Genomic DNA, 41,439 nt, shown 5'->3' on the forward strand with positions numbered 1-41,439 from the left:
CCTATTGCCCGATTTCTTCCAGTGCCGCTTCTTTGGATCGTCTTTTTATCAAGGGGAAAAGACAGGAAATGGTGATAGCGGTGAAGGATAAAACGGCGTTGGTAGCTGAATTGAAAATGAGGAATCCCGCGATACGGGTGTGCAGTGTACCGGGAGTACAGTAATGAACGGCCTTTTCTATTCTGAGGCTGAAAATTGAGGGCAGAGGATACATATATGATGGAAATACAGGTTGGAGCATTGATTTTTGCGGGAATGGGGTTACTGTTCCTGCTGATTGGGATTTTTTTGATGAAAGTGTTTGGCAGGAGTAGAAAGACCGCCTCGATGGTTACCACGGCGCGGGTGGTGGATGTGGAATGCAGAAGAGACAGTGGTGGTGGCAGCACATATTATTATCCCGTATTTGAATACTATGCCGGAGGCAGAATGCAGCGGGTGGTATCGACTTTTGGAAGCAGCCCATGCCGGTATCAGACGGGAGAAGAAACGGAACTATATTATGATCCGGAAAAACCGGAAAAATTCTGGTGCGAACGCGATACAAAAATGATGAAGCTGCTTTGCGGTATTTTCATGGGAATCGGCGGGATTTTTCTTGTATTAGGCATCGTTTTTATGGTAACCGGAGCATTCTGACTGTAATGGCAGAGAAATACGGTGGAAGCAGGGAAAAAGGAAAAGCAGGGGGATAAAGGGATGGATGTGCGTATTAAAGTATTAAAGACAGAATTTTATGAGGATATTGCAGATGAATATCTGAGCGAAGGAAGGGCGGTTGGTCCGTGTCCGATTCTGAAGGAAGGGGATACATTTCTTTATAAATCCGGAGAGGAGGCAGTCATGCCGGAAGGCTTCTGCCCCTGGGCATGGGTGGACTTATACGCAGCTATTTCCCGCAGGGCAATCGATCGTGCGCCCAGGGAAGCCGGGAAGGAATACTGGTATAAGCATGAAAATAAGACAATAGAATGCTGCACTGATGGTGTGCGTCCGGTGATTTTTTTGCTGGAGGCAGTTTCGGAGGAGGAATGATGTGTATGGCAGACTGGCCGGGGAGGAAAAATGGCATCACGGCTTTTACATTATCTAATAGCATCAGAACTTGCTGAAAGGCAGGAAATAAAGGATAAGAACCGTTTTTGTATCGGTGCTTTGCTGCCTGACCTGTCGGGGCATGAGGATGGAAGTTACAATACGGCGCATTTTTGGGTGGAGCTGGAGAAAGAAAATAAAAAAGGGATTAACTGGCTTTTATTTAGAGACAGGTATGCGGAGCAGATGGAAAAAGACAGCTTATACCTTGGTTATTACTGTCATCTGATTATGGACAGTATATGGTTTTGTTCCATTGCCGACAAGTATATCAGAAATTATCCGCCGGAAATAAAAAAAGTCCGTTATAAGGCAGGATATCGGGATTATCAGAGGCTGAATTATCTGCTGGGGAAAAAATACAACCTGCGTTATAACATACGCAACATATCGATTGAAGAAATTAATGAAGTAAAGGGAGAGCTTCTTGAAAATTTTCTTAGTGCTCTGAAAGATGATATTCAATGTGCATCGGAAGCTAAAGTGGAGGAGCTTGAAATTTATAAATTGGAGCTGATGGAAGAATATATTAATAAATCGATAGCACTGTGTGAGAGTGAAATGGCGGCTTTTTTTCGGGGAGAGGAAAGAGAGCGGCCGGAAAATTATTATGTAAATATCATATAATTTAATATTCCAAAACAGTATAAATTTAATGTGGAAAAGGTGAGGAGGAAAAATGCGTTCAGAAAAAGAAATGCTTGATTTGATTATAAAAACTGCAGAAGAGGATCCGCGTGTCAGGGCGGCATATTTGGAAGGATCCCGCGTTAACCCTAACGTTCCCAAGGATATTTTTCAGGATTACGATGTGGTATATGTTGTAAACGAGACGAAATCCTTCCGTGAGGACAGGCACTGGATTGACAGATTCGGGGAACGGTTGTTTATGCAATATCCGGAAGATAGCATATATTTCAGTTCTGATGTGGAAAACTGTTATGGCTGGCTGATGCAGTTTACGGATGGAAACAGGCTGGATCTGCATGTAAGTACCATGAAGGCGGTACTGGGCAGCCTTGAAATCTATCGGATACTGGTAGATAAGGATGGTATCCTGCCGGAAGCAAAGCCGGCCTCGGATGAGATTTACTGGGTGAAAAAGCCGACGGAAGAGCAGTTTTATTTTACCTGTAATGAGTTCTGGTGGTGTCTGGATAACGTGGCGAAGGGACTTTGGAGGGAGGAACTTCCCTATGTAATGGATATGATTCATCTGTATATCCGGCCGATGCTTACCAGAATTCTGGAATGGAAAATCGGCAGGGATAACAATTTTTCCGTCAGCGTGGGAAAGTCGGCAAAATATATGAAACGGTATTTGCTGGAGGAAACCTATAAAAGGTATCTGTTAACTTATTCCCAGGCAGAAACAGAGGCTGTTTGGGATGCAGTTTTTATTATGTGCGATCTATTCAGGCAGACGGAGGAAGAACTGGCTGAGAAAATGAACTTCCATTTTGATGCGGCGGAGGCGGATAATTGCAGAGCATATCTGGAGCATGTGAGAAAACTGCCTGCAGATGCGAGGGAAATATATGAATCTTAGCGGGGCAGAAGAAATTACATCATGCAGGCTAATTCTCAGGCCGGATGAAAAGTGTAGCGGTCTGGAAACATTTATATGGACAATCTTATTAAAAGAAGGCAGAAAAATAATTGGCCATTTTAAAGCGCAATATGAGCCGGAAATAAATAAAATAACATTACAGTTTGCACTGGATGAAGTCTGGCAGAATAAGAAATATATGCAGGAGGCGCTCAAAATCCTGACGGATTATCTGTTTGAAAAGACTGATATAAACAGAGTTGAGGCTCACTGCAATGGTAAAAATAAAAAAGCTGTCGCAGTGATGCTGAAATGTGGGTATCAATTGGAAGGACAGCTGCGGCAGGCCCAGTCTTTCGGCAGTGATGGTGAAAAAACAGATATTATATGGTTTGCTCTTTTAAAAACAGATTATCTGTGCAAGAAAGCAATGGCAGATTTAACGGTGGATGGGTTAGTGATTACCAATTATAGGGAAAGTGGTGGACTGCCGTTACGGAATATAATGCGTCTTCCTGAAAAAGAAGCGTTTCTTTTGGCGGAGAGACTTTCAGCTGCTACAACTTCAAGGAATGATCGGTACGGCGATTATTTTGAACGGTATTACCAGAAGAGAGCGGCAACTGAAAAATGGCTGTATAACCGTTTCCTTGAAGGAGGCGGAAAGCCCAAAACGATGCATCCCATATATTTTGTATTAGGGGAGCACAGCGGTTTTCAGAGTTTTTTTGGAAATCAGGATAAAATCAGTATTCCGCTTAGCCATATAGATGATATGGAGGTCAGTTTTACGCCCAGGGACAGTATGCATTTGAGGAGTATGGGAATGACGGAAGGGACTGTCTGGAATAAAAAACAGTTTTTTCGTATGATTAATGATTCGGAAAAAAGCGTTGGCGAATTTATTTTTGACCTGCCTGGTCTTTTTCATAATCCCGGAAGCTATATAGAGGTACAGCTATGGAACGATGCGTATTTGGCAGATTATTTATAGGTTGGAATTGCCTACGTGGGAGGTACAATGGATATACAGTCGAAATTCGATTTTATAAAGGCCGCAGAAAAAGATATCGCAATGCTGACAGCAACGAGAATCCAGGTACTGCGGGCAGCTAATGGGCTGGAACTTTCCGTGGATATGTCTGCCGTTGAAAAAGAATCCAGGGATTACTATGAAAAAGCCCTCAGGGACGGCAGTCATGCGGCCTATCTGGTTTTTGACGCTGAGCTGTTTGTCGGGGCCGGAGGTATCAGTTTTTATCGGGTGATGCCCACCTTTCACAATCCATCGGGCAACAAAGCATACATTATGAATATGTATACGCACCCGGATTACAGACGCCGCGGGATAGCCTCAGCGGTTCTTGATTTGCTTGTGAAAGAGGCGCTGACAAGAAGAGTAGAGCATATTTCACTGGAAGCCACCTCAATGGGAAGGCCTTTATATACAAAATTCGGCTTTGTCCCGATGAAGGATGAGATGATCCTTCCTGAGGAATTTGTGAATGGCGGGAAACTATAAATAACAGGAAACTATAAATAACAGGAAATTATGAATAGAAGAAATCTATGAATGACAAAAAAATATGAATGAGAGAAAACAACAGGAGAAAGCATTTTGAGTGACAGGCCTGATTTAAAAAAAGATTTGGACAGTAAAATATTTCGCAGCTATTATTATTTGAAGGAAGAACTGGCGGCGTTTTGCAGGGCGGAGGGGCTTCCCGTTTCAGGCGGAAAAAAGGAGCTGACGGAGCGTATTGCCAGTTATTTAGATGGCGGAGAGATTATTGCGGATAAACCAGTTGCCAGGAAAAAAAGCGGGGTTGGATTTATTACCGATGATACTCCGATTGAGCCTGATTTTGTCTGCTCCCAGAAGCATAGAGCTTTTTTTGAGGAAAAAATAGGAAAAGGCTTTTCTTTTAATGTTGCTTTCCAGAAATGGCTGAAAGCGAATACGGGAAAGACCTACGGCCAGGCAGTTGACGCCTATTATCAAATCCGGGAGGAAAAGAAGAAGGGCGGGACAAATATCGACAGCCAGTTTGAATATAATACCTATATTCGTGCTTTTTTTGCTGAAAATCAGGGAAAAACGCTGAAAGAAGCCATTAAGTGCTGGAATTATAAAAAGAGCATGCCGGGACATAACCGTTATGAAAAAGCGGATTTGGAGGCTCTTGTGCATTAACCGCCTGGCTCTGGTTACGGCGGGGAAGCAAAAGGGAAGAGGAGAATATGATTAGAAAGTTCAGAAATGAAGATTTGGAACAGATTATGCAGCTGTGGCTGCAGTCCAACGTACAGGCACATGATTTTATAGAGAAAACATATTGGAAATCACATTACAGCGAAGTTAGAAAAATGATGCCCGAAGCGGAGATTTATGTTTTTGACAGCGAAGATGGAATCCTTGGTTTTCTGGGGCTGCAGGAGGATTATATCGCAGGGATTTTTGTCGGGGAAAATAATCGGGGACGCGGTATCGGCAAGCATTTGCTTCAGTGCGCCAAGCAGAATCGCGACAGCCTTTCCCTGCATGTATATCTTAAAAATGAACGTGCCGTACGGTTTTATGAGAAGGAAGGATTTCATATAGCAGGGGAACAGACTGATATAGAGACCGGCGAACAGGAATATTTAATGGAGTGGAAAAAGAAAGTACTTTGAATAAAGTTGATTCAGACGATAGGTGGGAAGGAAAAGAAATACTTCATGCCGACAGAGCTGGGAAGGGGAGAATAAAATGACACCGAATGAATATCAGAGGCTTGCAATGACCACATTGAATCCCTCTCTTGAGAAAAAGGATATACTCATTAATGGCGTAATGGGACTGTGCGGTGAAGCCGGGGAAGCGATTGATATTGTGAAAAAGCATCTGGCGCAGGGACATGAACTGGACCGGGAGCACTTAATAAAGGAACTGGGGGATATTGCATGGTATCTGGCGGAAACCGCCACCGCTTTGGATGTCAGCCTTGAAGAGGTCCTGCAGGGAAATATCAAGAAGCTGAAGAAAAGATATCCCGAAGGCTTTTCTGTTCAGGATTCAATGAAAAGGGACAGGAACGATTTGTAACCGGAAGCGCAGATTTTTACCAGGAGAAAAAAAGATGAAAAATTATCAGAGAGAGTACCCGTTGTTTTCCCTCTGCGGATTAAACTGCGCGCTGTGCCCCATGCACCTGAATAAGTATTGCCCCGGCTGCGGCGGCGGAGAGGGAAACCAGTCCTGCGCCATATTCCGCTGCGGCAGGGAACACGGCTGTCCGGAATATTGTTTTCAGTGCGGTGAGTATCCCTGTGAAAAATATGACAGTGTGATGGAGTATGATTCCTTTCTGCCTCACAGAAATATGCGCAGGGATATGGAACGGGCAAAAAGCGGTGGGATGGAAGCCTATCAGGCGGAACTGGAAGAAAAGGCGGCAATTTTGCAGGAGCTGCTGGAGAACTATAACGATGGACGCAGGAAAACCTTTTACATGCTGGCAGTGTACCTGTTGGAACTGCAGGATCTCAGGAATGCGATGGAGCAGATTGTACGTGAAACGTCAGGGGGAGGAAAGCAGGAAACGGCGAAAGAAACGGTACAGGAGATAACACTGAAGGAAAAGGCAGCGGCAGCGGTCGGATGTTTTCAGGCAATTGCCCAGGAAACGGGAATTGTTCTTAAGCTGAATAAGAAGTCTGCTAAGAAAAAGCAGGAGTAATTGAAGGAGCATATTTACTACAATATACAAATAAAAAAGTGAATGTGAAAGGGAGAAATTATGGGAATGACATTTCAGGAGGCAATTCAGCTTTACAGGGATATTTACCACAGATTTGAAAAGGTTGAGGGAAAGCCATGGGGAATAAACGGCGCTATGATAGAATTGACCAAACAGATGGGCGATTTGTCCAAATGTATTATGCTGCAGGAAAACTATTATTCCTATCAGGGGAAAAAGCCGGAGAATCTGAAAGAAAATATCGGAAATGAACTTGCAGATATTTTGGGACAGCTTATCCGGATTGCCGACTGCTACGGCATTGATTTGGAAGAGGCGCATAAGGCAGCCAGGGCAGATGAGGATATGGATCTGAAAAGACGGGGAGTCTGACAGTAAGAAACAGTATCATGATAATGATAGCTGCTGAAAAAGAGGAGGAATGCGTATGTATAGCTGGTTAAACGTGGGAAGCCTGCTTCTGGGCCTGACAGCGCTTGTAATACCGGTAATTATTATTGTCCGATATAAAAAGACGGGAAACAGAAAACAGCCGGTTTTATATGGAGCGAGTATGTGTGCCTGTGCCTTGTCCCTGTTTTTTCAGATATGCTACAGTGATCATCTGGTCAAAATTAAGGACTGGTCAGCACTTTCTGATACCTCGGAGGCGGTAGTGTCAGGGGCTCTGAATCTTCTTCTGGGGACGATATTATTTAATGTGATTGCGCTTGTGATTTGTTATGGGAAAAAGGCCGATAAAAAACAGTGATGTTTTCAGTATGTTTTAGCTGTCAATTATACCGGAATTGCGCATGATTACAGGATTTTCCGCAATATAGACATGTGAACAAGACAGTAAAATGGTGCCCGATTGGTGCCCAAATAAAATAATAACTTGCGAGAAGTTTTAAAAGATATTTTTATATTCGACAGAATCGTATTGAAATCATAGAATGCAACAATTGGTAAGGCGTTCATGCGCCTTCGGCAAATAAGCCGCATAACGACAAATGGAAATTTGCAAGGAGTATATATTATGGAATTGCGAAAAGTAGATTCTGAGAATATTTGGAAGATAGTAAAACGGAGCGTTTTTGATGAACAGAAGGGCTTTGTTGCTACTAATACAGAAAGCATACTTGAAGCTTATGTCACTATTACAGCCGGGGGAACTGCATTGCCTTTCGGTATATATGATGATGATATTTTGGTGGGTTTTATTATGTTTGGCTATGGAACAGTAGGTGATGAGGATGAGCCAATGATTGCCGCCAGTAATTATTGCCTTTGGCGCTTTATGATAGACAAGATGTATCAGCGACAGGGTTTGGGCAAAAAAGCCATGCATTTGGCATTGAACTATCTGAAAACGTATCCCTGCGGCGCAGCTGACAGCGTTTGGCTTTCCTATGAGCCGGAGAATATCGCAGCGAGAGCGTTATATAGCGCTATGGGTTTTATCGAAAATGGAGAAATGTGCGGTGATGAAATTGTTGCAGTACGAAAGCTCTAACCTACTGCCTAAGTGCAGGCGGGTATAGTATATCCCTGTTCCAGCGGTCAGAAGATAACAAATAAGGCGTTATTTTAGTTTGGGGCAATAAAAAATAATTATGAAAGCGATTGATTGGCTGAAAAGCAACGTTATCCATTGCGGAGTGTCAATGCTGACGTTGCTATACGCTGAACGTTTTTACGCAAAATAAGCAGTTTGGATGATCTGGCAGCAGGAACAGCCGGGTAGAAAGAGAATTTATAACGGAAAAGGAATATAGCATGAGAAAAGTAGTTTTGTATCTTGGAATGAGTCTGGATGGATATATCGCGGACAAAAACGGCGGTGTGGGCTGGATGGAGGAGGATGATACGGGGAGCCTGGAGGATAGCAGCTACCCGGATTTTGTTCAGACAGTGGATACCGTCCTGATGGGATATACCACCTATCATCAGATAAGGACGGAGCTTTCGCCGGATAACTGGGTATATGCGGGAATGCAGACATATGTGTTCACACATCGCAGTGAGCAGGATGAGGAGGAAATACATTTTACAGATAAAGGACCTGAAGAGCTCGTCCGACGGCTGAGAGAACAGAAAGGGAAGGATATCTGGCTCTGCGGAGGTGCTGATTTGGTGAAGCAGTTCGTGGAAGCGGACCTGGTAGATCAGTACAGGATTACCGTGCTGCCTGTGCTGCTGGGTGATGGTATCCGTTTATTTGGAGGCGGAGGCCGGCAAAGGAAGCTGAAGCTGACAGGGACAGAGTGGTATGGCGGGATGACAGAACTTATTTATGAAAAACAGTAACCGCCCGGCGGCATTTTTCTGCATGCATGGCATTTTTATGCATGCCTGGCATGCATATGCTCCGGCGTGCATAAAGGAGAGGAAATGAAGGAAAGTACAGAAAACAGATGCAGACAATTCATAAAAAATAAAGAAGTAATCAGGAAGGAATTCAGCTGGGAAAGCACCTATATGTATCCTCTTTGCGCGGCGATTTTCACTATGAACGGCAAGGAGGCGGACGGCGGGCAGCTGAAGGCATGTACAGAGCTGCTCAGGCAGCATACGGGCATGTTTTCCAATTTCCGAAGCACTGCCAGACTGCCAATCGCATCCCTGATGGCGGTATCAGGGAATCCGGAAAGTACGATTTCGAATGCGCTGAAGGTATATGGGATGCTGAAGGAGGAGTTTTTCGGTTCTGCTTATCTGCCTCTGACGGCGATGGTAATTGCGCAGATGGCCGAGCCTTTTGACTATGAACGTATTGTAAAACGAACTCGCGCGTTATATAAGGAAATGAAATCAGAGCATCCGCTGCTTACCTCCTCGGAGGACAGCTCCTTTGCCGCGCTGCTTTCACTGTCGGAGAGGGATGACAGTACATTGCTATCGGAAGCGCAGAGGTGCTATGAGCTTTTGAAGCCGCAGTTTTTTTCAGGAAATGCGGTTCAGTCGTTGAGTCATGTTCTTGCGCTGGGAGACGGAAGGGCGGAAGAAAAATGCAGCCGGACGCTGCTGCTCTATGACCGGCTGAAGGAACGGGGATATAAATACGGAACGGATTATGAGCTGCCGACGCTTGGTGTGCTGGCACTGTCGGAAAGCGATTTGATGGAAATCGTGACGGAAATGACGGATACGGATGATTTTCTGGCAAAGCAGAAGGGACTGGGCAACTGGAGCATCGGGAGAAAACAGCGGCTGATGTATACGGGAATGCTGGTACAGGGAGAGTATGTAAAGACAGGCAGCCTGGAAACCGCTGCGATCAACGGGACGATTTCCATGATTGTGGCACAGCAGGCCGCCATGTGCGCAGCCGTCGCGGCCTCCACGGCAGCCGCCGCTTCCAATTCCTCCTCATAAGTCAAATTCTTCCAAGCAATGGGGCATCAAATTTGAAACGCCGTGAACGGCGGTATTTGACTCTCGCGGCAGCCGTCAAAGGGATGTACGAGTGCATCACGTTGGCTCGTTGATCGCGGAAATAAAAAAGAAAAGAGAAAGTGTATGGAAATTATTATCAGACAGGAGCTCCCGGAAGAGTACTGGGAGACGGAATATATGACTAAAAAAGCATTTTGGAATCTGCATTTTCCGGGCTGCAATGAGCATTATCTTGTCCACCGGCTGCGTTCTGACAAGGCGTATATCCCGGAACTGAGCAGGGTTGCCGTGGCAGACGGCAAAATTGTGGGAACCATCATGTATTCCGCAGCCAGGATCGAGGGCGCGGAGGGGAGCAGTAATGAGGTGCTTTGCTTCGGGCCGCTTTGCGTTGATCCGGTAATGCAGAATATGGGGATTGGCGGCCTGCTTTTGAATACGACAATGCAGCTTGCCAGGGAGGAAGGATATCCGGGAATTGTGATTTTTGGGGAACCGGGCTATTATCCTAAATTTGGTTTTCAAACTTGTGATCATTATGGGATTACCACCGCGGAAGGTAAAAATTTTGATGCATTTATGGGAATTGAGCTGGTGCCCGGAGGCCTGCGCAGCATGCCGGGAAGGTTTTTTGAAGCGGAGGTATTTGAGAGCCTGACCGAAGAGGAAACGGAAGCGTTTGATAAAGGTTTTCCTTACATGGAAAAGCTGAGGCTGCCCGGACAGTGGGATTATGATGCCGGGACCAAGCAGAAAGATGGGGAAGAAGCATGATTTTTATAGACTCGTCAAAATGTACGGGCTGCGGGCAGTGTACGCGGGTATGCCCATTTACGGTACTGCGGCTGAACCAGGAGGGAAAGGCGGAAAATACCGGGAAAAAGTGTATTGCCTGTATGCATTGCGCGGCGATTTGCCCGGCGGATGCAATAACTTATGATTCCCGGCCCGCTGTGGCGGAAAAGACCCAGCCTCTGCCGGAGGACTGCAGTACAACGGTAAAACAGCTGATATATCAGCGCCGTTCCTACCGCAGGTTTTTAAAGAAAAAAGTTCCCGGGGATATCCTGCGGACTGCGCTGGATGCGGCGGAGAATGCGCCCAGCGCCAAGAATGAGCATCCGGTTCAGTGGATAATTCTGGAAAGTGAAGAAATCAGGAAGTGCATCATGGACTGGATTCTGGAATATTGTAAGGAAAATCAGGTTTCCATGGAGCTGATTTCGGAATATGCCAATGGGAATAATTCGGTAATGGGAGAAAATGCGGTTATTATCATCGGAATATGCCGGAGAAATTCCATAAATCCCGCTCAGGATACGGCAATAGCCCTGACTACAGCAGAGCTGCTGCTCCAGGCTGAGGGAATCGGCACCTGCTGGGGCGGCTATCTTACCCGTTTCCTGAATCTCATTCCGGAATGCCGCATGGTCCTGGAAATTCCGGAGGGCTATGAAGTATACGGGACGCTGCTGGCAGGCTATCCCGACCGTCAGAATTACCGTTACCTGCCTGCCAGGAAAAAGGCGGAGATAAAAATCGTCTGATTTAAACGGAAACGGCGGTGGCCTGATTATCCGGAAGGAAAAGAGGTATATGGAAGGATTATATATTATCGGAGGCTCTCCTTGCAGCGGCAAGAGCACCATAGCGGAAATGATTGCCGAAAAGTATGATTTTAACTACTTTAAGGTGGACGATTATCTGGAACAGTATATGAAAAAGGCGCAGGAGGATGGGAAGCCGCTTTCTGCAAGGGCCATGCAGATGTCCCCGGAGGAAACCTGGATGCGCAGCCCCCGGTTACAGACGGAGGAGGAGCTGGAAATCTACAGAGAGATTTTTACATATATATGGGAAGCTTTGAATACTTTTCCGGAGAAAAAGAAAATCATAACGGAAGGAGCGGCATTTTTGCCGGAGCTCGTTTCTGCTGTGGGAGTGGACAAAAAGCATTATATCAATATTGTCCCGGTGAAGGATTTCCAGTACCATTTTTACAGCCAGAGACCCTGGGTTCCCTATATTTTAGAGGGCTGTACAGATAAGAAAAAGGCTTTTGAAAACTGGATGGAGAGAGACGTGCTTTTTGCGGAAGCGGTGCATGCGGATGCAAAGCAGAGAGGGTATGCCTGCCTGGTAACGGACGGAAGCGTTGGAATTGATGAAATGTTCCGGACGGTATGCAACCTGTTTGAACTATAATAGAGAAGCTGTCATTTCCGGGAGTTTTTTCCGGGGCTGGCAGTTTTTTCTTTTACTGTGTAATCCATAGAAAAATACGGGAAATAATAGTATAATAGAAACAGTCGCAGCAGAATGGAGAGCTGAACTGCTGCAAACAGATTATGCTGAGAAAAACTGGCGGAGAAGCCAGAGGAGGAGGTAATAGATGGAGGAAAGAATAGCCACTTTGCGCAGAATCCTGGATGAAAGCAGTTGTACGGTAGCCCTGTGCGGATCGGGAATGATGGAAGAAGGGGGATATATCGGAGTAAAAAATCCGGACAAAGCATATGATATTGAAAAGAAATACGGATATTCGCCGGAAGAGATTTTTACCAGTGCGTTTTATAATACGCGGCCGAAGCTGTTTTTCGATTTCTATAAGCAGGAGATGCTGAACGGCGGCCCGGAGCCTACGGAATCAGAGACTGTGCTTGAAAAGATGGAGCAGGATGGGAAGCTTCAGTGTATTATTACAAGCAATATTTATGAGTTGTGCCAGAGGTCCGGTTGTAAAAATGTAATAGAGCTGCACGGAAGTATTTACCATAATATCTGCCAACGGTGCGGCAGGGAGTATCCTGTGGAGTATATCAAACAGGCGCATGGGATTCCTGTATGCGAGGACTGCCAGATTCCCATTCGCCCCGGTTTGTTTTTCTTCCGGGAAATGGCGGACAGTCAGCTGGTAACGCAGGCGGTGGAGGAGATTAACCGGGCGGAGGTTCTGCTGTTACTGGGAACCAATCTGAATTCGGAGGTATTTTCCCACTATATCAAATATTTTCAAGGAAAATATCTTGTGATTATACATCAGCGGAGTCATTATCTGGATGACAATGCGGATATGGTTTTTATTGATCAGCCGAAGAATATTCTGTCCAGGCTGGGATATGTGTAATCTTGTCGTATAATCCTGTAGGTGCTTTTCAAATGGGGGATGCCTGCATAATGGAATAGAGAGAAATGGCCGGAGAAAGGAAGGCTCCCGGCCATTTTTTTGATTTGCTTTTGGAAAGAGGAATATGCGTTCCAGGCTGTCCGTTTGGCGGTTGCAGTGAGGGATGAAGCGGGGTTACAGTTTCACCGCTTTTATAATAAAAGAGAGCGGCATTTTCTTTGCCCTGAAAGACGAATAGTAGGAATCCGAAAATTCATATTCCTGGGAAAGGGTTTCGGCGTCCGTTTCCTCAACAAGTTTTTCCACCTTAAAGCCGGCACCAGCCAGGGCATTGATCCAGCCGGACATCTTATGGTTATGAATGGTGACAGGATTTCCGCGCTGGATATAGGAAAAAGGATTTTCATCAAGATATGAGCCATTTAGTACCAGCTTTTCCCCCTCCGCATCGATGCAGTGCATAAGCGGATGATCCCATGAAAAAATGAGAATGCCGCCCCTCTTCAAATAACAGGAAATCCTATCTATGGTTGTATTCAAATCCACAGTCCATCCCAGGGCATAAATAGAATAGACCACGTCAAAATAGTCTGTGGGAAGACCGCAGTCAGATTCCATGGGCGCGTTGATAAGGTGAGGCTCATATCCTGACTGTGTCAGATAGGTACGGGCATTTTCAAGCTGTCTGGTGGACATGTCAAGGCCCCATATTTCTTCGGCTCCATGTTCTTTGCACCATTTCAGGGAATGGCCGCTTCCGCAGCCGATATCAAGAACTTTTTTTCCGGTAAGGGCAGGAAATAACTGCAGCTCTTCCTCTGAAGGGACAAGGCAGCCGTAGCTGGGAAGGGCTGTGCTTCCAAACCAGGAGTCAGCCATAGCATCCCAGCTGTTTTTATTTTGTTCCAGTATTTTAGTGCTGTTTATGTTTTCTTCTATCATGTTGTTTCTCCTTGGGCGGTAATCCAATCATTCAAATCGATATCCAGATAGCTTTGTATTTCCTGTTTCAGGGATTCTGACAGGGTATCGGCGCGTCCGAGGGAACGGACATAAGGATTTATGTAACGTTTTTTGGCAGCTATTCTAATGTTTTAGAAAGATAAAGAACCAAATCATCATTATTGCAGCAATTACCGTAAGGCACACAGATTTGATTCTGATACCACACGCCGGTGCCGTCAGGAACATAACCTCTTTTTACATACATGCGCTGTGCGCTGCCATAGCCGGAATGGAGGCCCACACCCAGACATACGGTATCCGAACGGGTTTTGGCGAGCTTTTCCGCAATGTCCATTAGGCGGCGGCCGATCCCGCGGCAGCGGTATTTTTTCAGGACGCCGAAGTCAACAATTTCCGGTATGTTCCTGTTTGCAAAAGCGCCGGCAGGCGGATTCCAGTAGACATTGATATAGCCTGCGGGAGCGCCCTTATATTCGGCTGTCAGAGCGAGGCAGTCCCCTTTTTCCTGATCGGCAATACGCATTTTGTATTTATCCGGGGAGGCATGCCAGCCCTGTTTGATTTCTTCATCACTGAAGATTTGAGGATCCGGTTCCCGCATTTCCCGGATAAGAATGTCATTTTCATTCAAATAAATCATAGAAATTCCTCCCTTGCTGGTACATAATTGATGGAAATTTGTTCCACCTTATACAACGGCCTTTTTTGTAGTAGAGGTAGCAGGCGGAACAATACACGCAGCTTTTTTGTAAATGTAATGTCAGTATACAGGGTAGTTCTGCAAATGGCAACATGAGAGCAGAAACAGTAACACGAAAATAAAAGCTCTGGATATTACGATATGAAATTAGAAAAATGGAATAATTGGGATTAGTTTTTCGGTGAATAAAGCCAGAAGTGGCCTGAGATGCCGGGATACGGGATAATTTATGTAAAACGGCAGAATACTAGAAACAGATGTAAATAAATTTTTATCAGGAAAATTTTTTGGATTTCTGTTGACGGTTTGGCTTCCGGTTTTTATAATAAACTTTCAAAAAAACTTTTATAGTGAGCGTTTATGCCGTGATAAAGCGGTCAGTTAAATAGTGCTTTGCGGGAAAGACTGGAAGAAGTATCCTGTTATGGGAATCCGAAAAGCAAGGCCGCCCTGTCAGGAAGGCCATCAAATCTGTGCTCACGATAAAAGGGTTTCAGGAAGATACGGACTCAGACGATAAAATACGCCTGAGTCTTTTCATGCCGGAGCAAAGCAAAAAGGAAAATCCTCTGCTCGCCAGAGGGCTCGCATTTTGCTCCGCAAAACTAGGAGGATTTGATATGCTGCTGCAACATGAGAGAATATGGATAACGGGGGCACAGGGGCAGGTGGGAAGCGCTTTTGCCAGGATGCTTGATACAACAGAGCTGGATGTGCTTCTTACGGATATTGACGAGGTGGATATCACGGATATGGACGCTGTGAGGAACTATGCCGAAATGTACAGGCCGGATTGTGTCATTAACTGTGCCGGAATCTGCGGTCCGGCGTTCTGTGAGGAGAACAGCGATCTGGCCTATAAGGTAAATGCTGTCGGCGCGCGGAATTTGAGTGTTGCCGCCAGAAGCGTGCACGCGGAGCTGGTGCAGATATCCACAGATGATATTTTTGACGGGAGGGCTTCGGAGCCTTATAACGAGTTTTCAACGCCCATGCCGGTAACGGTATATGGGAAATCAAAGCTGGCCGGAGAGGAGTTTGTAAAAACCATTGTGCCCAAATTCCTGATTATCCGCAGTTCCTGGGTTTACGGAGACGGGGAAAATTTTGTGACGCAGCTGTTGCGGAGAGCGGAAACGGAAAGCTGCATAAGGGTGCCCGGGGATCAACTGGGAGCACCTACAAGCGCGGATGAGGTGGCAAAGGTGATTTACCGGCTGCTGGAAAAGGATGCCTATGGTCTGTACCATGCGGTGTGCGGCGGTATGTGCAGCCGGTATGAATTTGCCAGGCGCATCCTTACGCTTGCAGGAAAAAATACGGAAATCCTGAAGGCGGACAGCGCCGGGGAAAACGGTCATCCGTCATATGCGGTGCTGGATAATCTGATGCTGCGCCTGGATGACATTGAGCTTCCGGTATCCTGGGAAGAGGCGCTTCGTGCCTATATGAACAAAATGCGGCGGTGAGGATGCCGGGCGGCTGTGACAACACTGTAAACAGAAGTAACCGTTCCGTAATCGGGACGGTTGCAAAAGGAAGAGGATCGATGAAGAAAAAGAAACGGAATCTGACAACCATTATATTTATAGCGTTGATTTTGGGGGCTGCTGCGGGGCTGGCGCTGAATCTTTGGGCGCCTCAGGGGTATGTGAGGGATGAGGTGATTGTCAACGGTATTTTTTATGTGATAGGGCAGGGGTTTATCCGGCTGATGCAGATGCTGGTGGTTCCGCTGGTTTTTTGCTCCCTTGTCTGCGGCAGCATGGCAATTGGAGATACCAGGCGGCTGGGAAAGGTCGGTATGAAGACCATTGCTTTTTATCTGTTGACCACGGCTATCGCCATTACGGTAGCCATATTGCTGGCAAGTCTGATCAATCCGGGGACAGGGCTGGATATGGGGAGGATAGAGACAACAGAAACTGCTGTGGGGGAAAAGCTGAGCATGGCGGATACCCTGCTTCAAATTATCCCAACCAATCCGCTGGGGGCGCTGGCAAGCGGGGAGATGCTGCCTATCATTCTGTTTGCGCTGATAATCGGCGTGATTCTCGCGCACAGGGGAGAAAAAGCGGATACGGTTTCTTCCTTTTTCAGCCAGTTTAATGATATAATGATGGATATGACCATGGGGGTGATGAAGCTGGCTCCGGTGGGAGTATTCTGCCTGATTGCCAGAACCTTTGCCGGGCTGGGGCTGGATGCCTTCCTCCCGCTGCTGAAATATATGCTGGCTGTGTTTCTTGCCCTGGCGCTGCAGGGACTTGTGGTTTACCAGGTGCTGCTGAAGCTGTTTACCGGCCTCAGCCCGGTGCGTTTTTTGAAAAAATTCGCTCCGGTTATGGCGTTTGCCTTTTCCACGGCGACCTCCAATGCCACCATCCCGCTTTCCATCGATACGCTTCACCGTAAGATGGGCGTGAGCAAAAAGATTTCTTCCTTCACGATTCCGCTTGGGGCCACCATCAATATGGACGGCACGGCTATCATGCAGGGAGTGGCGGTGGTGTTTGCCGCGCAGGCCTTCCATATCCAGCTGAGCGCAGCAGATTTCCTGACGGTAATCGCTACGGCCACGCTGGCGTCCATCGGTACGGCGGGCGTGCCAAGCGTGGGGCTGATTACACTGTCCATGGTTTTTAATTCCGTAGGTCTGCCGGTGGAGGCAATCGGCCTGATTATGGGGATTGACAGGATTCTGGATATGACCAGGACGGCGGTCAACATTACAGGGGATGCGGTCTGCACCACCATTGTGGCCAGGCAGGATAATGCAGTGGATGTGGAGATTTTCAACAAAATGGTTTAGTGCCAAATTCACCCATTCAGCCTGGCTGCGCCATCCGGGGAGGGAAAAGTATGGAGAAAAAAGCGCCGGACACAACGCCGGTTGTATTGATGAATTTTACCCATGTGTATGAGCAGGAAAGCTTCTATAAAAAGGAGCCGCATTGTTGGATTGATCTGACGGATCTGGAGGGTGTGAACGGGTACTGCGATGAAAATGCGGGAAAGGCCATCCGGGAGCGGATTGCCAGGCTGTCTCCTTATGGGCTGCATTTTATTGATTCCGGAAATTATCATTATGTGAGCAAGTTCTGGACGGACAGGATACGGGAGGATTTCGTGCTGGTCCTGTTTGATCATCATACGGATATGCAGCCTTCCCGGTTTGGGGAGCTGCTCAGCTGCGGTTCCTGGGTGAAGGATGTGCTGGATGAAAATCCTTTTGTCCGGAAAGCGGTCATAATCGGCGCGGATAAGCATTATCTGGACCATATTGATGAAGCATACCGCGACAGGCTGGTTTGTTTTACTACGGATTCGCTTGGTATGGAGAAAAACTGGCGGGCATTTGCCCAGGCGCATGTGCGGCTCCCTGTTTTTATATCCATTGATAAGGATGTGCTTTCACCAAAGGAGGAGATTACGGACTGGGATCAGGGAAATATGAGTCTGGCCATGCTGGAGGGAATTCTCCAAATCTTGATTCGCAGGCACAGGATCCTTGGGATTGATATTTGCGGGGAATGTCCTGAACTTCTGGGAGAAGGTCTGGAAGCGGTTCGGGTGAACGACTCCGTCAATGAAAAGCTGGTCAATTTTCTGAAAGATCAGATTTTCATGAAGCATAACCGGGCCGTGATCTGCCGGATTGAAGATCCGGATTTTGGCTGTGAGGAACGGCCGGAGGGCAGGCCGGCGGCCTGCCGGGTATTCCTGAAGGAGCTGCCGGAAAATGGAGATGGCAGCCGGTGCAAAGACAAAGTTTTTGCCATGCTGATGGAGGAAAAGCTCCTGGAGGAACGAGGACTGGCGGAAGGAATGACGGTGGTGCTGGATGAGGACGGCACGCTGGTAAGATGGGAGAATTAAAAAGGAAAGGGAGCAACTCGGAGGGGGATGTATGAAGCTTTTGATATTCGGTATCGTGGCAAGCGGTAAAACCACGCTGGCAAAGGCGCTTTCCTGCAGGCTGGGGATCCCCTGGTATGAAGGGGACTGCATTGCATGGGTACAGGATAAAAAAACGCGTTATAAGAGAACGCCGCAGGAACAGCAGGAGGTCATACGCCGGCTGGACGCAGAGGGAGACTGGATTGTGGAGGGGTGTTACCGGGAGAGCCAGAAGATTCTGTTTGATTTGGCGGACCGGGTGATTTTCCTGGATCCGCCGCTGCATGTGAGGAAGCGGCGGATTTTTACAAGGTACGTGAAGCAGAAGCTGGGATTGGAGGCCTGCCATTATAAGCCGGATCGGAAAATGCTGAGATGCATGTACCAATGGACCCGGGAATTTGAAGAAGAACGGGGATATTATGAGGAGATTCTGAAAGTTTATGAGAATAAGCTGGTGAGAGTTAAAAGCAAACGACAGCTGGCAAAGGTTTTGGAGACTGGAGGTCTTTGAAAGGCCGGTGGAGAAAAGGATAGCGCGCCGGGGGCGCAGAGGGGAGCGGGAATGAAAAGTGCGGTTTTTTATGGAAAACATGATTTGAGGCTTGAAGAGTATGAAATGCCTGTGGTGGGACCGGAGGATGTGCTGATTCAGGTAAAGGCCTGCGGTGTGTGCGGGACGGATGTACATATTTATGAAGGGGACAAGGGGGCTGCGGAAGTAACGCCGCCTACGATTCTGGGGCATGAATTTTCAGGTGTGGTAGTCCGGACGGGGAAAGCCGTCAGTAACTGCAGGGAGGGAGACAGGGTCTGTATTGATCCCAACTGCTACTGCGGAGCCTGTGAAGCCTGCAGAAACGGGGCTGCCCATTTCTGTGAGCATATGATTGGCTATGGAACGACCGTAAATGGCGGCTTTGCGGAGTACTGTGCGGTGAATTGCCGTCAGGTCTACCGGCTGGGGGAGAATACCTCTTTTGAGCAGGGCGCCATGGCGGAGCCGGCGGCATGCTGCCTGCATGGTCTGGATATGTGTGAAATCAGGCCGGGGCACCAGGTGGTGGTTATCGGAGGCGGCATGATAGGGCTTCTTATGGTGCAGCTGGCAAAGCTGGCCGGGGTAGCCAGAGTAGCGCTGCTGGAGCCTGTGGAAGGAAAGCGTGAGGTGGCAGGAAGGCTGGGCGCGGATCTGTGCATCGATCCGCTGCATGAGAATGTAAAGGACGCGCTGGCGGCTGCGGGAATGAACTGGATAAATACGGTGATTGAATGTGTGGGAAGGCCCTCCACCATGGAACAGGCAATTGAAATTGCCGGGAATAAAGCGGTGGTAATGATGTTTGGGTTGACAAAGCCGGAAGACACGATAGCGATTAAACCGTTTCAGATTTTTCAGAAAGAGCTGGTGCTGAAAGCATCCTATATCAATCCTTATACCCAGAAGCGGGCGCTGGAACTTATTGATTCCGGACGTCTTGATGTGAGCAGCATGGTTTCTGAGGTGTGTGGGCTGGAGTGTCTGGCGGATATTCTGAGCAGGCCTGAAATTCGTGCTAAGGGGAAATACATTATTTCTCCGGAAAAATAAAACTGGTTTAGCAGAAAAAAATGTGGAGCCGGGCCCTTGCAGGGGCCGGCTCCGTTGGAGTCAGTGATTGTGATGCCGGTTACCCTCTGCAAAGCCTTATCAGTCGTACACTGATTCGGATTCCCATTCCAGGATGGTTCCGGTTGCCGCATCAATATCAAATTCATATTTCATTTCATTGTAGACGATTTTCACTTCATATTTCATTATCCCGTCATCATAATCCGTCTTGATGCGCAGGTTGCTGTCCGTGGCGCCAGGCACCTTTTCCAGTGCAATTTTCTTGGCGTCGGCTTCGCTTATGGAGCCGGCCGGGAGGGCGGAGTTTTCGCCAGATGCGGAAGAACTGGCGGAATGCCCATTATGGGTTTCAAAATCAAAGCTGCGGATTGCGCCGGTAACAGCGTCAATGTCGTAATCGTACTCCGTATTCCCTGAAACAAATTCAACCTCATACTCTGTAACGCCGTGATCGGTATCCAGCTTCATTTTGAAATAGGAAATATCCTCTTCCTTAAGGCCGGCATGCTCCAGGGCAATTTTTTTGGCATCCTCTTCACTGATATAAGCAGACTGGCCTTCGGTACCTCCGTCTGCGGCTGCTGCGGCCTTTATTCCGCTGTCAGCTATGGGAACACTGTCTCCTGCAGCGGGAAGCGGCGTATCGCTGTTTTGTTTTTCCGTGACTGAAACGGTGGAGCCGGAAGCGCCTGCCGCCAATGTTTCCTGGGTGGTGGTGATTTCCTGGGTTACTGTATTTTCGTTGTCCCGGCCTGTGCAGGCTGTGAGCAGGACTGCTGATATTCCAAACATACAAGGCAGTAGAAATAAATGTTTTTTCATAATGAACTCCTTTCTTATTTTCCCTTTTGTTAAACTAATCTTATAATGTCAAGATTAAAGGAAAATTAAAAAGGAGAAAAATTTATTGTTTAACCGCAGCCTGCAGAAAGGGGATGGGCAATTAAATCTGCTGTAAAAAATCATTGAATATTTGAACGTGAAGCTCTTCATCAAGCGACAGGCGCGCGAGCATTTTTGAAACGCAGGGATCCTTGATTTCCTGCGACTGTTCTGCATATGCCTGAGCGGCAAAACACTCTGATTTGGCGTTATTGGAAAGAAGGGTGCGAAGGTCGCAGCTGTAGTTTATCATATTTCCGCACCAGTAGGAGTTGTTCATTGTGGAACGGCATTCCGGTTCGCCGCCAAGAAGCGCAATCAGCTGGCCGATGATGGCATAGTGGTGCTGTTCCACCGCGGCCAGGCGTTTTATGACGCAGCGAATGGTTTCATAATCATTTCCGATAGTCCAGGACTGGTACAGATAGGTGTGCACGGTGGTCATTTCACTGGCGGCAGATGCGAGGTCAGGCATGAGTAACTGGGCGTACTGTGGATTTTTTTCCTGAACGGCGATGGGAGGATACCAGTTGGAGTGTATTACCGGAATGCAGTCAGGGTTGCTGCAGATGCTGTATTTGATGTTGTTCATGAGATGTTCTCCTGGGAAAAAGTATCGATATTATTTAGTAATTTGTATGTGAAGGCAGAGGGATATAGAATTACTTTGTTTTAAATCGGCTGTTTTTTGAGATAGTATATTTATTTACAGGCGTATGTTAAAATAGAACAATGACCTGTTACATTTTTCAGATGTATTGGAATGGAAAAATCGACGGCGCAGAGCCTTGGCCCCGTATGCCGTAGCTGGTACCGGGGACGCATGGCAAGGACATAACAAAGGAGTAATCATGCTTCATAATAAAAAGAAAAACTGGAAACCGTTTGACATGAATAAGAAGCCCGTAAAGCAGTATCCGTTTCTGGTGCCGCTCATTTGGGGCGCCTCCTGGCTGATGACCAGGAGGTTCAGGCTGAAAATCGAGAAAGAAAATATGGAGCATATCCGGCCGCCCTATCTTGTGCTTTCCACGCATCAGGGTTTTTCCGATTATTATATTGCGCCGCTGGCACTGTTCCCTCACCGTGCGAATTATGTATCGGATATGGAGGGCTTCGCTGCCTTTGGCGAATGGCTGTACCGGGGCATCGGCTGTATTGGAAAGAGAAGATATGTTTCCGATGTGGCGGTAGTAAAAAACATCTATTACACTTTACATAACAAAAAGCAGATTGTTGCTGTTTTTCCGGAATCCAGGCATTCCAATGTGGGAACCACCTCCAGGATTCCGGGAAATATGGGAAAGCTGGCCAAACTGATGAAGGTGCCGGTGGTGACGCTGTCTGTTCACGGAAGCTATCTTGCAGGCCCCTTCTGGGACGAAGAGCACATAAGGACGGTGCCCATGGAGGCCAGGCTTACCTGTATTTACACGGCACAGGAGCTGGAGAGGGCCGGGGATGAGGAGGTTCAGCAGAAAATAGAGGAAAAATTACAGTATGACGAATACCGCTGGCAGAAGGAAAAGGGGATTGCCATCCGTTATAAAAACCGGGCGGAAGGGCTTCATATGGCGCTTTATCAGTGCCGGGCCTGCAAAACGTCTTTTCGCATGGAGAGCTGCGGCTGTGTGCTGCGCTGTTCCGCCTGCGGGGCGGAGTGGGAAATGGACGAGTACGGGCAGCTGCAGCGGGGAGGGGAAACACAGAGGATTCCCGACTGGTATGAGTGGCAGCGCAGGAACGTGGAGGAGGAAATTTTTCGGGGAGAGTACCGCTGTGACCTGTCTGTCCGTGTGGAAGCGCTTCCCAATGCTTTCGGTTTTATCCCCATGGGAGAGGGGAGGCTGACTCAGGAGGAAAAAGGGTTTACGCTTTCGGTGCAGGGTAAGACGCTTGTGTTCGACCATGTTTCCAGGGAGTCCGTGCAGACAGAATATAATTACAGAGGGCGGGGAGCCTGCATTGTGCTGTCAGACAGGGACTGCTGCTATTATATTTATTCGAAGGAGCCGGATTTTGCCCCCACGCGGATACAGTTCGCCGGAGAATATTTTTACCTGCATGAGAGGAAAAAATTTTGCGTGCCGATGTAACAAAAATTATTCCGGAGACTCTAATTAAGTGAAAGGGGGGCTGCGGAACATGAAGGGGCAAAACGAAGTAGAAAGTCTGTACCGGGAGTATTCCGGTGATGTTTACAGGTACCTGCTGTATATGTGCCGCAATCCGCATGTTGCAGAGGATCTCTGTCAGAGTACTTTTCTGAAGGTGATTTCAGGGATTCGGGGGTTTCGGGGAAGCTGCCCGGTAAAAACCTGGATTTTTACCATTGCCAGGCACGAGTATTTTCACTGGCTGCGGGCAAATCCGGCAACAGAGGAACTGCGGGAGGACTGGAAGGAAATGGCGCACGGCGGCGCGGATGTGGCGGAGCAGTATGAGAAGAGGGAACAGGCGGCCAGGGTTTTTTCGTATATAAATGCCCTGGAGGAGCCGCATCGTTCGCTGATGGCGCTTCGGCTGGTCAATGAGCTTTCCTTTCGGGAAATCGGTACCGTGCTGCAAAGAACAGAAAACTGGGCGCGTGTGACCTTTATGCGGGACAAATGCAGGCTGATCCGTTATCTTGAGGAAGCGGAAAACGGCCGGCCGGGAAAGGAGTGCTGAAGTATGAAAGAGGTTATTTGTAATATTGTACAGGATTTGCTGCCTAACTATTCGGAGGAACTGACTTCGCCGGAAACGTCGGCGGTGATAGAGGAGCATCTGGAAACCTGTAATGAATGCAGGCGGCTCTATGAGGATTACAGGAAAACGGTGGAGGTGGCAAAGCCGGAGGAGGTAAAGGCGAATAAAAGGATTTTGCGCAGGATATGGTTTCAGTCGCTGTGGTATATGTTCTGGCCATGCTTTTATGCGATCGCCCTGATGGGCGGATGGGAGAACGGCGCTTTGATTTTTCTGGCGACCTTAAGCGGCCTGCTTGTGGTAGCGCTGTTTCAGTTCCCTGCCTATGATATGTATTTTGATGATGAAAAGAAGGGGGAATATTATAAAAAAGAGGCAGGCTATCTGAAACGGGGCGAAGGAAACTGGCTGGTGAGGAACCTTACATGGCTGCTTCCGGTGATTGTGCCGTTGCTGGTGGGGGTGATACCGAAGCTCATTTCCCTGATTATGGGATAAAGCGGCAGAGGGGAATACACCAGATGTAAAGGCACCGGGTGAAAAACATGTGGGCAGACAGGTGCTGGGCAGGGGGCGGCATATCTTCGTGCCGCCCCCTGTCTGTTCGGCTATGGGGAGACGTTACTTTTCCGCATTTCTTGGCTGCGCGGGAAATGTAAACGTGAATCGGGTGCCTTCTCCGGGACTGCTTTCCACGGAAATTGTGCCCTTGTGAGCCTGCGTGATCCATTTGACCATGGGAAGCCCCAGGCCGGAACCCTGCCGTTCCCCGGAGCTTCTGGCGGAATCCACCTGATAAAAACGGTTCCATATTTTATCCAGCTTATCCTTTTCAATGCCGATTCCGTCATCGGCAACAGAGCCGGTAATGTATCCGCTGCCGGAGGAAAGGGTAATGAGCGTATGGCCGTTCTGCCGTCCATAGGTGATGCTGTTGGAAATCAGGTTGATGAAAAGGCGCATCATCATGGTTTCATCTCCGCAAAACAGGATATCGGGCTGGATATCGGTTTCCAGTGTGATGTTTCTTGCAGCAGCAAGGCTGCGCTGTTCTTCCGTTATGATTTCGGCCAGCTCGCTCAGGTTCAGGATTTCGGGATGGAGCTGCTGCTTTCCGCTGTCTGCGCGGGCCAGGGTGAGGAGCTGGGAAATCAGGTTGGACATTTTGCGGGCCTGGTTCGTTATGGCCCGGATGCAGCCTCTGGTTTCCTCAGGGGTGGTATCTTCCCGGGAAGCATATTCGCATTGGGAGAGGATGACGGCTACGGGGGTGCGGAGCTCGTGGGAGACATCCGAGGTAAACTGTTTTTCATTTTCAAAGGAGGCCTGGAGCTTATCCATCATACGGTCGAAGGTATGGGCCATTTTGTGGACTTCATCCTTTCCTTCCCCTACCCTTATCCTTCGGGAGAGGTCGTTCCCTTCGCTGATCTGCCGGGCAGTCTCAGTCATGTCGGCCAGGGGGGCAAGGGTTTTGCGGATGATCAGGTAGCCGCCCGCCGCGATGCAGAGAACGAAAAACGGCAGGAAAATAAGCGCCAGCCGCACCAGGATATGGAGGGCGGCATCCGTCTGTGTCTGGGAGGCGATGCCGCGTACCCACAGATTGCCGTAGCCGTCAATTTTCTGGCAGTAATCGTAGACATACCAGAGATTCTGGCCGGAGGTCACCTGCTGGATTTCATCCATGATAAGCATGGGGGCGCCGTGGAATAAAGAAGGCGTCCGGCCATACAGCAGAGCGCCCTGCGCGCTGTAAACGGAAATATAGATGCCTTCTCCCAGGAAATTGATATCCTTGTCAAATTCCAGGACGCCGTCCTCATATTCTATTTCATGAAAGCTTCTGGTTACCGTATCCTTCAGCCGCAGCTGGGCATTGGAAAGCACCTGGCTGCTGCTGATGGAAAAAAGAAGCCAGAGTATGACGATTATGAGGATGGTCATGAAGACGGTATACCAGAGTGTGATTTTAAGCTTTATGGATAAATTTTTCATCGTATCCCTTTCGCTGGCGGCTTCGTTTTAAGCTTCCTTCAGTACGTAGCCCACGCCCCGGACCGTATGGATGAGCTTGGGGGAGAAGCCGTCGTCTATTTTTTTGCGCAGATAGCGGATGTAGACATCCACTACGTTGGAACCGCCTTCGTAATCGTAATTCCATATATGCTGTTCTATTTTTTCACGGGTCAGGACAATGCCCTGATTGCAGATCAGATATTCAAGGATGGAGAATTCCTTGGAGGATAGGGTGATCTGCACGTTGCCGCGGGCTGCGGTCCTGGCATCACAGTCCACAACAAGGTCGGCAATCCGGTAGCAGTTGTCCGGTCGGCCGCCTTCACGGCGCAGCATGGCACGGATGCGCGCCAGCAGCTCTTCGAAGGCAAAGGGCTTTACCAGGTAATCATCCGCGCCGCCATCCAGTCCGGCTACACGGTCGGGCACGCTGTCCAGCGCGGTCAGCAGGAGCACGGGTGTTTTATTTCCTGCGCTTCGCAGCTTCTTCAGCACTTCCAGCCCGTTTATCCCGGGCATCATGATATCCAGAATTATGGCGTCGTATTCAGCCATGGCCAGGCAGTCAAGGGCTTCCTGGCCGTTTTGGCAGGAATCCACAGAGTAGTGGTTTTTAATCAGAGTTTTTGTGATGACATCGTTCAGATCCTTTTCGTCTTCTGCAACCAGTAAACGCATGGGAGCCTCCTTTTTTTATTAATGGTGTCAGATGTATATGCTTATTTTTAATTTTGCATGGGAATAATGAAAGTAATATTAAAAAGGGCCGGTTAAAAATATTTTGCAGCAGCAGTTTCTGTCTGAAGTATATCATTTTTGGCAGTAACTGTGAAGGAATGGAAAAGTTACGGAAATATGGTTATAGTTGTAACAGTTCAGGCAGATTTGCGCATTTACTGCGCAAACCATGCGAAAACGTGGTGGCAGCAGTATCCGCCCCTCGCCGAAGGCGACTTATAATGGGCGGATGCAGTAACAGTTCAGCCGAAGGCTGAATTGTTACTTATAGTTTTGCCTGGAAAAAGAAAGGGTTGACAAATATAACTGTAATTAATATAATTACAGTATAACAGGTTAACCGGTACAGCAAACGGAGGAAATGCATGAAGAAAAGAATGAAAAAAAGGCTGGCGGGTATCATAACAGCAGGTGTGATTGCGGGGACGCTTACTGCATGCGCAGCTGCCGGGAAGCAGAGCGGAACGGTGGAAACGCAGCAATTGGCGGAGGGCGTGCAGGCAGAACAGGGTATGGAAGCGGAACAGGGCATGGAAGCAGGACAGGGCGCGCTGCCGGGTGAGAGTGGGCAGACAGAACAGGAGGATACAATGCGGGCGGAATATCATAAAATATCAGCAGAGGATGCAAAGAAGAGGATGGATTCGGGAGATGAGATTATCATCTTGGATGTGAGGACACAGGCAGAATACGATGAAAGCCATATCCCAGGGGCTATCCTGATTCCCAATGAAACCATCGGAAATGGTAAGCCGGAGCAGCTGCCGGATACAGATAAGGAGATCCTGGTATACTGCAGGAGCGGCAACCGCAGCGCCCAGGCGGCGAAAAAGCTGGTGGAGGCAGGATATACGCAGATTTATGATTTTGGAGGAATTATGGACTGGCCTTATGATACTGTGAGCGGAGAAGAATAGGGCGGGCATAAAAGAATGACTGGTATTATGGAAAACGGCGGCTGTCCATGCGGGCAGCCGCCGTTTGACGTTCTTGTTTCATCAGTTCTGGCTGATCAGGATTTCGGCTATTTCCAGATCGTTTCTTGAGGCATCTTCGGATATCAGGGATATTACTTTTTTGACGTAAGTGCCGTCCAGTTCCAATTCTTCGGATATGGCGGAAATGGTGAGGCCTTTTGCCAGTTTTTTTCGTATCATGGCTACAATTTTTGACTCGCCTTTGGCCAGCCCTATTTCAATTCCATCATCGACCAGCATCTGTCCCAGTTCAGTCATAAATATCATCTCCTTTACTTTGCCTAAATCCTTTTTGCTTAAGAATTTAAGCGCCAACGTATACATTACGGCCTGCATTTTTTCCAGTTCCGTTTTCGTTACGGCATTTGGGGCAGATTGGAGAAAATGCAGGCTTTTTACGATTCTTTCTCCAATCGTCAGACGTCCGGACATCAGAGGGCTTAAAAGCAGCGGAACCAAATCCTCTTTTTCAAGAGGAACTCCCTGCTTTTCTTTTGCCTCCAGAAGAGCGAATAGCCGATCCGAATTCCGGCCCTTCAGACGGATGGCTTTTATCCGGTAGATGCTGATGCCCTCTGTCAGCTTTGTTATCGGCTTTCTGACCTGGGAAGAGCAGATAACATAGGTGATGACCTGGACATGATAGGTACGGCTGGTGGTTGCTTCGTATTCCCGGAAGCGTCTGAGATCCTCTGTTGTGATGGAATCACTTTCAAATTCCAGATGGATCCAGGTATTATCTGCCGATACATAGTTGAAATCCTGGTACATCTGCCGCGCCTCAAGCTTTATCAGTTCGGTTGGGGCAACATATTTGGCTTTGCCGGTAATTCCGAGCAGAGGCATCAGTTCCTCGCCAAAATACTGCGCGGCGGTCTTCAGGGCCAAATCTTCATGATGAAGATTCCTGGACTCCGTCTGTGGTTCAGACTTTTTTTGTTCTTGCTGCACACGGCCTCCTTTTCCTGTAAGCCATGTGTAAATGTCTATCTTCCATTCAATTATAACTGAAAATCCGACACCGGACAACCGATTCTTACTTTTTCTTTTGTTTTAAATTTATAGTGGAAATAAAGAATAAAATGAAAAGGTGTCCGACTGGACAGATAAATTAATTTGATAAGAGGAAGAAAAGGTGATTTGGGCAGATAGGATTTACACATATTATCCGGCTGCCGGTGTTGGTTAAGTTTATCATAATTTTGTCATAAATGAAAGGGGAATAGTTATACTTTTTGTTGACAGCCTAACGAATGTTAGATATAATGCACCTAACAGTTGTTAGAGGAGGGGAGAAGGATGGCGGCAGACAGTACAAAGGAACGGATTCTGGATATTTCATTGCAGCTTTTTTCTCAGTATGGCTTCAGCGCTGTATCCATAAGGGATATCTGCGGGCAGGTACATATTAAGGAAAGCTCTGTTTATTATCATTTTACGAATAAGAGGGCTATTTTGGAGGAGCTGGGAAATCGGTTTGAAATGATTGCGGGAGGGCTGATGCAGCGGCTGGACGACGCAGTTGCGCAGCTGCAGGGAGAGGGCGGGAGCGGTATATCCGGCGGCGCGGCAGCGAAAGTTTTTTTCCATGACTATCTGATGGATGATTTCTGCAATCGCTATATCAGGCTCCTGCATATGGAGCGCAGCGGCAGCGAGGCTATGAGGCAGGCATATGATAAATGGATTTTCGAAGAACCGCTGAGGTTTCAGGAAAGGATATTTAATGCATTAATTGAGAAAAAATGTATTCCGGCGGCGGACGGTGAATATCTGGCGCTGAAATATTACGCGCCGATTTATCTTTTTTTCCAGCGATACCTGTTGGGAGGAGAACTGACGGAAGCTAAGAAAAAGCTTTTCCTTGAAAAGGCAGAGGAACATATCACGGAATTTTTCAAAGAAATGGGAGGCGTCTGAATGGCAAACATAATTTTGACAGGGGGAAATCAGGGAATTGGGTATTTTATGGCGGAGAAATTCCTTCAAAACGGGGACTGCGTTGCCGTGCTGGATCTGGAAAATGACAATCTGCGGGAATTGAAAAAGGAGTATTCCGGCAGGCTGCTTGACTGTATCTGTGATATGAGGGACGCAGGCGGCGTTGTCGAAACGGTGAACCGGATCGCAGCTTCCTTTCAGACCATCGATATTGCGATCCATAATGCCTGCCGGTGTACCTTTGATTCCATGGCCGACACGGCTGATGAGGTTTATCAGGAAGTGTTTGACGTGAACTATTTTGGCGCGCTGCGGCTGTCCCGGGCGGTGCTTCCTCACATGAGGGCACAGCATTGCGGAAGGGTGGTATTTACAAGCTCCGGCGTAGGCGTGATGGGTTTTGCGAATATCAGTCCCTATGCATCCAGCAAAGGCGCAGTGGAGGCGCTGGCTAAATGTCTGAGCCTGGAATATGAGAAAGAGGGGATAACCTTCCATATTCTCCATCCGCCACTTACGCGGACGAAATCCTCGGCTCCGTTCCCTTTCCCTGCGGAATATAAGGCGGATCCTAAAACCGTGGGATATGGGCTGGCGGAGAATATCAATGGCAAAGGCTTTGTTATCTGCCACAGCTTTCTTCAAAAGGTGCAGACGGAGCTGTGTTATCTTTTCTCATTGAGGATGGGCAGGTTTATGAGTGGAAAAATGGCGGCGCTTTCCGGGAGGGAAGGCAATACTTGAAATACATCATAGTAACTTCAGAATGCAGCACTTCTGGAAATCTTCAACAACCAAGGAGGACCAAATGTCAGATATCAGAATTATCGGCGCCGCCGAAGGCAATTTGAAAAATATTTCGCTGGACATCCCCAGAAATAAGCTTGTGGTATTTACGGGCCTTTCCGGTTCCGGTAAATCCACGCTTCTCATCGATGTTCTCTACAATGAATGCCAGAGGCAGTATCTGGAAGCCATGGCCTTTCAGGGCATTCATAAGCCGAAGGTGGAACGCGTGCGGGGCGCATCCCCGGCAATAGTGATTACCCAGACGGATGCGAACAGGAATCCCCGTTCCACGGTAGGCACCATGTCGGATATTTACACGGATTTGCGTATGGTTTATGAAAAGCTGGGCAGCAGGAGATGTCCTTACTGCGGCGAGCTGATTTCGGCAGCCGGCTGCAGGGAGGAGACGGAGAAAAAAGGAAATGACTTTTATGTGTACATGTATTGCTGTAAATGCGGCAGGCGTATGGATAAGATAACACGCACATATTTTTCCTTCAATACCAGGGAAGGCGCCTGCCCAACCTGTGAAGGGCTGGGCAGGATTCATGCCATAAAAAAAGAACGGGCAGTGGATGAGAAGCTGTCTTTGGAGGACGGCGCGGTAAAATACTGGGAAAAGCAGTACGGGAAATACCAGCTTTCTGTGCTTCACCAGGCATTTTCCCATTATGGGGTTCCTGTGGAGCCGGGGACTTTGGTGGAACAGTTTGATGATAAAAGAAAGGCAATTCTTTATTATGGAGTGGAAAGTGATGAAGTAAAACAGGCCTTCCCCCATATTACGCCGCCTAAGAATACGGCGGCAGGCAGGTTTGAGGGCGTATATCCCATATTATGGCGGCGGCTGGCGGATAAGGACGGGGACGTAAAACAGCTGGAGGATTACTTTGAGGTGAAGGAGTGTCCCGACTGTAGAGGGGAGCGGCTTTGTGAGCTGAGCAGGAGGGTAACTGTGCAGGGGATCCGTCTGCCGCAGCTGTCACTTTTTTCCCTGGACAGGCTGTATGCCTGGGTGCGGGAGCTGCATGCGTCCCTGGATGAAAAACAGATGGAATTTGTGAGGGATTATCTGACCGATATGGAAACCAAGATCAGCCGTTTCCTTAAGGTGGGGCTGGGATATCTTTCTCTGGACAGGCAGACGGTTACTCTGTCGGGCGGGGAACTGCAGAGGCTGAGGCTTGCGGCTGCACTGGATTCGGAGATCACAGGGCTGATTTATATCCTGGATGAACCTACGGCCGGCCTGCATCCCAAGGACACGGCCGGCCTTGTGGCAATCCTTAAAAGGCTCCGGGATTTGGATAACACGGTGCTTGTGATAGAGCATGATGTGGATGTAATCGCCTCTGCCGATTACCTTGTGGATATCGGCCCCGGTTCCGGAAAATTCGGCGGGGAAATTGTGGCGGAAGGGACGCTGGAGGAGATAAAGCAACAAAAAGAAAGTGTGACGGGAAGATATCTGTGCCGTCAACCCGCCTGGAATACACGGTGCAGAAAACCGGCCGGGGCGGTCAGAATAGAAAATGCGGATATGTTTAATTTAAAGCAGCTTTGTGTGGATATCCCCACAGGCTGCCTGGTCGGCGTAACCGGGCCTTCCGGTTCCGGTAAATCCACGCTGGTCTTTGAGGTACTTGCCAAAGGAAGGGCGGATACACAGAAAAACCGGGTGCTGGGCAAAGAACAGTTTAATCGGGTGGTTGAGATCGGGCAGGCGTCAATTTCCAGGATGAAGCGATCGAATGTGGCCACCTATACTGAGGTTTACACAGAGATACGGGCGGTTTTTGCCGGTACGCAGGCCGCAGTAAACGCCGGTTTTTCTGCAAAGCATTTTTCCTTTAATACGGCCGGGGGCAGATGCGGGAATTGTGAGGGACTGGGGTATGTGGACAACAATATGCTGTTTTTTGCCAATACGCAGGTGGTCTGTCCGGTCTGCGGAGGGAACCGTTTCAAAGAAGAGATCCTTGCGGTAAAATATAAGGGCCTTTCGGTGAAGGAGGTTTTGGATTTGTCGGTGGATGAAGCTGCGGAGTTTTTTTCTGAACAGGCCAGAATCAGGAAAACGCTCAGTCTCCTTCAGGCTGTAGGCCTTGGATATCTGCAGCTGGGGCAGTCACTTACCACATTATCAGGCGGCGAGGGACAGCGGCTGAAGCTGGCCAGAGAGCTTGTGGGAACGCCTCAGGGAAGGAGAAGCCTGTATCTTATGGATGAGCCCACTACGGGGCTGCATCCCCAGGATATCGATCATTTTCTGGTGCTTCTGAACCGGCTGGCAGATGCGGGAAATACGGTAGTTGTGGTGGAACATAACCAGCAGCTCATCCGCAGCTGCGACTGGGTGATTGACCTGGGTCCGGAGGGCGGGGAGAAGGGGGGATGTATCCTGTTTGAAGGAACGCCGGAGGAGCTGAAGCGGGCCGGTCATACCGCAACGGCAGAATATCTGTAAAAATTAACACCGCTGCCTCCGGGCAACGGTGTTTTGCTTCACTTTTTTATGGAAGCAGAGTCATAGTACTAACTATTGTAATACTGCGCCTGGGCATTCCACAGCTCATGGTATTTTCCCCCGGTATCTGCCGCCAGTTCCTCGTGGCTCCCCAGCTGTACGATCTGACCGTTGTCAAAAACGGCGATTTCATCGCAGAACCGGCAGGAGGACAGGCGGTGGCTGATGTAGATGGCGGTCCTGTTTCCCACGATATCATTGAATTTTGAATAAATTTCCGACTCTGCGATTGGGTCAAGGGCGGCGGTGGGTTCATCCAGCACAATGAACGGCGCATCCTTATAAAGCGCCCTGGCCAGCGCAATTTTCTGCGCTTCGCCGCCGGAGATTTCCACGCCGTTTTCCTCAAAGTCCTTATACAGGCATGTCTTCAGCCCGTCAGGCATGGAGGTACGGCGGTTATCAAACCCGGCCGCATCAAGGCAGGCTTCCACCCGTTTCGTATCATAATCCATATCCGCAGCCACATTTTGTCCCAGGGAAAAGGAAAACAGCTTGAAATCCTGAAAGACCACGGAAAAGATTTTCATGTATTCCTCATAATCATATTTCCTGATGTCAATGCCGTTGAGCAGGATTTCTCCTTCCGTGGGATCGTAAAGGTGGCAGAGCAGCTTGATAAAGGTGGTTTTTCCGGAGCCGTTCATACCAACCACCGCCAGCCGCTCGCCAACGCGGAATTTCAGGTTGATATGGCGCAGGGCGCAGGTATCGGAGCCGGGATATTGGAAGGATACATCCCGGAATTCAATTTCATATTCATTGTCGCTGCCATCACAGAAGGCGCGTTTTTCCACGGGAAGCGTGCCTTTTTTCAGCACATCTTTGATATTCAGATATTCCAGCGTGGAAAGCTGCCGGTTGGAGGAGACAGCGTATTCCTCCAGCGCGTTGAAGACGTTGGTGACCGACTGGGAAAAACGGTAGATAATGCCTGCGTATTTTACAACGGCTCCCGCAGTCAGCGTTCCCGCCGCGGCGCGGAGCGCTACGAAAATATACGAGATGATTTGAAGCGTTCCGGCGGACAGATTGCTGAAAAAGCCGGATTTCATATTGTTGCTTACCAGCTGTTTTATCCATCGGTTCTTTATCACAAGGTCCCCGTCAAGTTTGCTTTTAATCAGTGGTTTTGCATCATAGATGCGGATGTCCTTTCCATAATGATAATCCTGATCATTCCATAAAAAATAGCCAAGATAGCTTTTATCCAGAGAAGGATCGTCCAGCAGGCGGTACAGCTCTTTGTTTTTAACAGAGGTAAACCAGAGGTTGAAGGCGATGATGGCGCCCAGCGAAAGAAGCAGTAGTATTGCCGGGGTATCTGAGAAAAAATGTCCTTCCATAAATAACGGCAGCATAAGTACTACGGAAACGAAGGTGGATATCAGGCTGTTCAGCAGATATGGCAGCTGCCATACAAGGGAATAAAAGCCGGCGCCCCAGTCGTTGTCATGCCGGATCCTGACGCGGATATCGTTTACGGCAGGACTGTCCAGCAGCGGATAATCAATGGAAATGGTTTTCATGCTCATCAGGGTATCGTATCTTTTGCCGCACATACCGATATGTACATTTAGTATTTTGGAAAAATAAGCTTTCAGCACCGTCAGCAAGAAAATAACGGCCACAGAGGCCAGGGAAACGGATATGATTTCAGTAAATTCTTCCCCGGCCTGCAGCCCGTCCAGAATATAGGCGGACAGGAGAATCCCGGCAAAAGGGGTTGCCGCTTCAATTACGGACGTGATTATGCTGTGAATGAGCAGCCATTTATCCATGTTCCACATAAGTCTGATCGCAATGCCCACAGGCTTTAATTTATTATGCTTCAGCATAAGTCTCCGCTACCTCCTTGTTTTGATAGTACTGGCTCTGCAGTGCAAACATCTGGCTGTAAGTGCCTCCCTTTTGCATGAGTTCGTCGTGTGTGCCTTCCTCTGTGATTTTCCCATTGTTTAAAAATGCGATTTTGTCGCAGAAGCGGGTGGAAGCCAGCCGGTGGGAGATATAGACAGCAGTTTTATCCGATGCAATTTCGTGGAATTGTTCGTAGGTCCGGCTTTCCGCGATAGGGTCAAGGGCTGCGGTGGGTTCGTCAAGAATCAGGATGGGCGCGTCTTTGTAAAGCGCCCTTGCCATGAGCAGCTTTTGCTGCTGGCCGCCTGATAAAACGATGCCGTCCGTTATCTCCTTTGTCATGGGGGTGTCAATGCCTGTTGGCTGCCCGCAAAACTGCTCCCAAAGCCCTGTTTTGACAAGACATTCCTTCACACGGTTCCGGTCTGTTGTTTTCAGCTCCTGCATGGAAACATTCTCGGCGGCGGTGAAGGGCGGGATATAGATGTCCTGAAAAACGGCGGCATACAGCTTCAGCAGATCTTTTTTCCGGAAATTGTTTATATCCTGGCCGCCGATTAAAATTGTGCCGGAATCAGGTTTGTAAAAACCGCAGAGCAGCTTTACCACCGTGGTTTTTCCGGCGCCGTTGACGCCTACCAGGGCGATCTTTTCTCCGGCATTGATTTTAAGGTTAAAGTGATCCAGCACGAAGCCGGTATCCGTTCCGTAGGAAAAACAGACATCGCAAAATTCAATGGAATATTCTTTCAAATCCGAAAGTGCCAGGGGAGTTTCCGGTTCCGGATCATTGGTATTATCCAGAAAGGCGCGCATGGAATTCATCTGCAGATTAGCGCCGTTCAGCTCGTTGAGATTGTTTACGATGCCGTTGACAAAGCCGGAAAAAGCCGTGACAGCGCCAAAATACAGGGTAAACTCCGGTATCGTAATCTGTCCTGCGGAAACGGCGTATATCAAATAGGAGTAGGCGATGCCGTCCCGCAGGAAAAGGACGAAAGCGTTCACAACGCCGGAAGCGAAATATCTGTCCTGGATTTTGCCCGCCAGCTTTGCGCTTCCCTCTATCAGGCTGCCGCGCAGCTCCTGAAACCAGCCTCCTGCATGATAGAGCCGCATGTCCTTTCCGAACGCTGCATTGCTTCCCGTACGGATAACATAGGACAGCTTTTTTTCATATGCCGCTGTTAAATCTTTCTGTTTATACTCATAGCTTTGCGCCTGCCTGGTGCCAAACAGGCTGATGAGCGACAGCACGATAAGAAGCAGTACCATATAGGGGCTGAGGGAAGACATAATTCCGGAGTAAATGAAAAAACACAACAGGCTCACCACAATGTCAATGGAGGAAACGATCATAATGGAGGTGCCCGACCAGTCGCCGTTACGCAGTGTTGACATGGCCCGCTGATACTTCGTCTGTCCTTCTTCGCTTTCCACGTTTTTGTAATCGCAGCTTAAGGACTGCAGGAAAAGCTCCATCTGGTAATAGCGGCGCATATCATTGTACATGATGTACTTACCTTCATTTGCCATTCCTGACAACGCCATCGACAGGACCATGACAATGCCGAAACCTCCCAGCACCAGAAAAATCTGTGCTGTATCCGCGCTGCCCATCACCAGGTCCAGCGTGATTTTCGGGATATAGATGCCAAATACCGGTGAAATCACCGACAGAATTACCTGCATTATGATGAAGATAAGCAGCAGCGGATGCTCCCTGCGGATACATTTCAGCAAAAAGGTGATGTTTTGAAAAATATGGTATTTCAGGGGTTCTTTCTTCTTTTTCACGATGTATCTCCTCCTCTTGTCAAAGTATACCGCAGGTACAGGCCAAATGTCAGCATCAGCACGAATGGTATGCGTGCCGGCACAAACGGCAGAAATCCAGGCGGGGATAAACTGCAGCCAGCCGCGTGAAATGGAATTTATGTAAAAAAAGCGCCGCCGATCGGCCTTGCCGTCAGCGGTGCTTTGCAATGTCTGTTTTCCATAGATTATTTGTAACTGGCAGTTGCTTCGCAGTTACTGCCGGAATCTATCCCAAGTCGCCTTCAGCGGCGGATTTTGGCCTGAATTCAGGTCCCTGAGCTGGGCGCGCTCACCTGCATTCCGGCATTTCTGTCCAGGGAAGGGTCGGAGGTCAGCTGTGTGCCTCCGTTTTCCACAATCAGCCGATCCAGCGTCCGGGTATAGGTATAACCCAGGCTGTCGGTGATGACAAGCTGCAGGCTGAAGCTGTCACCATCTTTCAGTGTGGCATCGGTGGTGAGATAAGCGGCGTCACCGGACACGCCTTGTGCATTCTCAAACAGGGTATCCGAGGTGAGCAGCACGTCGTTTTGGTAAAGAGACAGCATGGCCTTTACGCCATGGTTATTTCCAGGGGCATCACAGCTGACCTGCACATTGGAGCTTAGCGTTGCCGTCTGGCTTCCGCTTGTGCGGGACCAGTTAAGAGAGCCATAGGCCTGCCAATCGATCAGATAGTGGGAATAAACGGAAAGGCCTTCGTCCAGGATTTCTGTGGTGTCCACACCGTCGCGGGTACAAATCAGACTGATGGCGGCGCTGCGGCTGGTAACGGGAATGGATAAATCCGCAGTAAAAAAGCCCTGTTGCGACAAACTGGCCGGGACTGTCCCGCCATCATTTCCGTCTGACCAGCTGATGCGTACACTGGTGTCCGCTGTGGTTTCCCGGAGAGCAGCCCTGACATGGACAGCAGCCTTCCCGTTCTCAAGCTCACCGAATTCAATGGAGGAATAGGAGGTGATTTTCTGCTCCTCCTCCTGGAGCGCCTGAATCTGGCTGACAGCGAGCTGGACGCTGTTGTCAATCTGCCGGGGGATGGAGGAGACATCAGTGCGTAGCAGTTCGTTCTGTTTTTTCAAATCCATACATAGAAAGAGAAGAGCGGTGTTCAGGGCGAGGGAGAGGATGAGCAGGAGGGAAACTGCAGCTTCCCATATTTTTTTCTTCATCAGGCGACCTCCGTCTGCCGCAGCGGCTGCGGGCATTTTCTATAAAAGTTTATCAAGCTCTTTGTTAAGCTGTGATTTTAATGCTTCCAGTTCTTCTTTTGAGGGAAGATATTTATCTTCTGACAATTGTGCGCCCAGGCTCCAGACAGGTCCTCCTGTGGGGGTGTCTCCGGATCTTCTGGGAAAAATATGCCAATGCATGTGACGTCCGGTTCCGGCTCCGAGAAGCTCATAATTTAATTTATCCGGCTGGAATGCATTATAAACCGCCTCTGCCACAAGGGACATTTCCCGGAGAAATTCCATTCGGAAGGCTTGTTCCAGGAAATGCAGCTCCGTTGCGTGTTCTTTGCACAGAAAGAGCGTATATCCTTTTATCCGCTGATAGTCGCCGATAACCACATAGCCTGTGTTAAGTTCTCTTACAAAATATGGGTTTTTCCCTGCTTTAATCCAGTCAATTCTTTCACATATCATACAGTCATTCATGCAGACAGCCCTCCGTGCTGAAAATTTTTGTGTTGTTCAAAGTTGTTTTATTGTTATTTTACCATGGCGTACCGGGGAATGGAAGGCCGTACTTTTTCCATAGGAAGGGTTCTGTTTTGTTAATTGTATTATTGTATTAATTGCTTGACACAGTGAAGCGAAAGTGATACTATCAGGATAACAAAACAATATCATATATGATAATAATACCATTTATGATAATAATTGATACTGCAGCAGAAAGGATATGAGCCAATGAATCAGCAGGATTTTACGAAAATAATTATGAATCCCGTAAGGCAGCGCATCGTTCAGTATCTGATTCTTCATGAGGAAGGCACGGTATCCTCCATCAGGGAAGAGCTGAATGATATTCCGCCGGCCAGCCTGTACCGGCATATCAAAATACTGTATGAAGCAGGTGGGATTGAGGTCGTACGGGAGCGTAAGATACGGGGAACGGTGGAAAAAACCTATGCGCTGGTAAAAAATCCGGTAGGGGAGTACAGCCGGGAAGGTGCGGCGCAGATGATTCAGGCGGCGCTCTTTTCTCTGGCCGCTTCCTTTTCCCGCTATTTTGCACAGGAGGAGAACGACCCGAGGAAGGATTTGCTGAGCCTGTCCACCTCCACTCTGCTTCTTACCGATGAGGAATTTATGGAGATGACCGCTAAAATAGGGGCGGTATTCAACGATTATATTTACAACAAACCGGAGGAAGGCCGGAAAATCAGGCGGTTTACGTTGATCTCTTCTCCAAGCGAGGAAGAGTAGTGGCGCTCCGGTTAACTGAACTGTCAGGAAGAATAGGAGAATATTATGTTAGAGATCATCAATTTTTCAAAAACCTATAAAGGCGGGAAAAAAGCCGTATCCAACCTGAACCTGGAAATCCTGCCCGGGGATATTTACGGTTTCATAGGCCACAACGGCGCGGGGAAAACCACGACCATTAAGGCTGTAGTGGGAATCCTGGATTTTGAGGAAGGGGAAATCCGCATTGACGGGCATTCCGTAAAGGAGGAGCCGCTTGTATGCAAATCCCTTCTGGCTTATATACCGGATAATCCGGACCTGTATGAACATCTGACCGGTATTCAGTATCTGGATTTTATTGCGGATATTTTTCAGATTCCTTCTGCGGTAAGGACGGAGCGGATCGGGGAATATGCGGAGCAGTTCGGAATCACGGAAAGCCTGGGCGATCTGATTTCTTCTTATTCCCACGGCATGAAGCAGAAGCTGGCCATCATCTCCGCACTGATTCATAAGCCCCGGCTTCTGGTGCTGGATGAACCCTTTGTGGGGCTGGACCCTTCCGCCTCCGTGGTGCTCAAGCAGAATATGCATGCCCTTTGTGAGGAGGGAAGCGCTATTTTCTTTTCCACGCATGTGCTGGATGTGGCGGAAAAGCTGTGTAATAAAATCGCCATCATCAAGGAAGGGGTGCTGGTGGCTGCCGGCGAAACTGCCGGGCTGACACAGGGTAAATCACTGGAGGAAGTATTTATGGAGGTGGTCAGACATGATTAGCACGAGTATCCGTCTGTTAAGGATTCAGCTGCTGAAGGACTTCGGAATCAATGAAGTCATGCATTGCAGGGATTCGGGGAAAAAACGAAAGCTGGTTTTCATGCTGTGCATTTTCATATTCTGCGGGGGGCTGCTTGCCTTCTATGTCGCGGGGGCAGCGTGGGTTCTGTGTGTTTCCGGGGCACAGGACAGCGTTCCCGGCTTTGTGGTTGCGGTGTCGAGTATGGCTATTTTCATCTTTACCCTGTTCAAAGCGGGACCGGTGCTGTTTGCCGCCGGGGATTATGAGATGCTGACGGCCCTTCCGTTGAAGCCGTCGGCGATAATTATGAGCCGCTTGCTTCATATGTATCTGAGCTCCCTGCTTTTGTCGGCGCTTACTATAGCGCCGGCAGGCGCGGTATATGGCCTGACGGCGGCACCTTCCCCTGTTGTTTATGTACGGATGTTTATCAGCCTCTTTTTTGTCCCATTGGTTCCCCTGACAGTGGCGTCTCTGATTGGAACTTTAATCATGGCCATTGGTTCCCGCGTGCGGCGTAAAAATTTGGTGATTATTTTACTGTCCATGACTTTTACCCTGGGAATCCTGGCGGTAACCATGCTTTTTTCCTCACGGGCGGAAAATATGGAGCTTCAGGATATGGCGGGGATGATACGCGGTGCAGTAGAGCAGGTAAATGGCATGTATCCGCTGACCGGTCTGTATACAGCGGGGATTACCGGCGCAAATCCGGCGGCGCTGGCCGGATTTGCGGCCATATCCATGGGGATTTTCCTCCTGTTCATCGCATTGGTGCAGTGGAAGTATGTACAGATAAGCAGTGCGCTGCGTACGCATGAGGCAAAGAAGAATTACAGGCTGCAGAGCCTGAAGCAGCGTTCCGTGCTGGGCGCTTTGTACAAAAAGGAGATAAAGCGATATTTTGCCTCTAATATATACGTAATGAATACGATGGTTGGATATATACTTATGGTAGCGGCAGCGATTGGGCTTGCGGCGGCAGGGATGGATAAGCTGGAAAGCTATCTGCAGCTGGAAGGGGTGGGAGGCACACTGCCTGTCAGCCTGGGAAGCATGCTCCCCTTTCTTTTGTCACTGATGGTGATGATGGGGGGCACTACCTCAAGCTCCATTTCCATAGAAGGAAAGCAGTGGTGGATTCTCAGGTCGCTGCCCATTCCCTCCGGTTTGATTTTGGATGGTAAAATGCTGGTGAATCTGACGCTTGCCGTGCCTTCCATTCTGCTGGCAGGAACGATTCTGACGGTTTCCGGACAGACCGGGGGCCTGAAGCCTGTCTGGGTATTCCTGGTTCCGCTGGCCTATGCGTGTTTTTCTTCGGTTCTGGGAATTACCATTAACCTGAAAATGCCGGTATTCAACTGGGACAATGAAACTACGGTAGTAAAGCAGAGCGCTTCCACTTTTGTATCCGTTCTGGGAGGAATGCTGCTGGCCCTGGTTCCTATCGGACTGCGCTTTGCGCTGGCAGGGGTTCCGGCCGACCTTTTCCTGGGAGGGGTGACGGTGCTTGTTTTACTGATAACCGTTATTCTTTATGGAAAGAACAGAAGATGTGATCTGCGGAAAATTGGATAAACAACCTTAGGAGGACATTGCTGCCCCGGATATCAGACGGAAAGCTCTTAAAGAGTTCCGGATGGTATGTGGGGCAGCAGTTTTTGCAGGAAAGGGCATAGGAAATCAGGAATCCTGGTGGTGGGGGGAAAACTGAAGCTTTGTGGGGGAAAGAAAAAATTTCTGACACAGGGGCTGTTTTCTCTCAGTTTTTTAAAACTTCAGAAAAGCTTTTAAAAAAACGTTTAGTTTTGTGTTGATAATATTAAAATAGTATGTTATTATTATTCCATCACACAGCAGTATCTATGCTGCTGTAGTATCCGGCCGTCCGGCCGTTCTTTCATTTCGGCG

46 protein-coding genes (1 of these 46 cut by a window edge) are annotated in these 41,439 nt (G+C 48.4%); 35 read left to right on the forward strand and 11 right to left on the reverse strand.

The genetic code is table 11. The annotated features are described in order from the left end of the window. From HMPREF1548_RS08110 to HMPREF1548_RS08205, 20 genes are all read left to right on the forward strand, one after another. A protein-coding gene (locus HMPREF1548_RS08110; protein ID WP_035321581.1) for a PH domain-containing protein crosses the window boundary here: on the forward strand, positions 1-164 show its final stretch. The gene continues 253 nt to the left of window position 1, outside the view; 164 of the gene's 417 nt are visible here — the last part of the coding sequence; its start codon lies beyond the left edge, outside the window; the stop codon is at positions 162-164. A gap of 52 nt (positions 165-216) precedes the next feature. Further along, positions 217-639, forward strand: coding sequence for a DUF3592 domain-containing protein (locus tag HMPREF1548_RS08115; RefSeq protein WP_021635475.1), 423 nt, complete (start codon positions 217-219; stop codon positions 637-639). A 21-nt stretch (positions 640-660) separates the two neighbouring features. Continuing rightward, entirely contained in the window at positions 661-1,035 is a 375-nt protein-coding gene (locus tag HMPREF1548_RS08120) for a TIGR04076 family protein (RefSeq protein ID WP_021635476.1), read from the forward strand. 30 nt (positions 1,036-1,065) lie between these two features. Further along, complete coding sequence (locus HMPREF1548_RS08125; RefSeq protein WP_021635477.1) at positions 1,066-1,722, forward strand: zinc dependent phospholipase C family protein; 657 nt, start codon at positions 1,066-1,068, stop codon at positions 1,720-1,722. A 52-nt stretch (positions 1,723-1,774) separates the two neighbouring features. Then, positions 1,775-2,644 (forward strand): aminoglycoside 6-adenylyltransferase, encoded by an 870-nt coding sequence (locus HMPREF1548_RS08130; RefSeq protein ID WP_021635478.1) that lies wholly within the window; start codon positions 1,775-1,777, stop codon positions 2,642-2,644. Further along, entirely contained in the window at positions 2,634-3,638 is a 1,005-nt protein-coding gene (locus HMPREF1548_RS08135) for a GNAT family N-acetyltransferase (RefSeq protein ID WP_021635479.1), read from the forward strand. Before HMPREF1548_RS08130 ends, HMPREF1548_RS08135 begins: the two co-directional genes overlap by 11 nt. A gap of 27 nt (positions 3,639-3,665) precedes the next feature. After that, the gene (locus tag HMPREF1548_RS08140; RefSeq protein WP_021635480.1) at positions 3,666-4,166 is read left to right on the forward strand and encodes a GNAT family N-acetyltransferase; all 501 of its coding nucleotides are present in this window, start codon (positions 3,666-3,668) and stop codon (positions 4,164-4,166) included. Positions 4,167-4,262: 96 nt separating this feature from the next. Further along, complete coding sequence (locus tag HMPREF1548_RS08145) at positions 4,263-4,838, forward strand: DUF6434 domain-containing protein (RefSeq protein ID WP_021635481.1); 576 nt, start codon at positions 4,263-4,265, stop codon at positions 4,836-4,838. A gap of 47 nt (positions 4,839-4,885) precedes the next feature. Next, the gene (locus HMPREF1548_RS08150; protein WP_021635482.1) at positions 4,886-5,317 is read left to right on the forward strand and encodes an N-acetyltransferase; all 432 of its coding nucleotides are present in this window, start codon (positions 4,886-4,888) and stop codon (positions 5,315-5,317) included. A gap of 76 nt (positions 5,318-5,393) precedes the next feature. Then, positions 5,394-5,729: a nucleoside triphosphate pyrophosphohydrolase family protein gene (locus tag HMPREF1548_RS08155; RefSeq protein ID WP_021635483.1), complete on the forward strand. Its 336-nt coding sequence runs from the start codon at positions 5,394-5,396 to the stop codon at positions 5,727-5,729. A 34-nt stretch (positions 5,730-5,763) separates the two neighbouring features. Then, positions 5,764-6,363 (forward strand): DUF3795 domain-containing protein, encoded by a 600-nt coding sequence (locus HMPREF1548_RS08160; RefSeq protein WP_035321571.1) that lies wholly within the window; start codon positions 5,764-5,766, stop codon positions 6,361-6,363. A 60-nt stretch (positions 6,364-6,423) separates the two neighbouring features. Then, a complete protein-coding gene (locus tag HMPREF1548_RS08165; RefSeq protein WP_021635486.1) occupies positions 6,424-6,756 on the forward strand; it encodes a MazG-like family protein in 333 nt (110 codons plus the stop codon). 55 nt (positions 6,757-6,811) lie between these two features. After that, a complete protein-coding gene (locus HMPREF1548_RS08170; RefSeq protein ID WP_051358342.1) occupies positions 6,812-7,135 on the forward strand; it encodes a hypothetical protein in 324 nt (107 codons plus the stop codon). Positions 7,136-7,402: 267 nt separating this feature from the next. Continuing rightward, positions 7,403-7,879, forward strand: coding sequence for a GNAT family N-acetyltransferase (locus tag HMPREF1548_RS08175; RefSeq protein WP_331491286.1), 477 nt, complete (start codon positions 7,403-7,405; stop codon positions 7,877-7,879). A gap of 263 nt (positions 7,880-8,142) precedes the next feature. Then, complete coding sequence (locus tag HMPREF1548_RS08180) at positions 8,143-8,673, forward strand: dihydrofolate reductase family protein (RefSeq protein ID WP_021635489.1); 531 nt, start codon at positions 8,143-8,145, stop codon at positions 8,671-8,673. 84 nt (positions 8,674-8,757) lie between these two features. Continuing rightward, positions 8,758-9,741 carry a DUF4003 family protein gene (locus tag HMPREF1548_RS08185; RefSeq protein ID WP_021635490.1) on the forward strand — a complete coding sequence of 328 codons (984 nt, stop codon included), beginning with the start codon at positions 8,758-8,760 and terminating at the stop codon, positions 9,739-9,741. Between the two features lie 144 nt (positions 9,742-9,885). Beyond that, a complete protein-coding gene (locus tag HMPREF1548_RS08190; RefSeq protein ID WP_021635491.1) occupies positions 9,886-10,536 on the forward strand; it encodes a GNAT family N-acetyltransferase in 651 nt (216 codons plus the stop codon). Then, on the forward strand, positions 10,533-11,309 hold the full coding sequence (locus HMPREF1548_RS08195) for a nitroreductase family protein (protein WP_021635492.1): 777 nt from the start codon (positions 10,533-10,535) through the stop codon (positions 11,307-11,309). The genes HMPREF1548_RS08190 and HMPREF1548_RS08195 overlap by 4 nt, the downstream gene beginning before the upstream one ends. 49 nt (positions 11,310-11,358) lie before the next feature. Further along, positions 11,359-11,967: a nucleoside/nucleotide kinase family protein gene (locus tag HMPREF1548_RS08200; protein ID WP_021635493.1), complete on the forward strand. Its 609-nt coding sequence runs from the start codon at positions 11,359-11,361 to the stop codon at positions 11,965-11,967. Positions 11,968-12,154: 187 nt separating this feature from the next. Next, a complete protein-coding gene (locus HMPREF1548_RS08205; protein ID WP_021635494.1) occupies positions 12,155-12,889 on the forward strand; it encodes an SIR2 family NAD-dependent protein deacylase in 735 nt (244 codons plus the stop codon). 174 nt (positions 12,890-13,063) lie between these two features. Here the strand turns inward: HMPREF1548_RS08205 and HMPREF1548_RS08210 are convergent, their stop codons facing one another. Both HMPREF1548_RS08210 and HMPREF1548_RS08215 read right to left on the reverse strand, forming a co-directional pair. Further along, a complete protein-coding gene (locus HMPREF1548_RS08210; protein WP_021635495.1) occupies positions 13,064-13,831 on the reverse strand; it encodes a class I SAM-dependent methyltransferase in 768 nt (255 codons plus the stop codon). Positions 13,832-13,970: 139 nt separating this feature from the next. Continuing rightward, positions 13,971-14,495, reverse strand: coding sequence for a GNAT family N-acetyltransferase (locus HMPREF1548_RS08215; RefSeq protein ID WP_021635496.1), 525 nt, complete (start codon positions 14,493-14,495; stop codon positions 13,971-13,973). A gap of 680 nt (positions 14,496-15,175) precedes the next feature. Here HMPREF1548_RS08215 and rfbD point away from each other — a divergent pair. The 5 genes from rfbD (at position 15,176) to HMPREF1548_RS08240 (ending at position 20,046) form a co-directional block, all read left to right on the forward strand. Continuing rightward, positions 15,176-16,024, forward strand: coding sequence for a dTDP-4-dehydrorhamnose reductase (gene rfbD / locus HMPREF1548_RS08220; protein ID WP_035321587.1), 849 nt, complete (start codon positions 15,176-15,178; stop codon positions 16,022-16,024). A gap of 80 nt (positions 16,025-16,104) precedes the next feature. Next, the gene (locus HMPREF1548_RS08225) at positions 16,105-17,367 is read left to right on the forward strand and encodes a dicarboxylate/amino acid:cation symporter (RefSeq protein WP_021635499.1); all 1,263 of its coding nucleotides are present in this window, start codon (positions 16,105-16,107) and stop codon (positions 17,365-17,367) included. 50 nt (positions 17,368-17,417) lie between these two features. After that, positions 17,418-18,434 (forward strand): arginase family protein, encoded by a 1,017-nt coding sequence (locus HMPREF1548_RS08230; RefSeq protein WP_021635500.1) that lies wholly within the window; start codon positions 17,418-17,420, stop codon positions 18,432-18,434. 31 nt (positions 18,435-18,465) lie between these two features. Further along, positions 18,466-18,969, forward strand: a complete 504-nt coding sequence (locus HMPREF1548_RS08235) for an AAA family ATPase (protein WP_021635501.1) — start codon at positions 18,466-18,468, stop codon at positions 18,967-18,969. A gap of 51 nt (positions 18,970-19,020) precedes the next feature. After that, on the forward strand, positions 19,021-20,046 hold the full coding sequence (locus tag HMPREF1548_RS08240; RefSeq protein ID WP_021635502.1) for a zinc-dependent alcohol dehydrogenase family protein: 1,026 nt from the start codon (positions 19,021-19,023) through the stop codon (positions 20,044-20,046). Between the two features lie 99 nt (positions 20,047-20,145). On the opposite strand, the gene HMPREF1548_RS08245 is transcribed toward HMPREF1548_RS08240, so the two are convergent. After that, entirely contained in the window at positions 20,146-20,889 is a 744-nt protein-coding gene (locus HMPREF1548_RS08245; protein ID WP_021635503.1) for a PepSY domain-containing protein, read from the reverse strand. Between the two features lie 121 nt (positions 20,890-21,010). Continuing rightward, positions 21,011-21,541 (reverse strand): ferritin-like domain-containing protein, encoded by a 531-nt coding sequence (locus HMPREF1548_RS08250; protein WP_021635504.1) that lies wholly within the window; start codon positions 21,539-21,541, stop codon positions 21,011-21,013. Between the two features lie 259 nt (positions 21,542-21,800). On the opposite strand from HMPREF1548_RS08250, the gene HMPREF1548_RS08255 reads away from it, so the two are divergent. Genes HMPREF1548_RS08255 through HMPREF1548_RS08265 form a run of 3 tightly spaced genes read left to right on the forward strand, consistent with a single transcriptional unit; the run spans position 21,801 to position 24,138 of the window. Continuing rightward, a complete protein-coding gene (locus HMPREF1548_RS08255; protein ID WP_051358343.1) occupies positions 21,801-23,045 on the forward strand; it encodes a lysophospholipid acyltransferase family protein in 1,245 nt (414 codons plus the stop codon). Between the two features lie 49 nt (positions 23,046-23,094). Then, a complete protein-coding gene (locus HMPREF1548_RS08260; RefSeq protein ID WP_021635506.1) occupies positions 23,095-23,619 on the forward strand; it encodes an RNA polymerase sigma factor in 525 nt (174 codons plus the stop codon). 3 nt (positions 23,620-23,622) lie between these two features. Beyond that, positions 23,623-24,138 carry a zf-HC2 domain-containing protein gene (locus tag HMPREF1548_RS08265; protein WP_021635507.1) on the forward strand — a complete coding sequence of 172 codons (516 nt, stop codon included), beginning with the start codon at positions 23,623-23,625 and terminating at the stop codon, positions 24,136-24,138. Between the two features lie 123 nt (positions 24,139-24,261). On the opposite strand, the gene HMPREF1548_RS08270 is transcribed toward HMPREF1548_RS08265, so the two are convergent. Continuing rightward, the gene (locus tag HMPREF1548_RS08270) at positions 24,262-25,638 is read right to left on the reverse strand and encodes a sensor histidine kinase (RefSeq protein WP_021635508.1); all 1,377 of its coding nucleotides are present in this window, start codon (positions 25,636-25,638) and stop codon (positions 24,262-24,264) included. Positions 25,639-25,665: 27 nt separating this feature from the next. Next, positions 25,666-26,337, reverse strand: a complete 672-nt coding sequence (locus HMPREF1548_RS08275; protein ID WP_021635509.1) for a response regulator transcription factor — start codon at positions 26,335-26,337, stop codon at positions 25,666-25,668. A gap of 425 nt (positions 26,338-26,762) precedes the next feature. Here HMPREF1548_RS08275 and HMPREF1548_RS08280 point away from each other — a divergent pair, with 425 nt between their 5' ends. Continuing rightward, positions 26,763-27,314, forward strand: a complete 552-nt coding sequence (locus HMPREF1548_RS08280; protein ID WP_021635511.1) for a rhodanese-like domain-containing protein — start codon at positions 26,763-26,765, stop codon at positions 27,312-27,314. An 81-nt stretch (positions 27,315-27,395) separates the two neighbouring features. Here HMPREF1548_RS08280 and HMPREF1548_RS08285 read toward each other — a convergent pair whose 3' ends face one another. Continuing rightward, complete coding sequence (locus HMPREF1548_RS08285) at positions 27,396-28,325, reverse strand: hypothetical protein (RefSeq protein ID WP_035321572.1); 930 nt, start codon at positions 28,323-28,325, stop codon at positions 27,396-27,398. A gap of 348 nt (positions 28,326-28,673) precedes the next feature. On the opposite strand from HMPREF1548_RS08285, the gene HMPREF1548_RS08290 reads away from it, so the two are divergent. From HMPREF1548_RS08290 to HMPREF1548_RS08300, 3 genes are all read left to right on the forward strand, one after another. Next, entirely contained in the window at positions 28,674-29,294 is a 621-nt protein-coding gene (locus HMPREF1548_RS08290; protein ID WP_021635514.1) for a TetR/AcrR family transcriptional regulator, read from the forward strand. Further along, entirely contained in the window at positions 29,295-30,059 is a 765-nt protein-coding gene (locus HMPREF1548_RS08295; protein ID WP_021635515.1) for an SDR family oxidoreductase, read from the forward strand. Positions 30,060-30,123: 64 nt separating this feature from the next. After that, a complete protein-coding gene (locus tag HMPREF1548_RS08300) occupies positions 30,124-32,571 on the forward strand; it encodes an ATP-binding cassette domain-containing protein (protein WP_035321573.1) in 2,448 nt (815 codons plus the stop codon). Positions 32,572-32,639: 68 nt separating this feature from the next. On the opposite strand, the gene HMPREF1548_RS08305 is transcribed toward HMPREF1548_RS08300, so the two are convergent. From HMPREF1548_RS08305 to HMPREF1548_RS08320, 4 genes are all read right to left on the reverse strand, one after another. Then, complete coding sequence (locus HMPREF1548_RS08305) at positions 32,640-34,469, reverse strand: ABC transporter ATP-binding protein (protein WP_021635517.1); 1,830 nt, start codon at positions 34,467-34,469, stop codon at positions 32,640-32,642. Beyond that, positions 34,456-36,288, reverse strand: coding sequence for an ABC transporter ATP-binding protein (locus tag HMPREF1548_RS08310; RefSeq protein ID WP_055725879.1), 1,833 nt, complete (start codon positions 36,286-36,288; stop codon positions 34,456-34,458). The genes HMPREF1548_RS08305 and HMPREF1548_RS08310 overlap by 14 nt, the downstream gene beginning before the upstream one ends. Before the next feature lie 287 nt (positions 36,289-36,575). After that, positions 36,576-37,481 (reverse strand): hypothetical protein, encoded by a 906-nt coding sequence (locus HMPREF1548_RS08315; RefSeq protein ID WP_035321574.1) that lies wholly within the window; start codon positions 37,479-37,481, stop codon positions 36,576-36,578. A gap of 39 nt (positions 37,482-37,520) precedes the next feature. Beyond that, entirely contained in the window at positions 37,521-37,970 is a 450-nt protein-coding gene (locus tag HMPREF1548_RS08320) for an HIT family protein (protein WP_021635520.1), read from the reverse strand. A 255-nt stretch (positions 37,971-38,225) separates the two neighbouring features. Here HMPREF1548_RS08320 and HMPREF1548_RS08325 point away from each other — a divergent pair, with 255 nt between their 5' ends. The 3 genes from HMPREF1548_RS08325 to HMPREF1548_RS08335 are packed head-to-tail and all read left to right on the forward strand — an operon-like array spanning position 38,226 to position 41,106. Next, positions 38,226-38,744 carry a helix-turn-helix domain-containing protein gene (locus HMPREF1548_RS08325; RefSeq protein ID WP_021635522.1) on the forward strand — a complete coding sequence of 173 codons (519 nt, stop codon included), beginning with the start codon at positions 38,226-38,228 and terminating at the stop codon, positions 38,742-38,744. 45 nt (positions 38,745-38,789) lie between these two features. Beyond that, positions 38,790-39,503 carry an ABC transporter ATP-binding protein gene (locus HMPREF1548_RS08330; protein WP_021635523.1) on the forward strand — a complete coding sequence of 238 codons (714 nt, stop codon included), beginning with the start codon at positions 38,790-38,792 and terminating at the stop codon, positions 39,501-39,503. Then, complete coding sequence (locus tag HMPREF1548_RS08335) at positions 39,496-41,106, forward strand: hypothetical protein (RefSeq protein WP_021635524.1); 1,611 nt, start codon at positions 39,496-39,498, stop codon at positions 41,104-41,106. The genes HMPREF1548_RS08330 and HMPREF1548_RS08335 overlap by 8 nt, the downstream gene beginning before the upstream one ends. The last annotated feature ends 333 nt before the right edge of the window (positions 41,107-41,439 follow it).

The sequence above is a fragment of the Clostridium sp. KLE 1755 genome, from assembly GCF_000466465.2.
Lineage (GTDB): Bacteria > Bacillota > Clostridia > Lachnospirales > Lachnospiraceae > Eisenbergiella > Eisenbergiella porci.

Bases quoted from the DNA above. Each gene is read 5' to 3' on its own strand.
- HMPREF1548_RS08115 (WP_021635475.1), top strand. From the start codon at position 217: ATGATGGAAATACAGGTTGGAGCATTGATTTTTGCGGGAATGGGGTTA.
- HMPREF1548_RS08125 (WP_021635477.1), top strand. From the start codon at position 1,066: ATGGCATCACGGCTTTTACATTATCTAATAGCATCAGAACTTGCTGAA.
- HMPREF1548_RS08130 (WP_021635478.1), top strand. From the start codon at position 1,775: ATGCGTTCAGAAAAAGAAATGCTTGATTTGATTATAAAAACTGCAGAA.
- HMPREF1548_RS08135 (WP_021635479.1), top strand. From the start codon at position 2,634: ATGAATCTTAGCGGGGCAGAAGAAATTACATCATGCAGGCTAATTCTC.
- HMPREF1548_RS08140 (WP_021635480.1), top strand. From the start codon at position 3,666: ATGGATATACAGTCGAAATTCGATTTTATAAAGGCCGCAGAAAAAGAT.
- HMPREF1548_RS08150 (WP_021635482.1), top strand. From the start codon at position 4,886: ATGATTAGAAAGTTCAGAAATGAAGATTTGGAACAGATTATGCAGCTG.
- HMPREF1548_RS08155 (WP_021635483.1), top strand. From the start codon at position 5,394: ATGACACCGAATGAATATCAGAGGCTTGCAATGACCACATTGAATCCC.
- HMPREF1548_RS08160 (WP_035321571.1), top strand. From the start codon at position 5,764: ATGAAAAATTATCAGAGAGAGTACCCGTTGTTTTCCCTCTGCGGATTA.
- HMPREF1548_RS08165 (WP_021635486.1), top strand. From the start codon at position 6,424: ATGGGAATGACATTTCAGGAGGCAATTCAGCTTTACAGGGATATTTAC.
- HMPREF1548_RS08170 (WP_051358342.1), top strand. From the start codon at position 6,812: ATGTATAGCTGGTTAAACGTGGGAAGCCTGCTTCTGGGCCTGACAGCG.
- HMPREF1548_RS08175 (WP_331491286.1), top strand. From the start codon at position 7,403: ATGGAATTGCGAAAAGTAGATTCTGAGAATATTTGGAAGATAGTAAAA.
- HMPREF1548_RS08180 (WP_021635489.1), top strand. From the start codon at position 8,143: ATGAGAAAAGTAGTTTTGTATCTTGGAATGAGTCTGGATGGATATATC.
- HMPREF1548_RS08185 (WP_021635490.1), top strand. From the start codon at position 8,758: ATGAAGGAAAGTACAGAAAACAGATGCAGACAATTCATAAAAAATAAA.
- HMPREF1548_RS08190 (WP_021635491.1), top strand. From the start codon at position 9,886: ATGGAAATTATTATCAGACAGGAGCTCCCGGAAGAGTACTGGGAGACG.
- HMPREF1548_RS08195 (WP_021635492.1), top strand. From the start codon at position 10,533: ATGATTTTTATAGACTCGTCAAAATGTACGGGCTGCGGGCAGTGTACG.
- HMPREF1548_RS08200 (WP_021635493.1), top strand. From the start codon at position 11,359: ATGGAAGGATTATATATTATCGGAGGCTCTCCTTGCAGCGGCAAGAGC.
- HMPREF1548_RS08205 (WP_021635494.1), top strand. From the start codon at position 12,155: ATGGAGGAAAGAATAGCCACTTTGCGCAGAATCCTGGATGAAAGCAGT.
- HMPREF1548_RS08210 (WP_021635495.1), bottom strand. From the start codon at position 13,831: ATGATAGAAGAAAACATAAACAGCACTAAAATACTGGAACAAAATAAA.
- HMPREF1548_RS08215 (WP_021635496.1), bottom strand. From the start codon at position 14,495: ATGATTTATTTGAATGAAAATGACATTCTTATCCGGGAAATGCGGGAA.
- rfbD (WP_035321587.1), top strand. From the start codon at position 15,176: ATGCTGCTGCAACATGAGAGAATATGGATAACGGGGGCACAGGGGCAG.
- HMPREF1548_RS08225 (WP_021635499.1), top strand. From the start codon at position 16,105: ATGAAGAAAAAGAAACGGAATCTGACAACCATTATATTTATAGCGTTG.
- HMPREF1548_RS08230 (WP_021635500.1), top strand. From the start codon at position 17,418: ATGGAGAAAAAAGCGCCGGACACAACGCCGGTTGTATTGATGAATTTT.
- HMPREF1548_RS08235 (WP_021635501.1), top strand. From the start codon at position 18,466: ATGAAGCTTTTGATATTCGGTATCGTGGCAAGCGGTAAAACCACGCTG.
- HMPREF1548_RS08240 (WP_021635502.1), top strand. From the start codon at position 19,021: ATGAAAAGTGCGGTTTTTTATGGAAAACATGATTTGAGGCTTGAAGAG.
- HMPREF1548_RS08245 (WP_021635503.1), bottom strand. From the start codon at position 20,889: ATGAAAAAACATTTATTTCTACTGCCTTGTATGTTTGGAATATCAGCA.
- HMPREF1548_RS08250 (WP_021635504.1), bottom strand. From the start codon at position 21,541: ATGAACAACATCAAATACAGCATCTGCAGCAACCCTGACTGCATTCCG.
- HMPREF1548_RS08255 (WP_051358343.1), top strand. From the start codon at position 21,801: ATGCTTCATAATAAAAAGAAAAACTGGAAACCGTTTGACATGAATAAG.
- HMPREF1548_RS08260 (WP_021635506.1), top strand. From the start codon at position 23,095: ATGAAGGGGCAAAACGAAGTAGAAAGTCTGTACCGGGAGTATTCCGGT.
- HMPREF1548_RS08265 (WP_021635507.1), top strand. From the start codon at position 23,623: ATGAAAGAGGTTATTTGTAATATTGTACAGGATTTGCTGCCTAACTAT.
- HMPREF1548_RS08270 (WP_021635508.1), bottom strand. From the start codon at position 25,638: ATGAAAAATTTATCCATAAAGCTTAAAATCACACTCTGGTATACCGTC.
- HMPREF1548_RS08275 (WP_021635509.1), bottom strand. From the start codon at position 26,337: ATGCGTTTACTGGTTGCAGAAGACGAAAAGGATCTGAACGATGTCATC.
- HMPREF1548_RS08280 (WP_021635511.1), top strand. From the start codon at position 26,763: ATGAAGAAAAGAATGAAAAAAAGGCTGGCGGGTATCATAACAGCAGGT.
- HMPREF1548_RS08290 (WP_021635514.1), top strand. From the start codon at position 28,674: ATGGCGGCAGACAGTACAAAGGAACGGATTCTGGATATTTCATTGCAG.
- HMPREF1548_RS08295 (WP_021635515.1), top strand. From the start codon at position 29,295: ATGGCAAACATAATTTTGACAGGGGGAAATCAGGGAATTGGGTATTTT.
- HMPREF1548_RS08300 (WP_035321573.1), top strand. From the start codon at position 30,124: ATGTCAGATATCAGAATTATCGGCGCCGCCGAAGGCAATTTGAAAAAT.
- HMPREF1548_RS08305 (WP_021635517.1), bottom strand. From the start codon at position 34,469: ATGCTGAAGCATAATAAATTAAAGCCTGTGGGCATTGCGATCAGACTT.
- HMPREF1548_RS08315 (WP_035321574.1), bottom strand. From the start codon at position 37,481: ATGAAGAAAAAAATATGGGAAGCTGCAGTTTCCCTCCTGCTCATCCTC.
- HMPREF1548_RS08320 (WP_021635520.1), bottom strand. From the start codon at position 37,970: ATGAATGACTGTATGATATGTGAAAGAATTGACTGGATTAAAGCAGGG.
- HMPREF1548_RS08325 (WP_021635522.1), top strand. From the start codon at position 38,226: ATGAATCAGCAGGATTTTACGAAAATAATTATGAATCCCGTAAGGCAG.
- HMPREF1548_RS08330 (WP_021635523.1), top strand. From the start codon at position 38,790: ATGTTAGAGATCATCAATTTTTCAAAAACCTATAAAGGCGGGAAAAAA.
- HMPREF1548_RS08335 (WP_021635524.1), top strand. From the start codon at position 39,496: ATGATTAGCACGAGTATCCGTCTGTTAAGGATTCAGCTGCTGAAGGAC.